The sequence below is a fragment of the Desulfovibrio sp. Huiquan2017 genome (assembly GCF_017351175.1).
GTDB lineage: Bacteria > Desulfobacterota > Desulfovibrionia > Desulfovibrionales > Desulfovibrionaceae > Pseudodesulfovibrio.
Genome location: NZ_JAFMPN010000021.1, coordinates 1 through 57,062, shown reverse-complemented (window position 1 = coordinate 57,062; position 57,062 = coordinate 1). Strand labels below are relative to the sequence as shown.

Genomic DNA, 57,062 nt, shown 5'->3' with positions numbered 1-57,062 from the left:
AGGGAACGATCGCGGGCGAGGACCACGAGGCAGTAGACGCCTCCGGCGATGCTGGTGAACAGGAAAGCGAGAAAGGTCGCCTCCACGCCGAGGCATGCGCCGACGCCAGCCATGAGCTTGACGTCGCCCGCCCCCATGACCCCGAGAAAATAGGGAACGGCCATGGCCCCGAATCCGAGGGCGAAACCGGCGGCGGCGAACTTCAGTCCGGCGAAGCCGCCGAACGCGGTGTGGATGGCGAATCCCGCAAAAATGAGCGGGAAGGTCAGCCAATTGTAGATCCGCTGGCTGCGGATATCGGTGACGGAGCCGATGACCAGCGCCGCAGCGAGTGCGATAGAGACGAGAATTTCCATAGTTCCACCCAATTCCCTTTGAGCCGACTTTGTTGCCTCCGCTTTCCCCCGGAGACAAAACCGGGGCTGACGGGACCATCCCGAAAGCCCCGGTTCGGCTGCTCTGGCTGCTTCCGTTGAACGGTTAGCGTTGTTTCTCCTATGACTTAGAGAGTATCATCGGTGGGGGCGTCCACAGCGGCGCCGGCCATCTTGGTGGCGATAAAGTTGAAGGTCTTCTCGACCTCGTCGCCGAGAGCGGTGGTCGCGGTCACGATACCGGCGGCGATCAGAGCGGCAATCAGGCCGTACTCGATGGCGGTTGCGCCTTCTTCGTCACGGATAAGGTTCATCAGCTTGTTCATTACGGTCTCCTTGGGTTAAATTCGAATCTTCCAAATTTGTTTTGTGCCTTTCAGCACCAGCCACGCCCACCATTGAGCAACCCGCGTGCCACGGCGAAAGCTGATCGAAAAAATTGATATATAACATGCCGACATACCAAGAGATAAAATTTTTCGACATCCAAAACGCCCCGAATCTCCACCGGCCCGGCCCCCTTTCCGAGGCCCAAGAATCCATTTTTTTTAGATGCGCTCAGCAAAACCATCCGTGCGCCTGAGTTTATTTATTTTATAAATTCAATGTGTTATGAAATCTATTTTTTGTAGACGCACAAATGTACATCGCTTGAGGATGCTCTTTCCAACATCCAAAAGACGAAAAACCCCCTGGAGGACGGGGTATCGGCGGGCCGAAAGCCCACGAAACGTGGAAGCCTCCCCGGCGTGGGGAGGAGGCGGGAAGCAGCGGTTATGCTGTTATTTCTTGAACAAGGCCGGGTTGATGCCGTGTTTCCTAAGCTTGTTCCAGAGGTTCTTGGCCGACACGCCCAGGGCGGTGGCGGCCTCGGTCTGGACGCCGCCGCAAGCTCGAAGGGCATTCTCGATCAAGGTCTTCTCGTATTCGGTGAGGGCCTGTTTCAGGGGCAGCCCATCGCCTGCAGGCGCATCCCTCCCGCCGTCCGACGCGGGGCGGGTGTTGGAAAAGGCCTGATCCACCTCGGCCGGGGTGATCCGGCTGGAGGTACAGAAGATGGCCGCGCGCTCCACGGCGTTGGCGAACTGGCGCACGTTGCCCGGCCAGTCGTAGTTGAAGAAGATCTCCATGGCTGCGGGCGAAACACCGGCGATGTCCGTGCCCAGCCGCCGGTTGGCCCGTTCCAGAAAGAATTCGGCCAGTTGCGGCAGGTCGGACTTGCGCTCGCGCAGGGGCGGCAGGACCAGGGTGGCCACGTTGAGTCTATAGTATAGGTCGCTGCGGAAAGCTCCCTCGCGGACCCGTTCCTCCAACTCCTGGTTGGTGGCCGCGATGATGCGCACGTCGTACAGGATGGACTTGGATCCGCCCACGCGCTCTGCCTGCTTCTGCTCCACGGCGCGCAACAGCCGGGGTTGCAGGTGCAGGGGCATGTCGCCGATCTCGTCGAGCATGAGGGAGCCGCCCTTGGCCAGCTCGAACTTGCCCTGCTTCATGGACGTGGCTCCGGTGAAGGCCCCCTTTTCGTGGCCGAACAGCTCGGATTCGATGAGATTTTCCGGGATGGCCGCGCAGTTGATCTTGACGAACGGTCCCTTGGCCCGCGCGCTCAGTGCGTGGATGGTGTCGGCCACCAGTTCCTTGCCGGTGCCGGTCTCGCCCATGATGAGCACGTCGGCGTTGAGTTCGGCCACCCGGGCGATGCGCTCCTTGACCTCCATCATGGGCGCGCTGTGACCGATGATGTCGTGCAACGGGCTGGACCCGCCGCGCCGCTTGAGTTCGGCCAGTTCCACCTGGAGGCGGCGCTTTTCCAGGGCGCGCCGGACCACCACCTCCATCTCGCGCAGGGAAAAGGGTTTCTCGAAATAGTCGTAGGCCCCCTGCTGCATGGCCGTGACCCCGGACTCCTTGGAGCCGTAGCCGGTCATGACGATGACGTCCACGCCGGGGGCCACCTCGGCCAGATGCTTCAGGGCTTCAAGTCCGGACATGCCGGGCAGTTGGATGTCGTGCAGGATAAGATCGAAGGACGAGGCCCCGGCCTTCCGGATACCCTCCTCGGCGGTCGCCGCGGTCTTCACCGCGTAGCCCTTCTCGGCCAAGGCTTCGACCAGCATGCCCTGGAAGGCGCGGTCGTCGTCAACCACAAGTATTTTCTCGGCCACAGGTCTGCTCCCGGCTGATGTTCTTCCCGCGTCGGAGTTACCCTACAGGAATCGGGGTTTATTATCCACAAAAAATAGATAACCAACGAATCCGAGGTTCATTACGCACGATCCGCAAAACGAGTCACAAAAAAATTTATCCATTCGAAACGGTTTGTTGCCGGGCCATTTACCGACAGGCATTACGCCTTGGCACGCACAATGCTGTTACCCAATACCCGGCCTTCCGCCGGGCCAATTCCGGAATGCAAGGAGAACGGGAATGAGAAAGATAGAAAAAGGACGCCGGGGGATGGCCGCCGTGGAATTCGCCCTGCTGCTTCCCGTGCTGGCGCTCCTGATCCTGCTCCTGATGCAGGGCGGAAACGCCATGCACACCTATTCCGCTTTAGTGGAAGCCAGCCGCGAGGGTGCCCGGCACGTGGTCACGGCGGGCGACTCCGCCGACGTGGCGGCCCTGGTCGCCGCCGTGGTCGCCGATCTCGACCCGGACAAGCTGTCCACCAACGTGACCACCGACACCCTCGACAACACCGTCACAGTAGAGGTTTCCTATGTTTATGACATCTTCGGCTCGCAGAGCGGCAATGCCCTGTTCGGCAAGGACGAACCCCTCACGCTCGTCGCGCAGACAACCATGCCGCTCCCCTAGGCCCCGCCGGGCCTCCGCCAGCGCCCTCATGGCCCTGTTGCTGCCCGTCCTTCTCGGGGTGGCGGGCATCGCCGTGGACATGGGCAACATGTACCTGACCCACACCAGGCTCCAGGCCGCCGTGGACGCGGGCGCTCTGGCCGGCAGCCTGGAGCTGCCCTACGACCCGGACCTGTCCAAAGGCGTCGTCCGCCAGGCCGTGCGGGACATGGTTGCCGCCAACATGGAAGAGGCCAAGGTCACGTCCATCACCGCAGGCACCGAAATCCGCAGCGTCAAGGTCACGGCCCAGGCAGAGGTCGGAATGCTCCTCATGGAAGTCCTGGGCATGGCGGGAAAGACCGTGGAGGCCAGCGCCATGGCGGGCTTCAACAAACTTGAAGTGGTCTTCGTCATCGACAACTCCGGTTCCATGAGGGGGACACCCATCGACATGGTCAAGCAGGCCTCCAGCGAACTGACCGACCTGCTCATCCCCGACGGGACCACTCCCGACACCAAGGTCGGATTGGTTCCCTTCCGCGGCAAGATCCGTCTGGGCGAGGCCGTGGACGGCTACGCCAAGGGCTGCGTCAACGCGGACGGCTCGCTGAACCAGGGCATCCACGAGGACTTCATGGACGCATACTACGCCCTGCCCTACTACTACCGGCGCTCCATAACCCTGGACACCTGCTCCAGCATTCCGACCGTATTGGCCCTCAGCCGCGACAAACACCAGATCATCGCGGCCATCGACTCCCAGACCGCCACGGGCGCGGCCTCGGGAACGATCATCTCCGAAGGCATCAAGTGGGGGAGGAACATCCTCACCCCCGAAGCACCCTTCACCCAGGGCGGAAGCAAGGACGACTTCCGCAAGATCATGATCGTGCTGACCGACGGCGACACCGAAGACGGCGAGTGCGGCGGGGCCTATCGCGCCAGCTACAGGCCCAACAATTACTGGACCAACGCCTACTACGGCATGGGCGTGGACACCGCCCATTGCAACGACGGCGGCGTGCTCAACGCGGACATGCTCGCCGAGGCCCAGGCGGCCAAGGACGCAGGTATCGAGATATTCTCCATCCGATTCGGCTCCTCGGACAATACCGACATCAACCTCATGAAGAAAATAGCCTCAAGCAAGGAGGGGACCGACGACCATTACTTCGACGCCCCGTCCGTCTACGACATTCCCGACATTTTCAAGAAAATCGGCAAGCAGCTCGGCTGGCGACTGCTCTAAGGGAGGTTCGAGCCATGCAGAAAGATCGCAATAATGGACGCCGCGCCGGACTGGCCGCCGTGGAAACGGCCCTTATCCTGCCCGTCATGTTCATGCTGATCATGGCCGTGATCGAAAGCGGCAATGCCGTCTATGCCTGGGCCACCGTGCAGAAGGCCGCCCAGATCGGCGCGCGCTTCGCGGCCACCGGCCGGGGCGCGGACGCGGGCACCCGTCTCCAAGATATCATCCAGGCCACCGAGGCCGGGCTGACCACCCTGAAACAATCCAACATTGCGATCACCGTCCGCTCCTGGCCTGACGTGCGGGCTTCCGGGGACGGCATCGACAACGATCCCGGCGCTCCCTGCCAATTGGCCGAAGTGGCCGTGGTCTACAATTACGAGCCCTTCACCCCGCTGGTCAGCCCCCTGCTGCCCGACACCATCCCGCTCCGGGGCTTCGACCGCAAGGTCAACGAACCTTGGAAGCCGTGCGACTGACCCCATCCGCACGGCCCGGGAAAGGCCCTTCCAAGGGCCTTTCTCTTCATCCCCCTATAGGCCGCCGCATAATAACTATTGATCTATGCCGAGACCTGCACTAATTTAAGAATTGTTTGCACGTTACATGGATTGACCAAAAATGGGGAGTGGGGGTCGTGGACGACTATCCGGCTATTCTGGGTGTATATTCATTGCAGCTCGAAGCAGATGTGGGCACCGGCGGTACATCGGTCAGGCACGACAACATCACCTACTGGTATGCCCGCCAACTCTCCCCGGAGCAATTCGAGATCCAGCCCCTGAACGCTCATCATGTGCCTTCGGGAGTACGCAGCATCCTCACCGAACTGGACTTCCTCAGGCAATACACCCCGGAGCCGAGCTACTACCGGCTGCACACGGTCCCGGCCCTGGAAACCCTGCGCCGCAAAATCGAGATGGGCCAGGAAGCCTTTCTCACGGGCAACCTGGACGAGGCCGAGCGGCAATTCCTCAAGGCCCTGATGATCGACGACAAGAACATCGAGGCCAACTACGGCCTGGGCGAGGTCTACTCCAAGAAAAAGGACTTCGACAAGCTCAAGAAAGTCCTCGACACCCTGCTCGGCCTGGACGAGGCGTTCACCTTCGAATTCCGCCAGAAATTCAACTCCTTCGGTATATCCCTGCGCAAGCACGGCCACTACGACGAATCCATCCGCTATTACGAGAAATCCCTGGAGATCGTGGATACCGACGAGAATGTCTACTTCAACCTGGCCCGCGTCTATTATGAGAAAGGACACAGCGACCACTGTGTCAGCAATCTCGAGCGGGCCCTGAAGATCAACCCGGCCTTCTCCGAGGCCCAGAAGTTCCTCGAATACTGCCAAAAACACGCCTAGCCGATCCGCCCGCCACCTATCGAATTTTTCGCCGCATCCGCCCTTGCCGGGAGCTGATTCGTGGTTATTTATCACGTATGTTCATATATGATCACCCCGGCCAAGACGCCGGACACTCCCATACCCTTACCCCGGAGGACACTATGCCCAACATGGATTATCCCGGACCGTGCCTCTCCTGCATCGACCACAGCTGCGGGCTGTGGGATGAAAATGCCCCGGAGAGCAAGGACGAACGTTCTTCCAACGAGGAAGATCGCAATCGCAACTGATCAACCCGACCAAGCAGATACAACGAAAAGGCCCGGACACCTGTCCGGGCCTTTTTTTTGCCCCCGGCCCCCCATCCCCATCCTTTCCTAAACTTTTTGGCGCCGCTTCGCGGGGGCGCGCAAAGGCCTCCGGCTCGGTGAGCCGGAGGCCTTTGCAAACGATGGTGCGATTCGGGCGGCTCAAGTCGCCCGACAACGGCCCGCTGTCGCAAGCCGCCCCCGATGCCCTTATTCCTTCACGGAACCCGCCAGGAGTCCACGAATAAAGTATCGTCCAAGGAAGATATAGATGGCCAGCACGGGCAGAGCCGCAATGATGGAACCGGCCATGGGCAGATTCCAGGTCACGGCCTGTCCTCCGGCCAGGTTGGCCAGGCCCACGGTGATGGGGTTGGCCGTGTGTCTGGTCAGGCAGATGCCCCAGAGGAACTCGTTCCAGATCTGGGTGAACTGCCACAAGGACGTGACCACGAAGCCGGGAATGGACAGGGGGAAGACGATGCGCAGGTAGATGGAAAAGAACCCCGCACCGTCCAGCCGGGCCGACTCGATCAGAGCCGTGGGAATCTGGGCGTAGAAGTTGCGGAAGATGAGCGAGGTGATCGGCAGGCCGTAGACGATATGGGCCAGGATCAGGCCGGGCAGGCCGCCATACAGGTTCATGGCCCGCAGGGTTTGGAAGAGCGGGATCAGGATGACCTGATACGGGATAAACATCCCGAACAGGAACAGCGTGAAGATCACGTCCGAGCCCTTGAACTTCCACTTGGAGAAGACATAGCCGTTGAGTGAGCCGAGCATCGTGGAGCCGATGGTGCCGCAGATGGTCAGGATGATGGAGTTGACGAAGTCGGGCCTGAGCTTCTCGATGGCCTGGGTGAAGCTGGACCAGTTGATCACCGACGGCCAGTCCCAGGCCGTGGGCAGGCTGATTTCCGACGGCACCTTGAGCGCGGTCACGACCGCCATGTAGGCGGGCATAAGGAAGAAGAGCGCCAGCAGGACCAGGGCCCCGTAGAGGAATACGTTGCCGGGGGTGAGTTTCCGGGCGGTCATCTAGCGCCTCCCCTGTTGGCGATACTGGCCCACGAGGTAGGGCACGATGAACATTGCCGCCACCAGGAACAGGACGATGGCGATGGCCGCGCCCCGGGCGAACTCGTTGCCCCGGAAGGTGGTCAGATACATGTTCAGGGCCGGATGGCCGGTGGCGGCGTTGTCCGGGCCGGTCATGGCGAAGATCAGGTCGAACATCTTCAGCGAGATATGCGACAGGATGATCACCGCCGAGATGGTGATGGGCTTGAGCATGGGAATGGCCACGTGGCGGTAGTAGGCCACCTGGGACGCGCCGTCGAGCATGGCCGCGTCGCGCAGGTCCTGGGAAATGCCGTTGAACCCGGCCAGATACAGGGCCATGGTGTAGCCCGAATACTGCCAGATGGTGGCGATGATGATGCCTAGCGTGGCCAGGTTGAAGCCGTGCTCCTCCTCCATGAACAGGGCGTCCGGGAGGAGCCCGCCGAAGACCCAGACAACCGCCCCGAGCAGGATGCCGGGAACGAGCCACCGCTTGATGGCCTTGCCCTGGTTTTTCTTGAGCATGAACATACCGACCATGATCAGGACGAAGGCGGCAACATAGAGCAGGATGCGCAGGATGTCCTGCCAGTTGAAGACCAGAACGGCCGATTGGCTGGACAGCCACTTGAAGGTCAGCGGCTTGAAGCCGAAATACTTGGGCAGGACGTTGACCCCGCCCTGGGGGGCCAGCAGCCAGCGCCAGATGGTCCCGGAAACGATGAACGACAGAGACATGGGGTAGAGAAAGATGGTCCGCAACAGGTCCTCGCCCCTGGGCTTCTGGTCGAGCAGGATGGCAATGAACATGCCCAGCCCCACGGCCCCGGCCAGGAGCATGACCGAATAGTAGACCGCGTTGACCAGGTCCTGGCGGAACCCGCCGCCCAGGAATCCGGTGAAAAGGTCTATGTAGTTCTCCAGGCCGATGAAGTGCTTCTCCGGTTCGAGCGCCAGCGCGCCCGTTCCGCCCCAGTCGGTCATGGAGGTCCAGATGGTGTCGCCGATAAACCCGTAGACGAAGACGCCGATGAGGATCATGGACGGCAGGAGCGTCAGGAACGCTTTCAACTTGTCGAGCGAGGCTTCCCGCATAAGCTAATNAGACGAAGACGCCGATGAGGATCATGGACGGCAGGAGCGTCAGGAACGCTTTCAACTTGTCGAGCGAGGCTTCCCGCATAAGCTAATCCGATGTGTCGGGCCGCGCCGCGCCGGGACGTTCCCCGGCGCGCCGCGGCTGGTTCATATTCTCAAACTAGATGCCAGCCTTCTTGGCGAGCTGAGCGCAGGCCTTGGAAGCGGCTTGGGGGTTCTTGGTCTTCAAGAACATCTCCATGATGGAGGCGAAACCGTTCTTGAAGGTATCGTTGGCGGCAACGCCGTGGGCCAGGGAGCCGACCACGCGGTTGCTGCTCCAATCCTTGGCCGCGTCCTGAGAGTAGACGTTGTACTTGGACAGGTCGGAATCCTTGCGGGCCGAGATGGAACCCTTGAGCGGGTTGAAGGCGTCCGCGCCTTCCTTGGAACCCAGGACCTTAAGCCAGGCAATGGCGTTGGCGCGGTGCGGAGCGCCCTTGGGCAGGCCGAAGGAGTCGGCCAGGAACATGAAGGTGCCGGTGGTGCCGGGAGAAGCGATCCAGCCGTAGCCTTCGCCCGGGGCGAGCTTCTTGGTGGTGGACATGTAGCCCGCGGCCCAGTCGCCCATGATGTTGAAGGCGGCGCGGCCGTCAACGACCATGTCCGTGGCCTGCTGCCAGGAAAGGGAGGAAGCGTCCGAGTTGGTGTACTGCAAAACCTTGCCGAACAGTTCCCACGCCTTGACCACTTCGGGGGAATCGAAGGACAGCTTGCCCGCCCACAGGGCGTCCCAGTTGTCCGCGCCCATGGAGGCCAGGGCCACGGATTCCCACAGGTGGTTGGCGGTCCAGTTTTGGGCCAGGGCCAGAGGCACGACGCCCTGCGCCTTCAGCTTCTCGGCGGCGGCGAAGAAGTCGTCCCACGTCTTGGGAGCTTCCACGCCCCACTTCTTCAGGTTGGCGGGCACGTACCACATGACGTTGGAGCGGTGGATGTTGACCGGCACGGACCAGATGCCCTTGTCGGTGCCGATGAGCTTGATCAATCCTTCGGGGAAGACCTCCATCCAGCCCTGCTCCTTGAACAGCGGCGTCAGGTCCTCCATGCGGTCGGCCTTGACCCAGGTGCCGATGAGCTCCTGGCCGGCGTGGACCTGGAAGGAATCCGGCGGCTCGCCGCCAAGCATGCGGGTCTTGAGCACGGCCTGGGCGTTGACGCCGGAACCGCCGGTCACGGTGGCGTTGATCACGTTCACGCCGGGGTTCTGTTGCTTGTAAATGTCGATCAGGGCGGCCAGGGCCGGGCCCTCGTCACCTGCCCACCAAGAGAAAATCTCCAGATCACCCTTCAGATCACTTGCCTGGGCGGCCTGCGGAGCGCCGATCAGCAGCGCGGCCGCAAACACGACCAACATTTTCGCAAAAGCCTTTCTCATACGTACCTCCTAAAGGTTTGCAGATTCAACTTCATTCAATCAAAAATCAATTAACTCGATCAGTTGTTACACTGAAAAATTAATAAACAGCTTTCTGCGTCTCGGGGTCGAACAAAACCATCCGGTTGAACTCGAAACCGATGGGCACGATCTCTCCGGGGTGGGCCACCACCCGGCCCTCGACCTCGGCGATAAGCTGATTCTCGCCGTCCACGACGATCTCCAGGTGGGAGTGTCCGCCGAGGATCTCCGAGACCACCACCTCGCCTTGACACATCCAGGCCTCGGGCAGTTTCTTGATGCCGTCGCCCATCTTGATGGAGTCCGGGCGGATGCCCACGAACACGGGAGCGCCGTCCTGGAAGGAGTCGCTTTGGCCCTCGACCACGGGAAATTTCGACGGGCCGACCTGCACGTAGCGGTCGCCGTCCTTCTTGTGGAAGGTCCCGTCGAGGATGTTCATGGGGGGATTGCCGATGAACCGGGCGACAAAGACATTGACGGGCCGCTCGAAGACCTCGATGGGCGTGCCCACCTGCTGGATATAGCCGTCCTTGAGGATGACGATGCGGTCGGCCAGGGTCATGGCCTCGATCTGGTCGTGGGTCACGTAGATGGTCGTGGTCGCCAGCCGCAGGTGCATTTTCCGCAGCTCCATGCGCATCTGGGTGCGCAACTGTGCATCCAGGTTGGACAGGGGCTCGTCGAACAGGAAGACGTCCGGCTGCCGGACGATGGCCCGGCCCATGGCCACGCGCTGGCGCTGGCCGCCGGACAGTTCCGACGGCTTGCGGTCCAGGTACGGCGTCAATTCCAAAACCCTGGAAGCCTCGTTCACCTTGTCCTCGATCTCGTCCGCCCCCTTGCCGCGCATCTTCAGCGAAAAGCCCATGTTCTCGCGCACGGACATGTGCGGATACAGGGCATAGTTCTGGAAGACCATGGCCACGTTCCGATCCTTGGGCGAGACCTGGTTGACCACCCGGTCGCCGATGAACACCTCGCCGCTGGTGATCGGCTCCAGCCCCGCGATCATGCGCAGCACCGTGGACTTGCCGCACCCCGAGGGTCCGACCAGAACGATAAATTCGTCATCCTGGATGCCGAGATCGATGCCGTGGACCACCTCCACATCGCCGAATCGTTTGACCACCTTCTTCAATTGCACGTTCGCCATGTTCACCGTCTCTTTTTGCCTGCGCACATTGCTGTGCTACTTAACGAAAAAATTATACAAAATCGTTTGATTACATATTTGCCCGGGGCGCAGCGTCACCTGGGGGAAGGCGGCATGGCCCGGCGCGTCCACGAACCCTTGGGGCTCCAGACACAGTCCCGACCTCTCACCATACACCGCACCGCCCTTGCCGGGCAACCCTTCCGGGATATGATTGCCGGAATAGAACTGGACGCACGGCTGGGTGGTCCAGACCTCCAGGCCCCGGCCGGAGCGGGGCTCGAACACCGCCCCCGCGAGCTTCAGCCCGTTCCGCTCGTCGAGAACGAAGCAATGGTCGTACCCCCCGCCGAAGGCCAGGGGGGGAAAATCCTGTCCGAGACGCGCGCCCACGGCCGTCCCTATTCTAAAATCCATTGGGGTTCCGGCAACTTCGGCCAAGTCCCCCGTGGGGATCATTTCCCGGTTCGTGGCCAGAAAGCGCTGGGCCGGAATGGTCAGGATGTGATCGAGGCAATCCGTGCCGGGCCGCCCGGTCAGATTGAAATAGGGGTGCGCGGTCAGATTGACGACCGTGGTCCGGTCCGTGGTCGCCGAAAAATCGAGACGCAACCCGTCGCCGGTCAGGACGTAAACCGCCGAGACCGTCAGGTTGCCGGGGTAGCCCTGCTCCCCGTCGCGGCTCTTGTAGGTCAGGGCCAGTCCGGAGCCGCTTTCGGTTTCGACAGGCTCCGCCTCCCAGACCCGGCTGTGAAACCCGCCGCTCCCGCCATGCAGGTGATTGCGGCCGTCGTTGCGGTCGAGCGCAAAGGTCTCGCCGTCCAGAACCAGGCGCGCCCCGCCGATGCGGTTGGCCACCCGGCCCACCAGCCGCCCGAAGCAACAGGCGTCGTTCAGGTAGCCGTCAAGATCGTCGTACCCCAGGACAACATCGGCCGGGACGCCATCGCGGTCGGGCGCGGTCAGCCGGACCAAGGCGCCGCCGTAGGTGCAGATGTCCGCCTCCATGCCCGCTCCGTTGGCCAGGGTGAACAGTTCCACCGGGGTCCCGTCGCCCGTGGTGCCGAAGGATCGCCGATTCAACGACATGGCCCCTCCTTGGACACGGAGGTGCCCCGCACCCGCAGTTCGGTCTCCAGGACGACGGTCTCGGGTTCGAAGTCCGCACCGTCGGCGAACTGGCGCAACAGCAGGGAAACGGCGGTCCGCCCCATGTCGAAGGCGGGCTGGCAGACCGTGGTCAGGGCCGGCTCGATGAGGGCCGCCGCCGGGGTGTCGGAAAAGCCCACCAGGGCCACATCGTCCGGGATGCGCACGCCCCGCTCCTTGAACCGGGTGTGCAGCCCCACGGCCACGGGATCGTTGATGGCCAGGATGGCGTCGGGCAATTCGTCCAGGGCCAGATAGAGGTCGGCCCCGGCCCGGCCGTCCTCCTCGCGGTACCCGCCGCTCAGGTGAAATTTCTCTTCCAGCGGCAAGCCGTGGGCCGCCAGGGCGTCGCGGTATCCCTCGAACCGCTTGCGGTTGAGCGCTATGCCTTCCCGCCCGGCCATGTGGCCGATGCGGCGGTAGCCGGACGCGATGAGGTGTTCCACCGCGCCGTAGGCGGCCGCGTAGTCGTCCACCACAACCTTTCCGGTGTCGAGTTCTTCCACCACCCGATCGAACTGGACCAGGGGCACGCGCTGCCGGATGGTCCGGGACAAATGCTCGAAGGAGGTGGTCTCCGAGGAGATGGCGATGAGCAGTCCGGCCACGCGATTGGAGACCAGGGCCTGGACATTGAGGATCTCGCGGGCCAGGGTCTCGTGGGACTGGCAGACCATGATGGTGTAGCCGTTGTCGTAGGCGACCTCTTCTATGCCGCTGATGGCGTGGGAGAAAAAGTAATGCCGGATCTCGGGTACGATGACCCCGATGACGTTGCTGCGCTTCTTTTGCAGGGACTGGGCGAGCTGGTTGGGGTGGTAGTGGTATTTCTCGGCCGCCTCGACCACGCGCTGCCGAGTGACCGGGCTGATGTCCGGGTGGCCGCGCAGGGCGCGGGACACCGTGGATGGAGACACGCCCAACTTGCGGGCCAGGTCTTTGAGGGTAAACTGGCTCACGCGCGCACTTCCCCGTCGAGCAGGATGCGCTCGAAGCCCGGCTTGCGGACCTTGAGCGGCAGGACCGCGCCTTGCCCGAAGACCTCTTCCATAAATTCCGCGTAGGCCGCAAAGCGCGCCTCAGGCACATAGGCCTGGATGGTCCCGGCGAACCCGCCGCCCTGAATACGGCACGCGCCCCGGCCTCCCAGAAACCGCTCGGTCAGGGTCAGGGCCAGGGGAATGGGCTGCTCCAGAGGGGCCGTGGCCGAAATGCAGTTTTGCAGCAGCCGCCAGGAGGAGTCCCCGGACCGGCGGACCAGGGTGAGGAATTCGTCCATGCGTCCGGCGGCCAGGACCTCGGCCTGTTCGGCGGCGCGGTCCGTCTCCTCGATGAAATGGATCAGCCGGAGCACGCCCCGGTCTCCGGCGGCCTCGCGGATGCGGGCCACGTGGGCCAGGACCGCGTCCACGGTCAACCCGCGCGCGAAATCCCGCCCCATGGCTCGGGCGGCTCGGCCCACCTCGTCCGGGATGGCCGCGTAGTCCGGGGTCAGGTCCGCGTGGCTGCCGCCGGTATCGACCACGGCCAGCCGGTATCCGGTCCGGTCGAAATCGAAATCCACCTCGCTCCTGGCCGGATCGGCCGGATTCGCGAAGTCGATGGATAAAATGCCCTGGGCCGCGCAGGAAAGCTGGTCCATGAGCCCGCACGGCTTGCCGAAATAGGTGTTCTCCGCCGACCGGCCCGCCACGGCCAGCTCCAGGGCGGTGCACTGTCCGTCGTTGAACAGCTCGCTGAAGATGCGCCCCACCAGGACCTCGAAGGCTGCCGACGAACTCAGGCCGACACCCAGGGGCACCTCGCCGTCCACACAGGCGTCGAACCCGGCCACCTTGCGCCCGTTCCCGGCCAGCCCGGCGGCCACCCCGCGAACCAGGGCCATGGATGTGCCCTCCTCTTCGGCCCGGGGGGCGAGATCGTCGAGCGCAACGGAGATCTCGCCGTCAAACCCCTTGGAACGGATGCGCACGACGCCTTCGTCGTTGGGCCTCGCCGCTGCCAGACAGTCGAACTGCACGGCCGCCGCCAGGACGATGCCCAGGTTGTGGTCCGTGTGGTTGCCGCCCAGTTCGGTCCGCCCCGGAGCCAGGACCAGGACGGCCGGGCCGGGGCCGGGCCATGTCGCGAACCGGGCCAGAAGATCGAGATACCGGACGCGCTGGGCCGCGACATCCTCCGGCCGATACAGACGGGCCAGGACCGAATCCAGGTCGCCCCGGCGCAGGGCCTCGGCGTAGGCGGCCGCGTGCGGCATTACGCGCCCTCTCCGCCGCCCGGCAGATCCAGGAAGTGGACCTCGGACAACTCTCGCAGACGGGCCGCCGCGGACTCGGCGGTCAGGTCGCGCTGGGGCATGGCCATCATCTCGTAACCGACCATGAACTTCTTGACCGACCGGGAGCGCAGCAGGGGCGGATAGTAATGCAGGTGAAAATGCCAGTGAGGATGGTCCCCGCCGTCGGTGGGGGCCTGGTGGATGCCCATGGAATAGGGGAACGAGGTCTGGAACAGGTTGTCGTAACGCACGTTCAGGCGGACCATGGCCTCGGCCAGATCACGCCGTTGGGCCGGATTCATCTCCAGGATGTTCGACAGATGCGTCTTGGGCAGGATCATGGTCTCGAAGGGCCAGAAGGCCCAAAACGGCACCAGGACCGCGAACGAATCGTTCTCGAAAAGCAGCCGCTCCCCCCGGGCCAGTTCGGTCTCCAGATAGGCGCAGAGCAGACATTTGTCCTTGTCGCGAAGGTGTTCGGCCTGGCGGCGGTCCTCGACGGCCGGATACATGGGCACCCCTCGGGTGGCCCAGACCTGGCCGTGCGGATGCGGATTGGAGCACCCCATGGCCGAGCCCCGGTTCTCGAAGATCTGGACGTAGCCGATGTCTTCGCGCCCGCCGAGCCCCGCGAACTCCCGGCACCAAACGTCAACCACGCGCGCGGCCTGGTCCACGCCCAGCCGGGCCATGGTCAGGTCGTGACGGGGAGAATAGCAGATCACCCGGCAGGTGCCGGTCTCGGGTTCGGCCACCAACAGCCCGTCCATCTGGGGAGCCAGCCCCTGCGCCGGGGGCTCGGGCAGCAGCGCCGCGAAGTCGTTGGTAAAGACAAAGGTGTCGGCATAGTCCGGGTTGACCGCTCCGCCCGCCCGGTCATTACCGGGACAGAGGTAGCAGTGCTTGTCATACGCAGGCAAAGCCGCCCGGTCGGGCGCCTCCCGCTGGCCCTGCCATGGCCGTTTGGTGCGATGGGGCGAAACCAGCACCCATTCGCCGGTGAGCTGGTTCAGCCGCCTGTGTGGTGTGTCCTCGAAAAACATGCCTTCCCCTGGTTGCGATCACTCGGGAGGACGTCCTTCCCAAGACGCACGGTCCTCCCAAGCGGCAGCGCAAACGTTGCCGCAAACGTTTGCGATACACGCGGGAGCAGACCATAGAAGCGCTGTTTTGTCAACAGGGTGTAACAAAAACCGATCCCCGGAAAGGGGGATGCGGGGAGCCGGCGGGGGGGGAGGAAAGACGGTTGCGGACCGCCCCGCCGGGCCGCCTAGACGGCGACCTGCGAAAGGATCTGGCCGACAACCGCGGCGGCGGGAACGGACAGGCGCAACCGTGCCGGGGTCTCGCCGAAAAACACGTCGATGCAAACCACGTCGTCGTGCTGGCTGCTGGTTCCGGCCACGCCGGTCAGCAGCGGCAGCTCCAGGGTTTCTCCCAGATCGAAGTCCAGGGGAATCATGCCCTCGCCCTCCGCACCCGCGTCCGCCCGGGACATCTCGGTCAGGGCCCCGGCCATGGGGCCGCAGGCGGACAGGGCCACGGGCAGATACAATCCCTCGAAGCGGAACAGGCAGACCGCATGGTCCTCCAGCAACGTGGCCTCGGGCGGACCGGCCAGGATTGGGAACAGATAGGGGCCCTTGCCGTTGAATTCGATTCTCCTGCCTTGGTCGGACATGCTCGCCTCCTAGTCCAGATAGGAGCAACAGTAGTCGGTTACGGTGCTGACCTTGAGGCGGAACTTGGCCTCGCCGGGCACGTTGAAGCTCTGCCCGCCGGTCATGGCCACCCAGTCGTCCAGGCCGGGCAACTGAACGGACACCTCGCCCGAGGTGATTTCCATGAACTCGGGCTTCTCGGTGCCGAACTCGTATTCGCCGGGCAGCATGATGCCGAGCGTGACGACACTGCCGTCGCTCAGGGTGATGGTCCGGCTGGTTACCTTGCCCTCGTAATAGATATTGGCTTTTTTGGTAATGGTCGCGTTGGCGAATGCGGTCATGCTCTCTCCGATTGTTGTTGGCTGTATTGCGCAGGATATCCGCGCTTGCGTGGTGGCGGGTTCCGATTATACTGGGAGGCGGCAATCACCGTCAACCCTGGGGGAGCCCATGAAAGCCATCCGTATCGGCGTACTGTCCACGGCCAAGATCGGCCGCACCAAAGTCATTCCCGGCATGCAGCGGGCCAAGCGCTGCGAGGTCGCGGCCATCTGTTCCCGCAACGGGGAGGCCGCCCGCCGGGCCGCCGAGGAACTGAACATTCCCAAGGCCTACGACAGCTATGACAAACTGTTGTCCGACCCGGACATCGACGCGGTCTACATCCCCCTGCCCAACCACCTGCATGTGGAATGGACCCTCAAGGCCATGGCCCGGGACAAGCACGTGCTGTGCGAAAAGCCTCTGGGGCTGAACGCTGCCGAGGTCAACCGGCTGATCAATGCCGCGGCCATGCACCCCGACATCAAGGTCATGGAGGCGTTCATGTACCGTTTCCATCCGCAATGGGTGGAAACCGGGCGGCTCGTGAGCGAAGGGGCCATCGGCAAACCGACTTCGATCCAGTCCTTCTTTTCCTATTTCAACGACGATCCCGCCAACATCCGCAACAAGGCGGACATGGGCGGCGGCGGGCTCATGGACATCGGCTGCTATCAGGTCTCCCTGTCCCGCCTCCTGTTCAACGCCCAACCCGGGCGCGTGCTCGGCTGGATGGACACGGACCCCGAATTCGGCACCGACCGGACCTTCTCCGGCATGCTCGACTTCGGCGGCAGGCTGTCCACCTTCACCTGCTCCACTCAACTGGCCCCCTATCAACGGGTCAACGTCCTGGGCGAAGCCGGACGCATCGAGATTCTCATTCCGTTCAACGCCCCCCCGGACGCGCCCACGGAAATCCTGTTGCAGGGGAACGACGGCGTCCGGACCGTCACCTTCGCCCCTTGCGACCAGTACACCCTCCAGGCCGAGGCCTTTGCCGAAGCCGTCCTTGAAGACCGGCCCGTGCCGATCTCGCTCATGGACACCTTCGCCAACCAGCATACGATGGACGCCCTGTTCAAGAGCGCCGGAACGCGGCAATGGGAGCATTGTTGACCGCCTGCCATCGCTGACCGCGTCCCTCCAGCTTCCCGCGTAACCCGCGCCCTGCCGACTCTGGGCGGAGAGCGCCCCGGACAGCCGTTCTATCTGGCCGGGATGTAGGTCACGCCGCTGATGGGCAAGGGTTTGAGCATGCGTTGGCGCTCGACGTAGCGGATGAAGGCCTGGGCATCGACGAACCCGGTATCGCAGCGCGACGCGGCGGACTTGAGAACGTCGTAGCCGTCGCCGCCCGAGGCGAGATAATTGTTGGTGACCACGCGGTAGGTGCGGTCCGGAGCGAGCGGAACCCAATTGCCGGCGTGGTCCAGGATGTCCACGGCCAGGACCCGGGCCCCCTCGGGGCGGCGCATGTCGGCGGTGTAGCGGGCGGCCCCCACATAGGGAAAGGCCCCGCCGCCACGGTCCACTCCGACTTCCAGGGCCCGGTGAATCTGCGCGCCGGTCAGTTCGAGCAGCACCAGACTGTTGTTGAACGGCAACAGGGTATAGGCCGCGCCCACGGTGATGGGCCCCTGCTCCACGGATTCGCGCACACCGCCCGCGTTGAGCAGGGCGATGTCGGCGGGCCGTCCGGTGGCTTCAAGCCGGCTGAGCATGGCCCGGCAGACCAGGGGGGCGATGAGGCTGCCGCGCGGCAGGGACTCGCCGGTGTCGGTGGTGCCGGGCACGCGGATGTGCGGCAGAGGCAGGACGGCCTCGCCGATAACCTCCGTGCGCATGGCCTCCACGCCCTGGCTGAACGGCCCGAGAAACTTGCGGATGGCCGGATCGGCAGGCACCACGGCGGCCTCGGGGTCGGCCGCGACAAGAGCCAGCAGGTCGTCGCGCTCCGCACCCTTGAGTTCGACCTTCAGCCCGGCGTCGTTCCGATGCTTGAAGGTGTCGCCCAGGATGAGGGTGGGTCGGGCCTCGGCATGGGTGATGTGGCCCGCGTCGTCGAAGGTCAAATCCAGACGGCCGAGCATGCGCCCCCATTTCCAGGCGGTGACCACGTACACGTCGCCGCCGTCCGCGCCCTTGACCACCGTGGGATAGGCGGCCGCGGGGTGAAGGCCCAGGGCGCCGACGCCGTCGGGGCTGCCGAGCAGCGTGTGGGAATGGCCGCCAACGATGACGTCCACGCCGGGGACGGTCGCGGCCAGACGCCTGTCCTCGTTAAAGCCCACGTGGGTCAGGAGCACTATCTTGTTCACGCCGCGCGCCTGGAGTTCGCGCGCAAGCAGGATGGCCATGTGGGTCTCATCGGCGAACTCCACGTCGCCGGGGCTGGAAATAACCGTGGCCTCCGGGGTGAGCAGGCCGATGATCCCGATGCGCTCGCCGCCCTTTTCCACGATGACGTAGGGCTTGACCCGGGCGGCCAGGGCGGGCTCGTCCGAGGCGTGCAGGTTGGCGCAGAGCACCGGAACCTTGGTATGGGCAAGCATCCCGGCCAGGAAGGACGCGCCCCGGTCGAACTCATGGTTGCCCAGTTCAAAAGCGTCGAACCCCAGCCGGTCCAGGAGTTCCATTTCGGGTCTGCCGTTGAATTTCAGAAAATAGAGACCACCCTGCACGGCATCGCCCGCGTGGAGCAGGAGGACGTTCGGCCTTTCGGCGCGGACCGCCTTGACGGCCTGGCCGAGGCGGGCCCAACCGCCCATGCGGACATAAGCGGCCACGCCCCGGGGGGCGATGGTCTCGGAAGTGGCGTCCAGGTAGGAGTGGGAATCGTTGACGTGCAGCAGGGTCACGTCGAAGGCGAAGGCCGCGATGGAATGGAAAAGAAGCACTGCGGCCAGGACAAAACGGGTCAGGTGGCGTAACATGAAAACCTCCGGCTCTTATGGCCGGGATAACAGCATTCCGGGAAAATGAAAACGATCCCGGGCGGACGCGAACGGCCGGGCAACGCCGCCGTGTGAATAATTGTGACGATTCTGCAACGCGCATTGTATTGCAAGTCCTTTTCCCGGTAAGGTCGCACCAATCACTTCCAACGGGAGTTCCCCATGAGCAACGACATGACCATCGGCAAATATCTCACCGCCGAAGAGCTGGCGGCCTTCTTTCGCCAACTGGCCGACGCCGTGGAAAACGGCGGCCGCGACGAGTTCGCCTGCGTGGACGATTTCCGCAAGATCAAGATCAGCGTGAAAAACGAGTACGGACAGATCAGCCTGAAGGCCAAATTCAAGTCGGCCGGACCGTGTGCGCCCGAAGACGGGGACGGCGGAACGGCCAAGCCCAAGTACAAGGATCTCAAGAAACGCATGCGCGGAAGCTTCAAGATACTGGTCAAGATGGTCCACGACGGCGCCGTCCCGCCCCGGGAGGCCGTGGACGCCTTCCTGGCCGACGCGGCCCTCATGGTCACCTACCCCGGCTACGGGGACGAATATTACGAGAGCTTCACGAGCGTATGCGCGGAGTTCAAGGCCGCCTATGACTCCGGCGACCTGGCCGGGATGCACGCGGCCGTGGACAAACTGGTCCACGAAAAGAGCCGCTGCCACGCCAAATACGATTGAAACACCCGACCCCGGATCCTGCCCATGAAACTGATCAAGACCGACCCCGAGGCCTGCGACTGCCGGACCTTCCCCATGGAAGCCGACGCGGAGATCACCGAGGCCGACGAAAAACGGTTCTTCACCGTGGTCTCCACGGACCTCGCCCCGTGGCAGGTGTCGCAGGTGGTCACGCCGTCCACCGTACACGCGCGCCAGGACGTCCTGCTGGCCACCCACTGGCATCCGGAATTCGTGCCCATGGAGCACATCCGCGCCCGGGTGGACGCCATGTTCCCCAACCGCGCGGACGAATTGCTCATTCCCACCCAGCACAACCAACTCATGAGTTGGGACGGCTACACCGGGGTGGAGGTGGACTGCTTCTCCTCCGGCTTCAACCGCAAGGTTCAACTCCTGCTGCACTTCGCCGACGAGCGGGTCAAGGACGCGGGCGTGCTCAAGTCGATGTTGGCCCACACCTTCAAATACCGCTCGGGCCAGCTCTTCGAATTCATGCACACCATCACCAAGCCCGACACGGCGCGCATCGAGCGGGCGGCCCGGGCCACCGGCGCGGACCGTGAACTTATCGATTTCGTCCGCATCAACGTCGCCAAGGTGGAACGGCTGCTGGACGCGCATTGGACCGGGGTTCCGCGCCTGTCGATCAAGAACAAGCTGTTGCGCAACTGGTTCGATGCCATGCGCGGAGAACTCGGCGATATCGCCACAGACCGGGTCCAGGCCTATCTCAAAGCGGTCAAGCACCTGGTGAAGGAGGGGTTCGACCTGTCCTTCTTCTACCGGGCCAGCGAGATCATCGAGGAGGTCCGGGGGCTCGGCGGCTGCATAGTCATCCCACATCCCGAACAGTTCTGGCCCATCCTGCTGCGCGACTACGATGTGGACGGCATCGAAGTCTGGAACCCACAGTCGCAGGAATACACGGAATTCCTGATCTCCGTGGTCAACGAACAGAACGGACGGCGCAACGGCGGCCGGGACAAGCTCATCTTCATGGGCGACGACTGCCACATGGGCGAGAAAACCAAGCCGGAGGATCAGCAGAACCCGGAAAAGGCGGCCCGCGAGATCGGCTTTCAGCCCGCCTGGGACGACCTGCGCATCCGCAAGCAACTCATTGTCAACAACATCTCCAGACGCTCGGTGATCGAGGAGTACAAAGCCCGCCTGGCGGGATAGGCAGGCGAGGACACCCATGGCAGAAGAAAAATTCGTATTCGATTCGCTCCAGGACTGCGGGTCTATCAAGGACTTCCTCGAATCCCTGATCGAAGGGTTCGAGAAACGCTCCATCAACCTGTCCACCAACGGCAACGAGATCCACCTCGAACCGGAGGGGCTGCTCAACTTCACGATCAAGGCCAGGAAAAAGGGAACGGAGAACAAGATCTCCATCAAGGTATCCTGGAAGGACGCTCCCGCCGCCCAATCCCCGGAAGACGTCTTCCTCAAGGTCCGCTAACCCCATGATCACATTTGAAGGACTGGACGAGAACTTCAAGTTCATCGTCTACGAGGTGGAAAACCAGGCCCGCTCCACGCAAAAGTTCATGGATGCCCCTTCGCGCAAGCGATACGCCAAGATCACTTCGCGCGACGACTACATCGACAACCTCAAGACGATCATCGAGAACAAGTGCTACTCGCGCATCCACGCGGACCAGACCCTGGACAAGCGGGCCCTCAACAAGATCCGCGCCATCCAGGTCATCTGCGTTAATCTCGAAAAGATCGCCGATTATTTCGTCAACATCGTCAAGCAGATGCAATATCTCGACGACCAGTCCTTCGTGCAGCGGTACGACTACACCGAGGTCTTCGAGATCATGCTCTCCCGGCTCGGGGCCATCCTCGACGCCTATCACGGCGAGGACATGTCCAAGGCCCTGTACATCTGCAAGGCCGAGCCCATGCTCGACGACGTGTACAAGGTCCGCTTCGACCGGGTCATGAACGAGATGGGCATGGGCCGCGACGCGCAATCACTGGTCACGGTGCTGTTCATCTTCCGCTATTTCGAGCGGGTGGGCGACGCCCTGCTGAACATCGGCGAGGCGGTCATCTTCTCCCTGCTCGGCGAGCGCATCAAGATCGAGCAGTTCGAGGCGTTGCAGCAAACCCTGACCAAGTCCGGATTCAGCGATTCCTTCTCGGACATCGACTTCAGCGCCATCTGGGGCACCCGCTCGGGCTGCCGCATCGGCAAGGTGGAATCGCGCGAGGCCGACCTGACCCCGGAAGAGAAGAAGCAGGGTTCCATCTACAAGGAAGGCAACCTGGAAAAGATCCGCAAGGAACGGGAGTCCATCCAGCGCTGGAAGCAGCTCTTTCCGAATCTGGTGGCCGATATCTACGGCTTCCACGAGGAAGCGGACAAGGGGTCCATGCTGGTGGAATTCCTGAACGGCTGCACCCTGGACGAGGTCATCCTGTCCGGCGACGACGAACTGGTGCGCAACGCACTGTTCATCCTGGAAAATACCGTGCTCGAAACCTGGTCGAAAACCATGGTCGAGCTGCCGGTCAAGACCAATTACATCCGGCAGATCCAGTCCCGGCTGGAAGGCGTGCTCCAGACCCACCCCGAATTCTGGCGCGCCCCAAAGTGTCTGGGTGCTGCAGAAGTGCCGTCCAGCGAATCCCTGCTGTCGGCCTGCGCGGACATCGAGGACGAGATGGAGGCCCCCTTCTCGGTCTTCATCCACGGCGATTTCAACATCAACAACGTGGTCTACAACCATGAGGCGCAGCAGATCCACTACATCGACCTGTACCGCTCGCGGGACTTCGACTACGTCCAGGACGCTTCGGTCTTCCTGGTCTCCAACTTCCGCGTGCCCCTGTTCGACACGGAACATCGCGCGCGCATCAACGCGGTCATCCGGCAATTCCTCGGATTCATCCGGGGATTCGCCGGGCGGCATGACGACCCCACGGTCGAGGCCCGGCTGGCCTTCGCCCTGGCGCGCAGCTTCTACACCTCCACCCGGTTCGAGCTGAACTTCAAGTTCGCCAAGGAGATGTACAACCGGTCCATGTTCCTGCTGGAAAAAATCCATCACTACCGGGGCGGGGACTGGAAGCGATTCACCCTGCCCGAGGACATCCTCTACTATTAGGCAAGGAGCCGTTTCGTGAAGATAGGAGTCATTGGCATCGAGGGCGGCTGGTCCTCCGAAAAACTGGCGGACGCCGTGGCCGAAAGGACCGGCGGCGAGCGCGTGCTCATCGACATGGCGAACGTGCGCCTGGACCTGCCCTCGGGCCGGGCCTTCTACAACGGGCATACGCTCAACGATTTCGATGCCCTGATCATCAAGAAGATCGGTGCGCGCTACTCCCCGGACCTCCTGGACCGGCTGGAGGTCCTGCGCTATCTGCACGAACGGGGACTCAGCATATTCAGCTCGCCCTACTCCATCCTGCGCGCCCTGGACCGGCTGTCCTGCACCATCTCGCTTCAGCTCAAGGATATCCCCATGCCGCCCACGACCGTCACCGAGTCCGTGGACCAGGCCATGGTGGCCCTGGAGAACTACGGCGAGGCCGTGTTCAAGCCGTTGTACACCTCCAAGGCGCGCGGCATGTTCGTGCTGCAAAACGGGCCCGACGCCCGGGCGGCCATCGAGGAATACAAGGCCGAGCACCCCATCCTGTACATCCAGAAGACCATCGAATTGGGCGACCTGGACCTGGGCATAGCCTTCCTCGGCGGCGAGTACCTGACCACCTACGCCAGGTGCAAGACCAACGGGGCCTGGAACACCACCACGGCCTCGGGCGGCAAGTACCGGCCCTACGAGCCCGCGCCCGAGATCATCGAACTGGCCCGCCGGGCCCAGGCGGACTTCAACCTCGACTTCACCTGCGTGGACGTGGCCATCACCGACGAAGGCCCCTATGTCTTCGAAGTCTCCGTGTTCGGCGGCTTCCGGGGCATTCAGGAGACCAGCGGCATCGACGCCGCCGCGCGCTACGCGGACTACGTCATGGAGAAACTCAAATGAAGCTGACCGGTACAACCCGCCGGGAATTGGCCAGCGCCGTGAAGACGGCCTGCCCGGCCGCCCGCACGCTTTTCCTTAACCTCGGCGGCTGCCGCATCCGGGTAAACAGTTCCACGGACGCGCTGAACGACGCCCTGGCCGACTATTTCAAGGAATTCCTCACCGGGGAGGGCGAGCCGCAGATCACCCTTTCGGCCCACCAAACCCCGGCCCCGGAATCGGACCTCGCCTTCAACGTCAAGCAACCCGACCCCGGCAAGACCAGGATCAAAGAGGAATGGATAGACCTGCCCGACGGCCGGATGGTCAAAAAGCGGCTGACCGGCATGCTCTTCCTCTTCGGGCAGGGCGAGAACGTGGCCGTGGGGCCGTGCCGGGAGAACGTCAATCAGGTCATCAACTTCGTCAACAACCGGTTCATCGAATGGAAGCTCAACCAGGGAGGATTCCTGGGCCACGCCGCCGGAGTGCGTTCGGGCAAACGCGGCATCTCGCTGGCCGGGTTCTCGGGCGCGGGCAAATCCACGCTCGCCCTGCACCTCATGAGCAAGGGGGCGACGTTCATCTCCAACGACCGGGTCATGGTCGAGCGGGACGGCGAGGGGCTGACCATGTACGGGGTGGCCAAGCAGCCGCGTATCAACCCGGGCACGGCCCTGAACAACCCGGACCTGCACTGCGTCGTGGAGCCGGAACTGCGCGGGCGATTCCTGTCCCTACCCAAGGACGAACTGTGGGGGCTGGAGCACAAATACGACGCCCTTATCGACGAATGTTACGGGCCGGGACGTTTCGAACTGCGCTGCCCCATGAACGCCCTGATCATTCTCAACTGGACGCGGGACGACACCCCCCTGCGCGCCGGCATGGCGGACCCGCACGAACGCCGGGATCTCCTGCCCGCGTTCATGAAGTCCACCGGGCTCTTCTACCTGCCCGACGACCCGGCCCGCCGGGGCGACCCGGACGAGGACGCCTACGCCGACCTGCTGGCCGGGGCCGATCTCATCGAAATCGCCGGAGGCGTGGACTTCGACCGGGCATCCGAGGTATGCTTGCACTACATGAAAACCGGCCGTCTTCCGGCCGACTGACGGAGCGGACGATGCGCATTCGAGTCACCAGGGACGTCACCATCCCCGACCCCCGCAAGCTTGAGCAGTTCAGGCGGGCCCCCGAGCTCGGTCCGTCCGTGCTCTTTTTCAGCGGCGGCACGGCCTTGCGCGACACCTCCCGGGAACTCATCCGCTATACCCACAACTCCATCCATCTGATCACCCCCTTCGACTCGGGCGGCAGTTCGGCGATCATCCGCAAGGCCTTCGCCATGCCCGCCGTGGGCGACATCCGCAACCGGCTCATGGCCCTGGCCGACCAGTCCGTGAAGGGCAACCCCGAAATCTACAATCTCTTCACCCATCGACTGCCCAAAGACGCGGAACGCGACGCCCTGCGCGGCGAGCTGGACGCCATGGCCGCCGGAGTGCATCCCCTGGTCCGGCGCATCCCGGACCCCATGCGCAAACTCATCCGCAATCATTTTTACGAATTCATGGAGCGCATGCCCGAGGCCTTCGACCTCCGGGGCGCGTCCGTCGGCAACCTGGTCCTGACCGCCGGGTACCTGTCCAACCGCCGCCAACTCGACCCGGTCATCTATCTCTTCTCCAAGCTGGTCCAGGTCTGCGGCGTGGTCCGCCCGACCGTGAACAAGGACCTGCACCTGGCCGTGCGACTGCGCGACGGCCGGACCGTCGTGGGCCAGCACCTGATCACCGGCAAGGAATCCGCCCCGCTCGCCTCGCCCGTGGAGGACATCTGGCTGACTTCCTCCCTGGAGGCCCGGGATCCGGTCCGCGCCCCCATCCGCAACAAGGTCCGGGAGTGGATCGGCAAGGCGGACCTGATCTGCTACCCGCCGGGCAGCTTCTATTCCAGCGTGATGGCCAACCTGCTGGCCGACGGCGTGGGCCGGGCCGTGGCCGCCAACACCTGCCCCAAAGTCTTCGTCCCGTCCACGGGCGTCGATCCCGAGACGCCCGGCATGTCCGTGGCCGACCGGGCGGACGCGCTCTGCCGCCGCCTGCGGGCCGACGCCGGGACCGATGCGGGCGGCGAGGTCCTGGGCTACGTCCTGGTGGATTCGAAACACGGCCGATACCCCGGCGGCATCGACAAGAAACGCCTTGAGGAGCGCGAATTCACGGTGATGGACGGACCACTCGTCACGGCGCAAAGCGCCCCGTACATCGACGGACGGGTCCTGAGCGAATTTTTGCTGTCGCTTTGCTGACGGCCAACCGAAAGGAGGTTGTGAACGTGGAAAAGCAAAAGATCAGCGTCAAGAAGGTCCTGGAATATCAAGACGCCGTGTCCTACATCGAGGACCTGGCCAAAAGCTTCAAGTCCGGCACCATCGTGGTGGAGAGCGGCGAGGAGCGCGTGGTCATGAAGCCTTCGGCCCAGGTGTCCATCAAGGTGGAGGCCAAGGCCAAGAGCGACAAACAGAAGATCGCCTTCGAGTTGAGCTGGACCGAAGCCGCGGGAGCCGAACTCAAAATCGGCGACGCCGAAGCCACGCCCGCCCCGGCGATCCGGCCCGAAGGCGGTGCACCGGCCCTGAAGCCCGAAGCCGAGCCCCCCGCCACCAAGACGCCCGCCATGGCCCCGGCCAAGTCCGAGGAGGCCAAGCCCCCGGCCAGGACCGAAGCCAAGTCCGAGGCCGGAAAACCCGCGCCGAAAAAGCACGTCCCCAAAGGCGCAACGAAAAAAAGCACGCCCAAAAAGCGTCCGGCAAAACCCGCCGGAAACGAATAACCAACTGGACAAGCATGCCCATTGCGGAGAAATCCAATGACCGAATCCCAAAAGCAAGGCTTTGACTGGAATGAGGTGGCCGATTTGTTCGGCATCGCAGAGGAAACCCCCGACCTGGTCGAGGAGGAGCGGGACAAGATCCTTGAGCGGATCAATTCCCTGTCCTGCCGCTACGGCCGGGAGTACGTCATCAAGAAGATCACCCTGCAGACCACGCACTAGACCGGCGGGGCCATGCGCATCATCGCCGTACTGAACCAGAAGGGAGGCGTGGGCAAGACGTCCACCGCCGTAAACCTGGGGGCCGCCCTGGCCCGACAGGACCAAAACGTCCTGCTGCTGGACCTCGACCCCCAGGCCCACCTGACCTATTCCCTGGGCATCATGGCCCACGAACTGCCCCGAACCATGGGCGCGGCCTTGATGCGCGAATGCCCCCTGGATGCCGTTACCATGGAGGTCGGCCCACTGCATGTGGTGCCCGCCTCCGTGGCCCTGGCCGGGACCGAAGTGGACCTGGCCTCGGCCGAAAACCGCGAAACCCGGTTGCGCGACGTGCTCGGCCGGGCCGCCGGACACGACTTCGCCGTCATCGACTGCCCGCCCAACCTCGGTATGCTGACCCTGAACGCCATGGTCGCGGCGGGCGAACTGCTCGTGCCGGTACAGCCGGAATTCCTGGCCTTGCAATCCCTGGGCAAGCTCATGGAGACGGTCAGGGTCATCCGCGAGGGCTGGAATCCCGACCTGGCCCTGGCCGGCATCCTCATGACCCGCTACCAGCGAACCCGAAAGCTCAACCGGGAAATCCGGCGCAAGATCCGGGATTACTTCGGCGACGCCCTGCTGGAAACGACCATACGCGACAACATCTCCCTGGCCGAGGCCCCCAGTTTCGGCCAGGATATCTTCACCTACAAACCCCGCAGCCATGGGGCCGCCGACTACCGGAACCTGGCCCTGGAGCTGCTCCGCAGAGGTGCTCCATGAGCGACGAGAGACTCGGGTCCAACCCCCTGAACTGGGTCACCCCCGACGCGGCCCCGGCCGCAACCGCCATGCCGGACCGGGCGTCCGCCGCAACCACGCAACCCGCGCCCCCGGCCTGCGCCGCCAAGGCAGCCACGCGCCGCACCCTGTTCCAACCCGCCGGGACCGGCAATGAGGAGAAAACGATGAGCAAAGACAAACTCAAGATCAAGCAGACCATGGATACCTCCCAAGTGATAGCCTACCTCAAGGACCTGGCCGACTCCCTGGAATCCGGGGTCATCCGCGCCGAAGGCGAGGACGGCGCCCTGGTTCTCCGCGTGTCCGACACCATGCAGGTGGAGCTCAAGCTCGCCCGCAAAAAGGACAAGACCAAATGCGAGATCGAACTCGAATGGCTTGACGACGGCTCCCGGCCCGAAGCGCTCAAGATATCCGGCGAATAGCCGTTTCACCTCCGGAGTCCGGGGGAAGGGGAAAAACTTTGAAAGGGGTTCTTGCCCTTCCTTCCCCCGGACTCTCATCGCCTCATTTTCCCAACTTTTTAGCGCCGCTTCGCGAAAGCGGTAGCCCCAGAGATAGGGGTTCATCCGGCTAAAGCGTACTTTTGACAAAATGAAAGGCAGCCAGTTTCTTACGGCTGCCTTTACATGTGATTTATTTTACCGCTTTTGTTCAATAACGGGCAAATTCTTCCTCTGATCCACTCGCAAGCGGAAGAGGTGGGGAAGAAACAACTGTATGCCTTACAACTCCCTCACGGCCCGCAATATCAAAAAAACTGATGGCAGATTGAAGTTGTTGCGCTTGGCCGGACAATTCCTCTGCTGTTGATGCCAATTCTTCAGAAGCTGAAGCATTTTTTTGGATCGTGGAGTCCAGATTTTGGATGCCAGAATTGATTTGAACAACGCCCTCGGCCTGTTCGCGGCTGGCCGCACTGATCTCCTGAATAAGTTCAGAGGTCTTTTTGATGTCGGGCACCATCTTATCAAGCATGCTCCCAGCTCGTTCGGCCACAGCTACAGAATTTGTTGAGAGTTCACTGATTTCTGCGGCAGCTGCCCCGGAGCGCTCGGCCAGTTTTCTTACTTCGGCCGCGACAACGGCAAAGCCTTTGCCCTGTTCTCCTGCCCGCGCAGCCTCAATGGCTGCGTTCAATGCCAACAGGTTTGTTTGACGGGCTATCTCTTCGATTATGGATATTTTTTCGGCAATATCGCGCATTGCCAAAACTGTTTCGGAAACAGCCTTTCCACCTTCTTCAGCATCCTTGCTTGCTTGTTCAGACATTCTTTCAGTAGTGGCCGCATGTTCCGAATTCTGTTGAACTGAGGCCGTAATCTCTTCGATACTGGAAGATACCTCTTCCACTCCAGCGGCTTGCTGATTAGCGCCAGACGATACGGTTTCCGCCGTAGCCGACAATTCTTCGGCCCCGGAGGCAACGTTTCCCGCCCCCGCAGACACCGTTCGCATGACCTCGGTAAGCTTCTCTACCATGGCTCGCATGGCTCCATAAACCGAACCGGTATCATATCTTCCGGAAAAACTAATTCCAAGTTTTCCGTTAGCAAGCGCCTGTGTAATTTCGACAAGTTTTATCGGATCTGTTCCTAATTGTTTCAGGATGCCGCGTATGATGACGATTGCCACCAGAATGCCGAAAGCAACGGCACACAGCGCTAAAACGATTGCAGTCAGGCCCAAATAATCGGCTTGATCGGAAACCTCTTGAGCATGTGCATATGCCATCTCCTTCGCATCAGTTGCGATTTTTTCCACCACGGGCTCAATGGCATGAACCGCCTCTTGCATGGATGCAATGAGAGTTGTAATAGTGGCGTCTTCCGCCACCAAAGCATCGAAGGCTGTTTTATAAGCACTTCCGGTCTTCACGGCCTCCTCAATGAATTCGGGCGATGCATCGGAATTCTTGAAAGCGTCTACCAGTTTGCCCACACTCGCGTGAGTCTTTTTGACATATTCTTCGCTGCCGCGGAGCAGATAATCCTTTTCTCCGCGCCTGACCATCAGGAGAAGTCCCTTGACGTCCGGGACATACAACGCGTTAAGTCTTTCCTCTATAGTTGCGGCTGCAGAACGGGTTGCTTCGTATTCGGCTGCCGAACCGCTTGAAACAAACGCATTGAAATGCTGTTTGTATTCGGAAAAGGCGCGTGCCGCCTGTTCCAATTGTTCGGTTTTCTCTTCTCGGGAATCGAGGCTGGCCTGGAAAGACTCCATGGTGGTTCGCATGTCTCTCAGATAATTGCCGGACTGGGTCCGGTGGTAGCCCATTTCCCATCGGCGCATAAGCAGAAGGTCGAGGTATAAGTCCTGAACCTCATGCTTTGCGAATGAGGCTTCCGCGTCGTGGACAACCTTACGGAAGGTACCCTGCAGCCCGGATTCATGATCCAAGCCACGCCGCTCCCAAGCGGCGACAAGTTCAAAAAAGGCATTCTCATAAGTCGCTGCCGACTTCTCGATAGACTGGGCCAGGTTAGCAAGCTCATCATTGGCTATCGTTTGAGCCAAAGACACGATGGCATCGGCATGCTCTTCAACAGCAGCAATGCTTGCTTCAAACTCTTCTTTGTATTTCAGGTCCTTCCTCAAGAGGAAATCTTTTTCATTGCGTCGGCATTGAAGCATATACCTTTCAGCGGTCTCAGCGTGAGACATGATGGCCACTTCTTCTTTGAGCAAGTGGTTATAGCCTCTAGCAGACGAAGACAGGGTAAACTGATAGAGACCAGCAATAGCGAGTATCTGCACTAAAACAAGTCCAAATCCTGACAAGAGTTTTGTTTTCAAAGTTAAATTGTCGAGCATTCCCTGTCTCCTCTCTTTTTTCAAAATACAATAGCTTGCTTAAACATTTTTGTCATTATTATTTTCTCAGTACCTTACTGCTAATAACAATTGAAAGAAATATCAGCCATGTCCATAAGTTTCATCTATTACCCGTCCGGCCTGCGAGGCTTCGACTATGTTCGACAGTATTTTGCAACGGGTACTATCATCTTGAAAGTGCACCCCAAAGACGCCCTGATCCGTTGTCCTTGCTGCTGTTCCAGAAACATCATCGACACGGCTTTGCGAAGCGAGGGGTTCAGGACTGTGCCCATCGGCTTCAAACCTGCATGGCTGGTCATTCCTGTGCGAAGCCAAGTACGCTTTAGCCGGATGAACCTGAAAAAGGCCCCGCCATCAAGCGGGAACCGGACGCCACGCATCCCCCTCCGGCAACGACTCCCCCGCATGAGCCTTTGAGGCCACGCCCAAGACAGCAGGGTTCGCCCCATGGAGCGCCTTTGGGGCAACGCCCCAAACAGCGGCTCTCTCCCTCGAGCCCGCACGGAGGCAGGCTTTCGAGAGTGGGTCGGCTGTGCATTTTCTTTCGGGGGGCTTTCACCGCAGCGTAGCCTTCTACGTGAGGATGAAAGCCCCCCGGAAAAAATGTGCGGACGGCCCGCTCTCGGAAGCCGCGCCGCGTTCAAGCACACAAAAAAAAGGGGCCCCGCAATCGGGGCCCCTTTTTTTTGTGTGCTTGAACGCGCGTTACTTAATGAACAGCATTTCCTGGTAGCTGGGCAGCGGCCAGAGGTCGTCGGCGACGATGCCTTCCAGGCTGTCCACGACCTCGCGAACGGCGAGCATGGCGGGCAGGGTCTTGGCCACCTTGTACTGGGCGTCTTCCTCAACGGACTTGAAGTCGTCCTTGGCGATGATCTTTTCCAGGGTCACGACGTTCTGCTGAAGGTCACGCAGCTTGTCGGTAACTTCCTGAAGCAGGAGGGTCCGGGGCTCGATGCCGACGGCCTTGATGGACGCGGCGACCTGGGCCAATTCGCCCTGGTAGCGGATGGCCGCGGGCAGGATGATGGTCTTGGCGACCTTCACGGTCAGCAGGGATTCGGTGACGATGTGCTGGCAGTACTGTTCGTGGTAGATTTCATAACGGGAGTGCAGTTCGTCCTTGGACAGAACATGGTATTTCTCGAAGACCTCGACCACGTCCTTTTCGATGATGGCGGGCAGGGCGTCCGGCGTGGTCTTCAGGTTGGGCAGACCGCGCTTGGCGGCTTCCTTCTGCCACGCATCGGCATAACCGTCGCCGTTGAAGATCACATGGCCGTGTTCCTTCATGATGCCCTGGATGACCTTCTGGCAGGCTTCCTTGAGACCGGCCTTCTTGCCGCCGGTGATCTTGGTGATCTCGTCGGTGATGAAGTCCAGGGAATCGGCCATGATGGTGTTCAGGGCCACCTGGGCTCCGGCGATGGACTGATTGGAACCGACCGCGCGGAACTCGAAGCGGTTGCCGGTGAAGGCGAACGGGGAAGTACGGTTGCGGTCGCCGGAATCCAGCGGCAGCGGGGGCAGGCTGTCCACGCCCAGTTCGAGGCAGCCCTTGGCCTTGCAGCCCTTGAGGTCGCCCAGCTCGATCTGGTTGAAGATCTCGGCCAGTTCCTCGCCCAGGAAGATGGAGATGATGGCCGGAGGCGCTTCGTTGGCGCCCAGGCGATGGTCGTTGCCGGCGGAGGCGACGACGGCGCGGAGCAGCTTGGCGTATTTCTCCACGGCGCGAATGGTGGCCGCGGTGACCGCCAGGAACTGCATGTTCTTGTGCGGGGTGTTGCCCGGAGAGTACAGGGAGCCCTGGGAGGCGGTGGAAATGGAGTAGTTCAGGTGCTTGCCCGAGCCGTTGATGCCCGCGAACGGCTTCTCGTGCAGCAGGCAGGCCATGCCGTGTTTTTTGGCCACGGATTTGAGGGTGGTCATGATCATCTGGTTGTGATCGGTGGCCAGGTTGGACTGCTCGTAGACCGGAGCGATCTCGAACTGGCCGGGCGCCACTTCGTTGTGGCGGGTCTTGACCGGCACGCCCAGCTTGTACAGCTCACGCTCGACCTCCATCATGAAGGAGAGCACGCGGCGCGGAATGGCGCCGAAATAGTGGTCGTCCAGTTCCTGGCCCTTGGAGGGCTTGGCGCCGAACAGGGTCCGGCCGCAGACCATCAGGTCGGGACGGGCGAAGAAGAAGTTGCGGTCCACCAGGAAGTATTCCTGCTCGGGACCGGCATTGGACACGACCAGGGAGCCGTCCTCGGAGCCGAACAGCTTGAGGAAGCGGCGACCGGCCTTGCTCAAGGCTTGGTTGGCGCGCAGCAGCGGGGTCTTCTTGTCCAGGGCATGGCCTTTCCAGGAGACGAAGGCGGTGGGGATGCACAGGAAGGTTCCGTTGGGATTCTCAAGGATGTAGGCCGGATTGGTCATGTCCCAGGCGGTGTAGCCCCGGGCTTCGAAGGTGGCGCGCAGGCCGCCGGACGGGAAGGAGGAGGCGTCGGGCTCGCCCTGGATCAGGAGCTTGCCCTCGAACTCGGCAATGGCACCGCCCTCGCCGTCGGGGTTCAGGAAACCGTCATGCTTCTCGGCGGTCAGCCCGGTCAGGGGATAGAAGACGTGGGTGTAATGGGTCGCGCCTTTGGACATGGCCCATTCCTTCATGGCGGCGGCCACCGGGCCGGCCACGGAGGGATCCAGCTTCTCGCCGGTCATCTTGGTCTTCATCAAGGATTTGTAGACTTCCTTGGGCAACATGGCCTTCATGACTTTTTCGTTGAAGACGTTGGAACCGAAGATCTCAGCCGGAGAAGTCTCCGCAAAATTCAGGGGCTCGATGCTGGGTTTGTAGTTGGTCACCGCATTGATTGCGTTCTGACGAGTCTCGTATCCGCTCATGTAATTCTCCTTCAGGCATAAATATGGGTTTTCCGGCGTCCGGCCGGGCCAAAGGGCGCCTGACCCTTGTTATCTGGGATTCTACTTACCAAGTTGCATGCCAAACAACGAAAAGACCGCATATCCAGACAGATACGAGGAAAGCCGTTTTGGAAAAACCGCATTTTACTACGAAAATGTAGTTTAACACCGGTTTTCAGTCCTTTTGCGATGACATTTTTGCAAAGAAAATCACTTTCTTCCACAACCGTGTTATTTCGTTCGCAAAGCCATTGACGGAAATGCAAAGGAAAAAATTCCGTAACCCGAGGGCTTTCGGAGGGATCGCCCGGTCCGGTGCCCCGGTTTGGAGAAAAAACACAAAAATGGAACTTCGCGCCCTCCGATTCGATACCGGTCGCACAGCCCTCAGAACGGGGCCGGAGAGATGAATTCCATGGGTGCGCGGGTCACGGGGTGGCGAAAACGCAGCAACGAAGCGTGAAGCTTGAGCTGGCCCGGCCCGGTGCCGGTGCCGTAAAGGCGGTCTCCGACGATGGGGAAGCCGAGCCCTTTCTCGTGGGCCGAATGCAGACGGAGCTGATGGGTCCGGCCCGTGTGCGGCATGAATTCCACCCGAGTGCGGCCGTTCTCCACGCCGAGCTTGCGCCAGCGGGTCACGCCGCGTTTGCCGTTGACCGGGTCGAAGACCTGGTACGGACGGTTGTCCGGGTCCAGGCGGAACTTCAGTTCGATGATCCCGCCTTGCCCTTCGACCACCCCATCTATAAGGGCGATGTACCGTTTGCCCACCAGCCGTTCCATGAACTGCCCGGACAGGTCGCGGTGGGCTTCGGCGGTCAGGGCCAGGACCAGCAGGCCGGAGGTGTCCTGGTCCAGCCGATGGACCGAGGGTTGCTCGATGCAGCCGGGGTGGCCCGCCTTGACCCGGGCGACCACGCAATCCTGGTTGGCCTCGCCCTTGCCGGGCACGGACAGCAGGCCGGACGGCTTGTCCACGACCACGATGGCCACGTCAGAGAAGAGGATTTTCAGGTCGCCGGACGGGGTCATGCGCCCTCCAGGCCGCAGAGCATGAAGCCGAGGATGCGGCCGCATTTGTCCAGGCAGGACGGGTAGAGCCGGCCGTGCTCCTTCGAGCCCGAACGGTTGGTCCGGCCGAAGTAAAATTCGGCCAGGCCGAGCGGGGTCAAGCCGTGGGTCGCGGCCCAGCCGAGAAGCTTGGGCGCGCAACAGTCGCCCGTGCCCGTGGGCGGGTTGCCCTCGGGGTGCACGGCCAGGGGCAGGGGCACGGTCTCACCCCGGAAATTGGGTAACCGGTACATGGCGTGGATTGTCTGCATCAGAGTAGCGGACGCCTTGCGGCGCTCGCGGACGAGATGATCGCGGCCGGGCGAACCGTGGGGCATCCCGGCGATCTCCCGGCCCATGGCCTTGATCCGCCGTTCGGGCTCGAAGGTCTCGCGCCGGAAGCGGTCCGTGTCGATGAGCGGCGGGACCCAACCGTCCACGTCCCAGACCGAATTGTACTGGCCGGAAAACGCCTTGAGCAGGCAGGTCGCGCCGGTCCGGTCGCGGGCCGCGAGCACGCCGAACATCTGCCCCCCGGCCTCGCCAAACAGATAATCCGTGGAGAACCTGGGGTCGGGTTCGGGCGCGTCGAAGTCGATGCGCTTCTCCCGCGTCATCCGTTTAAACAGGGCGAGAGCCGGTTCGCGGGCCGGGCCGAGAGGCAGGGAATGCTCCCGGCCGCACCGGGCGCACCCGCCCCGGCAGGCGACGGCGGGGTCGAACTCCCCGACAAGACGGATCGGTATGGGCTGCATGATAAAACGCCCCGTCGCCGGAAGACGACGGGGCGGAGTTGGTCGATGATTGCGCCGGAACGCTATTTGAGGTTCAACCCGGCGGTGCCGAGGAACTTAACGGAAATGATTTCGTATTCGATGCGGCCCCGAGGGGCATCGACAATGAACTCATCACCCTCCTCCTTGCCCAGCAGGGCCAGGCCCATGGGGGAAAGCACGGAGATGGAGCCCTTCTTGTGGTCCGCGTCGTCCGGGCCGAGCAGGGTGAAGGTGCGCCGCTCCTCGGTGTCGATGTCCTCCACCTCCACGGTGGCGCCGAAAATGGCCTGGTCGCCGTCCAGGGTGTTCAGGTCCAGGACGTCGAACAGGGGCATGCGCGAATTGATGTAGGAGATGCGAGCTTCCAGCATGCCCTGGCGCTCACGGGCGGCGTCGTACCCGGCGTTCTCCGAGAGATCGCCCTCCGCGCGAGCTTCGGCGATGGCCTGGATAATGGCCGGACGCTGTGCCTTGAGGTCCTCAAATTCCTGAGAGATCTTTTCAAATCCCTGTTTCGAAATGGGAATGCGATCCATGGTCAAAAACCTCACTAGAATGAATTCACAGTTGGATGGTAAAAAAGACAGAGGCCGCGCGGCAATCTTTAAGAAGCTGCGCGGCTGCATATTTGTCAATCCAGCTGACAGCCCCTCAGATAGGACATCCGAAGGGGAAGGTCAAGCTCCGGGGAATTTCTCCGCGCGCCGGGCAGTCCGCGCGCCGGGCACAGCCTTGGGTTCCGGACAACAAGCTGTTGACACAACCCCGACTTCTAATCCAAGAATAGACTTTTGCGGAAGCGTCGGATACACCGATCCCGCCGTTTTTTTGCGGGCCCCACCCAGGGCCGCGCCACAACAACAGCCCGCAGCACCCTGCCGCGCACCGTCACGGGCGGGCACCGAATCTGGAGGAGAGAGGATGAAACGTATCACCATGCTGTCCGCCCTGGCCCTGAGCGCGCTCCTGCTCATGTCAGGGCTGGCCTTCGCCAAAGACTTAACCATCGGCCTGATTCTGGTCGGACCTTACAACGACAAGGGCTACAGCCAGGCCCAGCACGAGGGCGGCAAGTACGTCGAAGCCCACATGCCCGGCTCCAAGCTGATCTACCTGGACAAGGTCAACCCGGCCGACCGGCCCGGCCTGACCATCCCGCAGGTGGTTGACGACCTGATCGAAAAGGGCGCGGACCTGATCATCGCCGGTTCCGACGACATGAAGGACGGCATTATCGAAGCCGCCTCCCAGCACCCCGATAAAATGTTCGTGCACGTGTCCGGCGACGCCGCCTGGACCGGCAACGCCCCGGCCAACCTGGGCAACCTGTTCAGCAAGATGATCTATTCCAAAATGCTCGCCGGATTCACGGCGGCCATGACGACCCAGACCGGCAAGATCGGTGTGGTCGGCCCGCTGATCAACGAGGAGACCCGCCGCCTCATGTCCGCGGCTTACCTGGGCGCGCGCTACGCCTGGACCGAAGTACGCGGCAAGGACGCCAAGGACCTGACTTTCAACGTCAAGTGGATCGGTTTCTGGTTCAATATTCCCGGCGTGACCGCCGACCCCACCCAGGTGGCCGGTTCCCTGTATGACTCCGGTTACGACGTGGTCATCTCCGGCATCGACACCCCGGACAACGTGGTCGTCGCCAAGCAGCGCGCCGACGCGGGCAAGAAGGTCTGGGCCCTGCCCTACGACTACGAGAAGGCCTGCGAAGGCCAGGGCGACATATGCCTCGGCGTGCCCTACTTCAACTGGGGTCCGGGTTTCCTGAAGCTGGCCGAGTCCGTGGCCGCCGGGACGTACAAGCCCGGCTTCGAATGGGACGCCCCCTACTGGGCCGACTACAATGCTTCGGACAAATCCCCGGTGGGCTTCCTGCCCGGCCCGGGCGTGACCCCCGAGGTCAAGGCCGCTCTGGACGCCTTCATCGCCAAGCTCGGCTCCGGCAAGGTGAACCTCTTCACCGGCCCGCTCAACTACCAGGATGGCACCCCGTTCCTGAAGGCCGGGGAACAGGCCACCGACAAGCAGATCTGGTACATGCAGCAACTGCTTGAGGGCATGGAAGGGCTGTCCTCCCCCGAATAGGGATGATCGTTCTCCGCGACATACATAAGCACTACGGCCGGGTTCGGGCCAACGACGGCATCAGCCTGACCCTCGAACCCGGCCGCATCTATGCCCTGGTCGGCGAAAACGGCGCGGGCAAGTCCACGCTCATGCGCATCCTCGCCGGGCACACCCGGCCCACCTCCGGGGAGCTGGTCATCGGCGGCCGGACCATGACCTACCTGACTCCGGCCCTGGCCCGGGAAATGGGCGTGGGCATGCTCTACCAGGACCCGCTGGACTTCCCGGCCATGCCCGTATGGGAAAATTTCCAGTTGGGCGCGCCCAAGCGCAGCAAACGGGAAGTGGTCGATATCATCGGCGAGCTCTCCTTTCGCCTGGACGCCTGTTTCCTGCCCGACGAGCCCGTCTCCAGCCTGACCGTGGGCGAACGCCAGTTGCTCGAACTCCTGCGCCTGCTCGACCTCGGGGCCACCACCCTGATCCTGGACGAGCCGACCACCGGCATCACGCCGGAACAAAAGCAAGACCTCTTCAACCTGCTCATGACCCTGGCCCGGGAAGAGGGACACACCATCGTCCTGGTCACCCACAAGCTGTCCGAGGCCTTCGAGATGGCCGATTCCATCTTCATCATGCGCCAGGGGCGGCTGGTCTCCACCCTGAACCCGCCCTACGACGAGCACGAGTTGGTCCACCTCATGTTCGGCGAAGCGGCCGACGGCGAGATCGAACCCCTGCCCGACCTGCCCCCGGACACGGGTACGCCCCGCCTGGTCATGCACGACGCGCTCTTCGCCGGGCCCAAATACTCCATGGGCGGACTGAATTTCACGGCCCGCCCGGGCGAATGCATCGGCCTGGCCGGGCTCGACGGCTCGGGCCAGGAACTGTTCCTGCGAGGCCTGTGCGGCCTGGACCGCATGCCCGGCGGCGCCTTCGATCTGGACGGAACCCGCTTCGCCGCCAACGATTTCCGCGCCCTGCGCAAGGCCGGGGTCCAATTCGTGCCCGCCGATCGGCTGGGCCTGGCCCTGTTCCCGGACCTGAATCTCATGGAGCACATCACCCTGGCCTTCCCGGACCGGGACGGCGACCTGACCGATTTCTACCGCTCCCAATGCGTGGACAAATTCAACCTCCAGGCCCACCCGGACACCCACGCCGTGGAGCTGTCCGGCGGCAACCAGCAGCGGCTGCTGCTCTCGCTCATCCCGGACAAGACCAAGCTCCTGCTCATGGAGCACCCCACGCGCGGCCTGGATGCGGGCTCGGCCCGCCAGGTCTGGAACCACTTGAAGCGGCGTTGCGCGGCCGGGGCCACGTTGATCTTCTTTTCCCCGGACCTGGAAGAGGTGCTTGAACACAGCCACCGGGTCATCGTTTTCTACGATCGGACCCTGGCCGCCATAGTCGAAGGCGAGGACATCTCCATGGAAGTTGTCGGCGCGCTCATGGCCGGCAAGCGCTACGACGAAATCAAGGAGAAACGGGCATGAACCGCGACTCCTTCCTGACCCAGATAGGCTGGCTCGCCCTGGCGCTGGTACTGGCCCTGGTGCTGACCGTGATCGTGGCTCTGCCCGCCGGGGCCCCGCCCTTCGAGACGATCTACGTGCTCTTCAAGGGCGGCCTGAGTTCCTGGTCCAAGGTCGGCCGCGTACTGGCGGGCTGGGTTCCCCTGACCTTGTGCTCGGTGGGGCTGCTCATCCCGTTCACGGCCCGGCTTTGGAACATCGGCGTCGAAGGCCAGATCATCATGGGGGCCATCTTCTGCACCGCGGCCCTGCGCCCCTTCGAAGGCGGCGGCGGAGCGGGTGTCATCCTCCTGGCCCTGGCCGCATCGGTCCTGGGCGGCGCACTGTGGGCCCTGCTCTCCGGGCTGTTGCGCGTCTTCGGCCGGGTCCATGAAATCTTTTCCGGCCTGGGGCTCAACTTCGTGGCCATGGGCGTGATCCTGTGGCTCATCTTCGGACCGTGGAAACGGCCCGGCGTGGCCTCCATGTCCGGGACCAAGCCGCTGGACATCTCGCTGTGGCTGCCCCGGCTCGGCAATCTTTCCGTAAGTTGGGCGGGGCTGGTCCTGGCCTTCGCCGCCATCCTGCTGGTCTATATCCTGCTTCACCGCACCCGGTGGGGGCTCAAGATGCGCGCCGTGGGCGAAAACCCCAAGGCGGCCACCCTGTTCGCTCTGGGGCCGCGCCGCCGTCTGCTCCAGGCCTTCATGCTCTGCGGCGGCCTGGCCGGTCTGGCCGGGGCCACCCAGGTCCTGAGCGTCTACCACCGCCTGCTGCCGAACATCTCTTCGGGCTACGGCTACACCGCCCTGCTGGTGGGCATGATGGCCTCGTTCCGGCTGCCGCTCGTGCCGTTCATCTGCCTGTTCTTCGCCATCCTCAACGTGGGCTCCATTCAACTGCCGCTCCAACTGGGCCTGGACTCTTCCCTGTCCGGCGTCATTCAGGGCGTCATGGTCCTGTCCCTGTTCATCGTCCAGGGCCTGCGGCTGTGGCTCAGACAACGGAAGGAGAACGATTAGATGGATACGTTCGCGCTGACCATCGCGGCCATCCTGATGGCCGGAGCGCCCCTGGTGCTGGCCACCCTGGGCGAAACCCTGACCGAGAAGGCCGGGATCATCAATCTCTCCCTGGACGGCTCCATCCTGCTGGCCGCCATGGCCGCCTTCGCCTGTTCGGTCACCTTCAACTCGCCGTGGCTCGGCATGGCCGCGGGCGCGGCCGTGGGCGCGGCCATCGCGGGAGTGCTCGGCGTCATAGGCATCTACCTGGGCCAGTCCCAGCTGGCCGTGGGCTTCATCCTGACCCTGCTCTCGCGCGATCTGGCCTACTTCCTGGGCCACAACTTTTCCCGCCAGCCCGGGCCGGACCTCGGCCTGTGGACCATTCCCGGCATGTCCGGCGCACCCTTCGTCGGCCTGATCTTCGGCTCCCAGTCGCCGGTGGTCTACCTGAGCCTGGCGGCCGTCGCGTTCTGTTGGTGGTGGATGTACCGCACCGAGGGCGGCATGCGCCTGCGCGCAGTGGGCGAATCCCCGCGCGCGGCCTTCGGACGCGGCATCCGGGTGCGGCTGGTGCGGCTGTACTACTGTCTGGCGGGCGGCGCCCTGGTAGGGCTGGCCGGCGGTGCCTATTCCCTGGCCGTGAAGCCGGGCTGGGGGCGGCCCCAGGGATGCGAAGGCGCGGGCTGGATCGCCCTGGCCATCGTCATCTTCGGCGGCTGGCATCCGGTACGCGCCGCGCTCGGCGCGTTCTTCTTCGCCGCCTTGCAGGTCTCCGGCATCCATCTCCAGGAAATCTTCCCGTCCATTCCGGCCCCGGTATTCCAGGTAGCTCCCTTCCCGATGATGATCCTGACCCTGCTGGCCGTGAATATGGGCCGCATGGGCTGGGTTCAGGACCTCGTCCGCCGCCACCCCTTCCTCAAGACGTTTTCAAAGGGCTGGTCCATTGAAGCTCCGGCCGCCCTGGGCCAGGATTTCGACCCCAAGAAGGGGCTGTGACCCAAAGGCGTCCATCTGTGGGATTACCTTTCGGAGTCCCTTGCTCCAAAATTCGAAATACGGTAACCCAAATAGAGCCCTCGCAACCATGGAGCCGCAAGATGAGTGAACGCCCCACCGTCCTGGTCGTGGACGACAACCGACTGAACATCGACCTCCTGGTGGATGTGCTCAAGGACGACTATCGTCTGCTGGTCGCGCTCAACGGGGTCACGGCCTTGGACATCGTCGCCAACTCGCTCCCGGATATAATCCTCCTGGACATCATGATGCCCGAGATGGACGGCTATGAAGTCTGCCGCCGACTCAAGAGCGACAAGCGCACCAGCCAGATCCCGGTCATCTTCATCACCGCCAAGTCCCAAAGCGAGGACGAGGCCAAGGGCCTGGCCCTCGGCGCCGTGGACTACATCACCAAACCGGTCAACCCGGCCATCGTCCAAGCCCGCATCAAGACCCACCTGGCCCTCTACAACCAGAACCGCGAACTTGAGGAAAAGGTCCGCATGCGGACCCTGGAGCTCGAAAAGAGCAAGGAACTGGCGGACCAGTCCAGCCGGGCAAAATCGGCTTTCCTGGCCAACATCAGCCACGAATTGCGCACCCCGCTGAACCACATCATGGGGCTGTCCAGCCTGCTCCTGGAGCTGGACACCGACCCCGAGCGGCTGGAACTGATCCGTCCGCTCCACGAAGGGGCCGCCCAACTGGCCGGACTCTTCGACCAACTCCTGGACCTGACCATGCTTGAATCCGACGCGGTGCGGATCGACTACAAATTCTTCGACTTTCCCAAGGTCCTGTCCCGGCTGGCCGCCGTATTCCAGGCCTATGCCGAGCGAAAAAAGGTGGACTTCGAATTCGTGCCCGGGGACGACCTGCCCGACACCGTGTACGGCGCGCCATTGGAGACCACCCAGGCGCTGCACAACATCCTGCTCAACGCCTTCCGTTACACAGAAAAGGGCAAGGTCACCCTGGACGTGCGCATCGACCCCGAGCTCTTCGCCGGAGCGGGCCAGGACCGGGTCATGATCCGCTTCGCGGTCACGGACACGGGCGTCGGCATCCCGGCCGACCGCCAGGAAACCATCTTCCAAAGCTTCGAAATCGGGGAAAAGGTCATGACCAAACGGCTTTCCGGCCCGGGCGTGGGCCTGACCATCTCCAAGTACCTGATCGAAAAACTGCACGGAAAGATCTGGGTGGAAAGCACATTGGGCAAGGGCAGCACCTTTTTCGTGGCCCTGCCCTTCGCCCTGAACGCCGAGGCGGAGGACGCCCCCCGGCGGCCAGAGCCTGCCTAAACCTCCCGCTCCCCGAGGGGAAGGGTGAAATGGAAGCAACTCCCCTTGCCTATCGCGGAATCCACCTCCAGCCGACTACCGTAATGGGCCACGATCCTGCGGCAGATGGACAGTCCGAGCCCGGTCCCGAAGACCCGGGTGGAGCGGTTGTTCGCGTCCCGCCCCTGGTAGAAGATGTCGAATATCTTCTCCCGCTCGTCCTCGGAAATGCCCCGGCCCGTATCACAAACCGAAAAAGTCACGTCCCCTTCCGTCTTCACGACGGACAGGGTCACGCTTCCCGCATCGGTGTTCTTGAAGGCATTGCTGAGCAGGTTGATGAGCACCTGGTGGATCTTGTCCGCGTCGGCCAGAATGGCCATGGGCTCGGCCAGGGACTCGACCACCAGTTCGACGCCCGGCTTCTCCTCGGCCAGGGCGGCCGAGGCCGCGCCCGCCCGGCGCAGGACGCTGTCCACGGATAGGATGCTGTCGCGCCACCCCATGTCCCCCGCCTCGATCTTGCTCAGGTCCAGGAGATCGTTGACCAGTCTGCCCAATCGGTTCGCCTCCAGGCGGACGATGCCCAGATTCTTCTCGAAGGTGCGCGCATGGCGACCCACCGGATCCAGAGGGCCGAGCACCGGCATGAAGCGAGTCTGGAAATTCTTTTCCATAAGACGCAGGAAGCCGATGATGGAGGTCAACGGCGTGCGCAACTCATGGGAGGCCGAGGCCAGAAACATGGTCTTGGCCTGGTCCATGGCGATGAGCTTCTTCTCGGTCTCCCGTCGGTTGGTGATCTCGTTTTCCAGGTCGTTGCGGTAGGCGGTCAACCGCTCCATGAAAGCGTTGAAGTAACCCGCCAGCAAACCCAGCTCGTCGCGGGAGTGCTGCTCCATGCGCACGGAGAAATCGCCGTCCGCCGCCCGGGCGAAATTCTCCTGAAGCTTGTCGAGGGGCCGGGTGATCAGCGCGCCGATGCCGAAGGACACCGGGATCATCAACAGCACAGCCACGGCCAGGGCCGTGAGCATGACGTAGCTGATGGCGTCGAGCGGCTTCTGGAAATCCTCGTAGTAGCTGGATGAGGCCACCACCCAGCCGAGTTCGGGAATATCCTTGAAGTAGACCACCTTCTTCTTCAATCCGGCCTCCCCCGGATTGCGCCACAGGTAGTCCAGATGCCCGTTGCGCTCGGTAACGATGCGCTCGGCTACATTGCGCAATCCAGGCGACTCGTAGTCGCGAAAATGGAGCCCGCGCAGATAGGGGTGGATGAGCAGGTAGCCGTCGTAATCAAGTACGAAGGGATAACCGGACTTGCCTGAACGCAGTTCGAAGAATCGCGTGCGAAAGTCCTCCACGTTGATCATCTGAACGAACTCCTCGCGATAGGAGGCGGCCGAGATGATCCAATCCCACGGCTCGAAATAGGTCATGTACACAGCCTTGGCGCGACTGTGGTTCTCCTGGGGTTCCTTCCAGTCATAGGTCATATACCCCTGCTTGCGCCGGATCTGCTCACGCACGAAGGCCAGGCCGGACATGTCCACGCCGATCAAGCTGTGCTTGTGGTGCACGACCATGACCCCTTGGCTGTCCAGGCAGTAGACCCGGCCGGTCTGGCCGATGGTCTGGCTCAGGAAGATGTCCCGGGCCAGCGCCTTGGCCCGGGCCTCGCTCAGGCGCCCCCGTTTGACCTGACGTTGCAGATACCGGGCCTCGTCCAGGCACTTCTCGGACACGGCCCGCATATAGTTGCGGATGGCCATGTCCACCGAGGAACGGACCATGGTGCGCAGGGCCTCGGTGGTTCGGGTCAGCTCTTTCTCGATGTCCCGGCGCAGGATGTCCTTGACCTGGGCGTGGATGATGCCGCCGGCCACCAGGAAAATGACCAGAAACGCTCCGGCATAGGCCACGTAGAGCTTGGTCCGTATTCGCGAGTCGGCCAGGTGAAACACAGCTTATTCCTCCAGATCCAAGGAAAGAACCGACTGGTAGCCGTGCGGTCCGAGCAGTCGCTCGACGGGATAGTTCCTGAGGTTTCCGGCGGTGACCATATGGATGAACGGCCCGGAACGGAACGGGAAGTCCCGGCCCGGAATCTCGCCGTTGAAAATACGGACCATCATGTCCATGGCCATGCGTCCCTGGTAGAGATTCAAGTCGGCGGCCGCCGCCAGGACCTCGCCGCCCCGGATGCGGTCATACAGGGGCGGCGTGAGATAGGACGCGACCACCGAAACCCTGCCGGCCAGGCCCAGCTCCTGGAGGATCTCCGGCGCGGCCTCGACGGCCACGGCGTTGCCGACCACGTAATCCACGTCCGGATGTTCGCCCAGAGTCCGGCGCAACAGCCCGGCTTGTTCCGCGCTCCCGGTGTCCCCCCAGGCCACGTCCACCATGTCCACCCGCCCCGGGTAACGGTCCATGGCTTCCATGAATCCGTCCAGCGTTTCCGGGGCCCAACCCGCATTGCGCGGGCCGGGGAAAAAAGCGATGCGCACCGTACTCAGCCCGGCCTTTTCGGCGTGTCCGGCCACGTATTCGCCCACGAGGTAGCCGACTTCATGGAAGGAAACCAGGACCTTGGCGGACACGGCCGGGGCCAGGATATCGTTGACCACCTCGACCACCGGGATGCCCGCCTCGCGCAGTTCGGCGATGACCGAAGCGCCGCCTTCGTAGTCCACGGCCGCCAGGATCACGCCGTCCACCCCGTCCTTGAGATGTCCGCGCAGGTGCTCCACCTGAACGTCCCCCAGGTCGTACCCCCCGGCCATGGTCATGCGCACGCCGACGCCGAGCCGCCGGGCTTCGTCCATGATCCCGTAGTTCACGACGTCCCAGTAGGGATCCTTGAAATGCGGCACGCACACGCCCACGGTATAGCGCCCCGAAGGGCGCCTCGGCGGAGCCCACTCTTCGAGCTTGGGTCGGTTGAGGCTGACCGAGGCCTGGCCGGGCCGCTTGCTCCCCGGATCGTAGATGCCGTAATAGCTCTTGACCGGGATGGGCCACCAGGGGGCCGCATCGTCCGCCGCCGGGGACGGGACGGCCGCCCAAAGTGTGAACAACGCCAGGATGCCCGCCCGGAACAAGACGACAAGGGCCCGAGGCCGCCGCCTGATCACCGGACGCTCCACGGGCATGCCTCCGCCAGGGCTTGCTCCAGCTTCTCCACTTCAACGGGCTTAACCACGTATCCGTCCATGCCCGCCTCGATGAATTTCTCGCGGTCCCCGACCATGGCGTAGGCGGTCACGGCCACGAGGGGGATATCGGCCCGGTCCGCTCCGGCTTTCCCGGCCCGGATGGCCCGGGCGGTCTCAACCCCGTCCAAGACCGGCATCTGGATGTCCATGAGGATCACATCGAAGGACGCGCTCCTCAAGGTTTCCAAGACCTGAGCCCCGTTCTCCACGACGACGACCCTGTGCCCGCCCTTTTCCAGGACGCGCCGCATGACCAGGCTGTTGACCCGCTCGTCCTCGGCCAGGAGGATGGACAGCGGTTCCAGGACTATCCCGGTGCGCGACTGAGGAGGGACGACGGCGGGCGCGGTCTCGTCTCCCTTCCCGAAGGGCAGGGAGACATACAGGGTGGTTCCCCGTCCCTCCTTGCTCTCGATGGCCAGGGTCCCGCCCATGAGGTCGATCAGGTTCCGGCAGATGGACAATCCCAGCCCGGCCCCCTGGTGCCGCTTCGTGTACCCCTCGCTGACCTGGGTGAAGGCGTCGAACAGGGTGCCGACCTTCCCGTCCGGGATGCCCTCTCCGGTGTCGGCCACGGAAAAGAGAATGCGGTAATCGTCCGACGGCGAGTCCTGCAGCCGGTGCGCGGCCAGGACGACGCGGCCCTCGGCGGTGAACTTGAAGGCGTTGCCGAGGAGGTTGGTCAGAACCTGTTGCAACCGAACGGCGTCCCCGACCACACGGCGCGGGACGTTCTCGCCCTGTTCGCAGCCCAGCGCGACCCCGGACTGGGACGAGGTCAGCTTGAACAGGTCACAGACCTGCTCGCACGTTTCCACCAGGTCGAAGGGGGCGTTGCGCACCACCAGCTTGCCCGCCTCCACCCGGGACAGGTCCAGGATATCGGTCAACAGATTCATCAGACGCCGCGCAGATTGAAGGGCGGCCCCGGAGTACTCGCCCTGTTCCGGGGTCAGCCCCGTGGACTGCATGAGCTGGAGCATGCCCATGATCCCGTTGAGCGGGGTCCGGATCTCGTGGCTCATGTTGGTCAAAAACTCCGTCTTGGAGCGGCTGAAGGCCTCGGCCTGCTCCTTGGCCCGGCGCAGGGCGTCCTGGTCCAGCTTGCGCTCGCTGAAGTCCTCCAGGGTGGCGATGACCTCGGTGGGCGACTGGCCCGGGTTGACCGGGTTGAACTGGACATGCAGGAAGGCCTCCCGTTGGCCAACCTCGGACCTGTAATAATCCTCGTAAGAGGACGGATGGCCCGATATGGCCCTGGTCAATGCCCGGCACATGTCCCTGTTGCTTTCGTACAGCATGGAGAAACCGATGAGCTGTTCCCGGCAGGTGCCAATCATCTCCACGGAGCGGTCGTTGCAATCCAGAATGCGCCCGTCCCGGCCGAAACGGATCATGCCCAGCGGCGAATTCTCGAAAATGACCCGGTGGCGGCGTTCACTGTCCTTGAGCTCGTTTTCGGCCCGCTTGCGCTCGGTGATGTCCCTGAACTCCACCACCCGAACCGAACAGCCTTTGTGGGGAATGCTCTTGGCCGCGACGCGGAGGGGATATTCGGAGCCGTCCTTGCGCAGCCCCACGGTTTCGTAGGGGCGGTTGTACTGCGCACGAATTTTCTCCCGGACCTCGGCGCGCATGGGTTCGGCCACGAGATCAAGACCGTCCATGCCGACGAGTTCCTCTTGGGAATAGCCGGTAATGTCCGAGAGGCCCTGGTTGCAGTCGAGCAGGATGCCCCCGTCGTGGATGGCGATGCCCCCGAAGGAGGCGTTATGCAAGACCTTGAAGCGCAGCTCGCTCTCCTTGAGATCGTCGGCGATGCGCTTGCGTTCGGTGATGTCGCGGGCCACGCCGAGCACACCGAGAAGCTCGCCGTCATCGTCGTACAGCGGCGTTTTGATGGTCTCCAGGTACTCCTCGTGGCCGTCGTCGCTGTAGGTGACCAGCTCCTCGTTGATGCACGGCTTGCCCGAGGTCATGGCCCGCAGATCGTGGGCCCGAAAGGCGTCCGCCTGGTCGGCGTCCACGAAATCGTAGTCCGTGCGCCCGACGATGTCCGCTTCCCTGGCCCCGTAAAGACGCTCGAAGCGATGGTTGCAGAAAAGGAATACGCCATTCTCGTCCTTGACCCAGACCAGCTCCGGCATGGTTTCCATGAGGGTGCGCAAATGGGCCATATTGAGCTTCAGTGCGCTGTTGGCCAGATCGGCGGCCATCTTGGCCCGGCGCAATTCCTCCTCGGCGGTCTTGCGGGCGTGGATGTCCTGAAGGGTTCCGACCATACGGGCCGAGCCTTCGCCGCCGGCGGACGCGACCATCTTGCCCCGGATCAGAATCCACTTCCAGCTCCCGTCGCTGGTCCGGATGCGCATTTCGCCCTCAAAAGCATCCCGGCGCTTCGCCGCTTCCCACAGGGCCGCTTCGATTCCGGATTGGTCATCGGGGTGCACCAACTCCAGCCAGCCCTCGACGGAATCCGGCGCGGCGTCCAGCCCATAGCCCAACAAGGAGGTCAGTTGCGGACTGACGAAAATCTGCCGGGTTTCGCAATCCAGGTCCCAGACCAATCCCCTGGCAGCGTCCAGAGCGAGGTTGAGGCGCTCCTCGTCCAGCATTCCGATCTGCCGGGAAGGCTCATGGACCGTCAGGTCGTCTCCCAGGCTGGTCACGCCGCCGCCCGGAACGGACGACGGAATGCTGAACCAGGAAACAGTCCGCAACCGGCCGTCGCGGGTGAAGATTTCATCGGTGTGGCAGGAGTGCGGCCCGATCTCCCGGCGGGCCAATATATCCAGAAAGACTTCCCGGGCGTCCCGGCGCGCGTCCTCGGGCAGGAACAGGTCAAACCAGTCCTGTCCGCGTATCTCATCAAAGGTCCACCCGGTTGCTTCGAGGAAACACCGGTTGGCGGAAACCACCCGTCCCTCCGGATCCAGGCCGACGCCCATCCGGGGCAGGTGTTCAAGAGCGCCGCGCCACCGCCGCTCCACACTCGCCAGCTCGTCCTCAAGCTCGGAGACACGCCGCATGCACTGGTCAAGATTAGTGAATTCCACCATTCCTCCGGGCGAGCCGTGGGCCGCCGGTTGAGTGCAAAGACTCCACAAATTTCGTGGTACCACGAAAATGGAAGGGGTGAAATACGATTAGAATCGGGCCCGGCGCGGGACATGACCTGCCGCCCCGAATCGTGCTATGCTGGTGTCCGGCCTGGGAAACCGGCCGCCCAAGGACCCCCAACGCGAGGAAGCCGCATGCCCATTCCCCTTCCACCCAACACCCACGCCCTCGCCGTGCTGCTGTTGACCGGCCTGGCCCTGATCCTGTTCAGCCGCGACAAGCTTCCCCTGGAGACCTCCAGCCTGGTGGTCCTGGTCTGCCTGGCCGTGGGCTTCGAGCTGTTTCCCTTCGAGGCGGACGGCGTGCGCCTGCGAGCCGTGGACTTCTTCCTCGGCTTCGGCAACGAGGCGCTGGTGGCGGTCTGCGCCCTGATGATCGCGGGCCAGGGCATCCTGCGCACCGGCGCGCTGGACCCCGTAGGCCGTTCCCTGGCGCGGTTCTGGCGAATCAGCCCGAGCCTTTCCCTGCTCCTGACCCTGCTGCTCGGCGGGCTGATCAGCGCCTTCATCAACAATGTGCCCGTGGTCGTGCTCCTGCTCCCGGTGCTCATCAGCGTGTCGCTCAAGACCAACACCCCGGCGACGCGGGTGCTCATGCCCATGGGCTTCTCCACCCTGCTCGGCGGGACGGCCACAACCATCGGCACCTCCACCAACCTCCTGGTGGTGGCCGTGGCGGCCGAGATGGGCCTGGCCCCCTTCTCCATGTTCGACTTCGCGGTCCCGGCGGTCCTGGCCGGGCTGATCGGCACGGCCTATCTCTGGCTCATCGCCCCGCGCCTGCTGCCCGACCGCGCCATCCGCATCGCCGATGCCTCGCCCCGGATATTTACCGCCCATCTGGCCGTGGCCGAAGGCGGGCCCCTGGATGGCAAGCCCCTGCTCACGGCCCTGGACCTGACCGGCGGCAAGATGCAGATAGACGCCCTGGAACGCGGCGAGGGCAACGAACTCATGCTCCTGCCGGACGTGACCCTCCTGCCCGGCGACCACATGGTGGTCAGCGATACGCCCGAGCGGCTCAAGGAATTCGAACGGCTCCTGAGCGGCACGCTCTACCCGGCGGGCTCCGAGGACAAGCCGGTCAGCGAAGACAACCCCCTGGCCGAGACGGACCAGCAGATCGCCGAAATCGCCGTATTCCAGGGATCAATGCTCCACGGCATCACCCTGAACGACTACCACTTCTTCGAACGCACCGGGCTCGTCGCCCTGGCCATCCACCGCTCGGGCAGGCGGTACGAACGCATCCGCGACCACGTGGGCGACATCCGCTTGCGGGTGGGGGACATCCTGCTCGTCCAGGGACCGCGCCGGAGCATCGCGGAGTTGAAACAAAACACGGATTTCCTGGTCCTGGACTCGACCATGGACCTGCCCTACTCGCGCAAGGCCCCCCTAGCCCTGGCCATCATGCTCGCCGTAATCCTCGCCGCCGCCCTGGGTCTGCTGCCCATCGCCATCAGCGCCACGGCCGGAGCCCTGCTCATGATCCTGACCGGCTGCCTGGCCTGGCGGGACGCCACTCGCGCCCTGAGCGTCCAGGTCATCCTCATCGTGGTCACCAGCCTGGCCCTGGGCACGGCCATGATCCGCACCGGCGGAGCCCAATACCTCGGCTCGACCTTCGTGGCCCTGTCCGGGAACGCCTCCCCGGCCATGGTCCTGAGCGGCCTGATGCTGCTCATGGCCGGGCTGACCAACGTCATCTCCAACAACGCCACGGCGGTCATCGGCACGCCCATCGCCGTGTCCATCGCCCGGCAGATGGGATTGCCGCCCGAGCCCTTCGTCCTGGCCGTACTCTTCGGAGCGAACATGAGCTACGCCACGCCCATGGCCTACAAGACCAACCTCCTGGTCATGAACGCGGGCGAATACGCCTTCTCCGATTTTCTCAAGGTGGGCGCGCCCCTGGTCCTGATCATGTGGGGGGCGCTGTCGTTCCTGTTGCCTTTCTTCTACATGTAACGCATCCTGGCATACGGGAGCGCCCCGCGCCGCAACCGGCCCGCCGCACAGGCCGGGCCGACAACCGAGACCAACATCCATGAAAAAACCGAAAGAACCGAAAATGATCATCGGCTGGCGGGAGTGGGTCGGCCTGCCCGACCTGGACGTGCCCGCCGTCAAGGCCAAGGTGGACACCGGAGCCCGGACCTCGGCCCTGCACGCCTTCGACGTCGAGCCCTTCGAGCGCGACGGCAGGCGCTTCGTGGCCTTCAACGTCCACCCGCTGCAAGGAAACGACAACCTGGTCATCCCCTGCTCGGCCCCCCTGGTGGACCGCAGAAAAGTCACCAATTCTGGTGGACAAAGCCAGAACCGCTATGTCATAGCGACCACCCTGCTGCTGGCCGGACGGACCTGGCCCATCGAACTGACCCTGACCAACCGGGACGAAATGAAATTCCGCATGCTCCTCGGACGCAACGCCATGTCCGGGCGGCTGCTGGTGGACCCGTCTCTGTCCATGCAGGCCGGGGCCACCCACGGCAGGAACGCTTACGCAAAACGGAACAAAGGACATCTGCCCGCATGAAAATAGCCATCCTGTCGCGCAAGGCGAGCCTCTACTCCACCACCGCCCTGGCCGAAGCCGGCAAGGCGCGCGGCCATACCGTGGAGATCATCAATCCCCTGCGCTGTTACATGAACATCACTTCCCACAGCCCGTCCATCCACTACAAGGGCGAACGGGTGGAGGCCGTGGACGCGGTCATCCCGCGCATCGGCGCATCCATCACCTTCTTCGGCTGCGCCGTGGTGCGCCAGTTCGAGATGATGGGCGTGTACAGCCTGAACGAGTCCATCGCCATCACCCGCTCCCGTGACAAGCTGCGCAGCCTGCAACTGCTCTCGCGCAAGGGCATCGGCCTGCCGGTCACCGGCTTCGCCAGCTCCACCAAGTTCACCGACGACCTCATCGACCTGGTGGGCGGCGCGCCCCTGGTGGTCAAGCTCCTGGAGGGCACCCAGGGCATCGGCGTGGTTCTGGCCGAGACCAGGCATGCGGCCGAGAGCGTCATCCAGGCCTTCCAGGGTCTGAACGCCAATATCCTGGTTCAGGAATACATCAAGGAATCCAAGGGGTCGGATATTCGCTGCCTGGTGGTCGGCGGCAAAGTGGTCGCGGCCATGCGGCGCACTGCGGGCAAGGGCGAATTCCGCTCGAACATCCACCGGGGAGGCTCGGCAGCGCCCGTGAAGATCACCCCGGAGGAGCGCTCCACCGCCGTGCGGGCGGCCCGGATCATGGGCCTGAACGTCTGCGGCGTGGACCTGCTGCGGTCCAACCACGGGCCGGTGGTCATGGAGGTCAACTCCTCCCCGGGGCTGGAGGGCATCGAAAAGGCCACGGGCATCAACATCGCTGACAAGATCATCGAGTTCATCGAAAAGAACGCCAAGCCCGGCAAGACCAAGACACGCGGCAAGGGCTAACCGCCCACGCGGAAAAACGGGGGGGGGACCATGCCCAGAGCATCCGTGACCATCGGCGACGTAACCGTGGCCCCGGGAACCAACGCCACGGCGCTTCTGCCCGTGCCCGACACCTTCCTGCGCCAGGGCTCGGTCATGCCGGTGCATGTCTTCCACGGCCGCCGCGAAGGCCCGTCGCTGTTCGTCTGCGCGGCCATCCACGGCGACGAACTCAACGGCGTGGAGATCATCCGGCGGCTGTTGCGCATGAAGCGGCTGGGCCGCCTTGCCGGGACCCTGTACGCCATCCCCATCGTGAACATCTACGGGTTCATGGCCAACACCCGCTACCTGCCGGACCGCCGGGATCTGAACCGGTTCTTCCCCGGCAGGGAAGGCGGCTCCCTGGCCTCGGAGCTGGCAGCGGTGTTTTTCGAAAACGTGGTCAGGAAATGCGGCTACGGCATCGACCTGCATACCGGTTCCAACCACCGCCGGAACCTGCCGCACGTCCGGGGGGACATGGAGGACCCGGCGGTCCTGGCCATGGCCGAAGCCTTCGGCGCGCCCCTGGCCCTCGACCTGTCGGGCATGGAAGGCTCCCTGCGCGCGGCGGCCAGGGAAAGCGGAGTGCGCGTCCTGCTCTATGAGGCGGGCGAGCCCCTGCGCTTCGACGAATTCGCCATCCGCGCCGGGCTGCGCGGCATCACCTCGGTGCTCGAGGCCCTGGGCATGCTCCCGGCGGGCAAACGCAAGCGCGAACGAACCCCGCTCCAGATCGCCACGGACCGGACCTGGTGCCGGGCCCCGGCCAGCGGGTTGTTCCGGGCCTCGGTCAAACTCGGGCGGCATGTGCGCAAGGGCGAGGTCCTGGGCTCCATCCACGATCCCTTCGACGGCAAATCCACGGACCTGACCGCGCCGCAAGACGGCGTGATCATCGGCGACCAGTCCCTGGCTTCTGTCTACAAAGGCGACGCGATCATGCACATCGCCCGGTTCGACGCGCCACGCCAGGCCCAGGCCTCCATGGACGAATATTCGGAAATGCTCATGGACGCCCGGATGGCGCGCTGACCCAAAGGAGCCTCTCCGGGATCATCCCTTGGGGCCGAGCAGGAACCAGAAGAGAAACCCGAGCAAGGGGAACAGCAGCACCAACACGATCCACAGGACCTTGGAGCCGGTGCCAGCGCCGCTCTGGAAAATCTTGACCAGGGCATACACGTCCAGCACAAGGACGACCAATCCGAGCAATCCTCCAAATCCCATCATAACAATACTCTCCCATTTGCAAAGTCCCGACAGGCCGCCCGCCCCGGAGCCGTTCCCCGGGAATGGCGATAGTTCAACCTAACATGTTTTCCCTGCGGCGCACAATTTGATTCGCCGGGTCACGCCTCCCCGTCCAGGCCCCCGCCGCTTTGCAACAGCACACGCCGCCGGGGCAGACACTCGGGATGGTGCGCGTTCAGATAGGTGATCAATCCCTCGCGCACCAGGCAACGCAGGTCCCACGCCCTGGAGGCGTCCGGCGAACCGACGATGGCCCGCAGGGTCATGGTGTCCGGCCCGGCGTCGGTCACCTGAAGCACACAGGTCCCGCCGTTCCACAGCCCGCCGGAGGACTCGCACAACCGGGTCAGCTCCGCGCGCAGGGGGTCAAGCGGCGTGGCGTAGTCCACGTGCAGGAAGACCGAGCCGATGATCTCGGCGGACTTCTTGGTCCAATTCTGGAACACGGTCTCGGTGAAATAGGTGATCGGGACCACCAGACGGCGCATGTCCCACAGCCGGACCACCACATAGGTAAAGGTGATTTCCTCAATGCGCCCCCACTCTCCTTCCACGACGACCACGTCGTCCAGGTTGATGGGATGGGCCAGGGCGATCTGGATGCCCGCGATGATCGCCCCGAAGGTCTTCTGGGCCGAAATGCCGAGCACGATACTGAGAACCCCGGCCGAGGCCAGCATGGTCCCGCCCAGCAGACGGAAGCGCTCGAACTGCATGAGGATGGCGGCGGCCGCCGCGAACCAGACCATGACGACGACGAGCCGATGCAGGATGCGCACCTTGGTCTGGACCTCGCGCGCGCCCAGGTTGTCCTCCACGGCCATGTCGTACTTCCAGCGGACCACGCCGGTCATGGCCGTCAGCGCCAGGGTCGCGGCCCAGGCCGCCAGCAGAACCCAGGCCGTGTTCATGGCCGTCACCGCCGGACTCGCCCAGCCCGGGGGCAGACGCGACGGAACCACCAGGATGGACGCGCCCAGGACTGCGGCGAAGACGGCCAGGAATAAAACCACCCGCCGCTTCATCGACCGGGACAACAACTCGCGCAGGTCACGCCAGCGACGAGCCCGGCCGCCGCGAAACAGCCGGATCAGCGTAAACGCCGCCACTCCGACCACCAGGGCCAGAATGATTCGAACGACCCACCCCGCCGTATCCATGAAATCCATGACATGCCCCCTTCCCGGCTTTTCCCGTGCAAAAACGGTTTCGTCCGCTGCCGATCCGTTATATCATATTTGTTGTTTCCATCAATGGCGGCATGCATCGCTCCCCGTGTGCGCACGGATGAAACCCCGGAGGAGCCCATGGCCAGATTCCTGAAAAAAAACGACATGACGGCTGGCAAGCCGCCAGGATCACTCATTTTCATCGGCCAACAAAAAACCGACGAACCGAGCCTGCGGATCATCGACTACGATGAGGAGACCCTGCGCGACGAGGTCGTGCCCGAAGCGGCCGCGCTCTCCCCCTGCCTGGGCAGCAAGACCACCTCCTGGCTCAACCTGGACGGCCTGCATGTTCCCGAGGTCATGGAGCGCGTGGGCCAAGCCTTTTCCATCTCCCCGCTCATCCTCGAAGACATCGTCAACACCGGCCATCGGCCCAAGATGGACGAATACCCGGACATGCTCTTCATCACCCTGAAGATGCTCTCCATCAACCCGACCCACGACCGGATCATCTCGGAACAGCTCTCCTGCGTGCTCACCGGCCGCTGCCTGATCACCTTCCAGGAACAGCCCGGCGATGTGTTCGAACCCGTGCGCGACCGCATCCGCCACCAGTCCGGCAGACTGCGGCGGCGCGGCCCGGATTATCTGCTCTACGCCCTGCTCGACTGCGTCTTCGAAAACTATCTCAAGGTCATCGAGATCATGGGGGAACGCATCGAGGCGTTCGACGAGGAGGTCTTGGACGATCCCTCCCCGGAACTGCTCGAAGAGATCAACCTCTACCGTCGGGAGATGGCCTTCGTGCGCCGGGCCGTGCGTCCGGCACGGGAGATCGCCCTCAAGCTGGCCAGGACCGAAAGCGAGCTCGTGGCCGAGGAAATCACCCCGTACCTGCGCGACCTGACGGACATGGCCGAGCAGACCACCGAGGCCGTGGAGACCTACCGCGAGATGCTCAACGACCACTTGAACAGCTACAACATGGCCATGGCCAACCGCCTCAACGACGTGATGAAGTTTCTGACCATCTTCGCCACCATTTTCATCCCCCTTTCCTTTCTGGCGGGCGTCTACGGCATGAACTTCGAATTCATGCCCGAACTGAAACTCCGCCACGGCTATTTCGTCCTCCTCGGCATCATGGGCGCGGTGGTCGCGGCCATGCTCTTCTATTTCAAGAAACGCAAATGGATATAGTCCCGAAAAGGAGGCTCCCATGGAAAAAACCCCGTCCGCCCCGGACCGAAACCAACCCAAGACCGGAATGACCACCTGGCGAAAAATCCGCCTCGGCACCATCGTCGCCCTGGTGCTCCTGTGGATCGTTTTCCTGCTCCAGAACACCGAGCAGACCCAGGTCTCATTCCTCTGGTTCACCTTCGCCACCTCGCGCATCCTGCTCCTGCTCGGCACCCTGGCCGTCGGCGCGCTGATCGGCGCGTTCCTGACCTACCGGTTCTGCACCCGAAGCAAATCGAAGCAGCCCGGGCCGCCCTCGTTCTCGTGAGAGCTGTCCGCCGCGCCCCCCTTGCGGTCGGGCGAAAAGCGGGTATCATCGGAGAAAACAACCAGCACGAAACCACAAGGACTCCAACCATGAAACAAACCAAACGACTCCGCGCCCTGCTTCTGTCGCTCGTCCTGCTGCCGGTCCTGGCCCTGGCCGCCACAGCCAACGCCCAAACCTGGAAGGTGGACCCGGACCACTCCGCCGCCCACTTCTCCATCCGGCATATGATGATCGCCCAGGTGCGCGGCATGTTCCCGGCCGTCACCGGGACCATCGACTTCGACCACGGCAAGCCCACCGCCCTGAACATCACCATCGACGTCAATAAAATCGACACGGGCGTCGAGGCCCGGGACGCCCACCTCAAGAGCGGCGATTTCTTCGCGGCCGAAATACACCCGACCATGACCTTCAAGAGCACCCGGGTCTTTCCGTCCGAAAAAGGCATCTCCGTGGCGGGCGTGCTGACCATCAAGGGCACCTCCCACGAGATCCAGCTGAACGTCGCCGGCCTCGACGACCCGCGCGTGGACCCCTGGGGCAATACCCGCCGGGGCGCCACCGCCCTGTTCTCCATCGACCGCCGCGACTACGGCGTGGACTGGAACGCCCCTCTGGACGGCGGCGGCTTCATGGTCGGCAACACCGTACACATCGCCGTGGACCTCGAAGCCATCCAACCCAAGTAAACCGAGCCAATGGANCACAGCACTGCGGCCAGCTTTCGAGCCAACGCGGTAATCGCCTTTTGCGGCACGCCGTGTCGGCTCAAAATCCGGTTGTAAAATTCCCGCGCCCACGCATCCCGTTGCTTCCAGCCCCAGGCCGCTTCCACGAGCAGGCTTCGCAATCGGCGTTGTCCCACCGGTCGGATGAACGATTTTCCCTTTCCGCCGCCGCTTTGCCGAACTACCGGAGCCAGCCCGAGGTACGCCGTCACCTCCTCGCTGCGGGTAAACCGTTCGGGCCGATAGATCTCGGCCGCAAAGGCCGTCGCCACCACCTCGCCGACGCCGGGAACGGACCTCATGGCGGCGATGCGTCGCGCCTCGTCTTGTTCCCTGGCGTGCAGGCGCAGCAACGCGTCCACTTCTTGCTGAGCCGATTTAAGGTAATGTAACTCA

General features: G+C 63.1%; 54 protein-coding genes (1 of these 54 running past the window's edge). 29 read left to right on the top strand and 25 right to left on the bottom strand.

The features are described 5' to 3' along the window. From J0909_RS16760 to J0909_RS16750, 3 genes are all read right to left on the bottom strand, one after another. Positions 1-356, bottom strand: partial view of an A24 family peptidase gene (locus J0909_RS16760; protein ID WP_207264654.1) — the 5' portion only. It extends 193 nt beyond the left edge of the window; the window shows 356 of its 549 coding nt (coding positions 1-356); it begins with the start codon at positions 354-356; the stop codon falls past the left edge of the window. Positions 357-502: 146 nt separating this feature from the next. After that, positions 503-700 carry a Flp family type IVb pilin gene (locus J0909_RS16755; RefSeq protein WP_207264653.1) on the bottom strand — a complete coding sequence of 66 codons (198 nt, stop codon included), beginning with the start codon at positions 698-700 and terminating at the stop codon, positions 503-505. Positions 701-1,156: 456 nt separating this feature from the next. Continuing rightward, a complete protein-coding gene (locus J0909_RS16750) occupies positions 1,157-2,542 on the bottom strand; it encodes a sigma-54-dependent transcriptional regulator (RefSeq protein ID WP_207264652.1) in 1,386 nt (461 codons plus the stop codon). A 262-nt stretch (positions 2,543-2,804) separates the two neighbouring features. Between J0909_RS16750 and J0909_RS16745 the strand changes: the two genes are divergently transcribed. From J0909_RS16745 to J0909_RS18475, 5 genes are all read left to right on the top strand, one after another. Next, positions 2,805-3,194 (top strand): TadE/TadG family type IV pilus assembly protein, encoded by a 390-nt coding sequence (locus J0909_RS16745; protein WP_207264651.1) that lies wholly within the window; start codon positions 2,805-2,807, stop codon positions 3,192-3,194. Continuing rightward, positions 3,097-4,425 (top strand): pilus assembly protein TadG-related protein, encoded by a 1,329-nt coding sequence (locus tag J0909_RS16740; protein ID WP_502757450.1) that lies wholly within the window; start codon positions 3,097-3,099, stop codon positions 4,423-4,425. Before J0909_RS16745 ends, J0909_RS16740 begins: the two co-directional genes overlap by 98 nt. Before the next feature lie 14 nt (positions 4,426-4,439). Next, positions 4,440-4,907 carry a TadE family protein gene (locus J0909_RS16735; protein WP_207264649.1) on the top strand — a complete coding sequence of 156 codons (468 nt, stop codon included), beginning with the start codon at positions 4,440-4,442 and terminating at the stop codon, positions 4,905-4,907. A gap of 149 nt (positions 4,908-5,056) precedes the next feature. Next, entirely contained in the window at positions 5,057-5,794 is a 738-nt protein-coding gene (locus tag J0909_RS16730) for a tetratricopeptide repeat protein (RefSeq protein ID WP_207264693.1), read from the top strand. A gap of 143 nt (positions 5,795-5,937) precedes the next feature. Then, complete coding sequence (locus tag J0909_RS18475; RefSeq protein ID WP_286182107.1) at positions 5,938-6,066, top strand: hypothetical protein; 129 nt, start codon at positions 5,938-5,940, stop codon at positions 6,064-6,066. Between the two features lie 228 nt (positions 6,067-6,294). Here the strand turns inward: J0909_RS18475 and J0909_RS16725 are convergent, their stop codons facing one another. From J0909_RS16725 to ppnP, 10 genes are all read right to left on the bottom strand, one after another. Next, positions 6,295-7,122, bottom strand: coding sequence for a carbohydrate ABC transporter permease (locus J0909_RS16725; protein WP_207264647.1), 828 nt, complete (start codon positions 7,120-7,122; stop codon positions 6,295-6,297). After that, positions 7,123-8,241 (bottom strand): carbohydrate ABC transporter permease, encoded by a 1,119-nt coding sequence (locus J0909_RS16720; protein ID WP_207264645.1) that lies wholly within the window; start codon positions 8,239-8,241, stop codon positions 7,123-7,125. 163 nt (positions 8,242-8,404) lie between these two features. Further along, on the bottom strand, positions 8,405-9,661 hold the full coding sequence (locus J0909_RS16715) for an ABC transporter substrate-binding protein (RefSeq protein ID WP_207264643.1): 1,257 nt from the start codon (positions 9,659-9,661) through the stop codon (positions 8,405-8,407). Between the two features lie 79 nt (positions 9,662-9,740). After that, the gene (locus J0909_RS16710) at positions 9,741-10,838 is read right to left on the bottom strand and encodes an ABC transporter ATP-binding protein (RefSeq protein WP_207264641.1); all 1,098 of its coding nucleotides are present in this window, start codon (positions 10,836-10,838) and stop codon (positions 9,741-9,743) included. 36 nt (positions 10,839-10,874) lie between these two features. Beyond that, positions 10,875-11,927 (bottom strand): aldose epimerase family protein, encoded by a 1,053-nt coding sequence (locus J0909_RS16705; protein WP_207264639.1) that lies wholly within the window; start codon positions 11,925-11,927, stop codon positions 10,875-10,877. Beyond that, positions 11,918-12,946, bottom strand: coding sequence for a LacI family DNA-binding transcriptional regulator (locus J0909_RS16700; RefSeq protein WP_207264638.1), 1,029 nt, complete (start codon positions 12,944-12,946; stop codon positions 11,918-11,920). The genes J0909_RS16705 and J0909_RS16700 overlap by 10 nt, the downstream gene beginning before the upstream one ends. After that, on the bottom strand, positions 12,943-14,244 hold the full coding sequence (locus J0909_RS16695; protein ID WP_207264637.1) for a galactokinase: 1,302 nt from the start codon (positions 14,242-14,244) through the stop codon (positions 12,943-12,945). The genes J0909_RS16700 and J0909_RS16695 overlap by 4 nt, the downstream gene beginning before the upstream one ends. Further along, a complete protein-coding gene (locus tag J0909_RS16690) occupies positions 14,244-15,308 on the bottom strand; it encodes a UDP-glucose--hexose-1-phosphate uridylyltransferase (protein WP_207264636.1) in 1,065 nt (354 codons plus the stop codon). Before J0909_RS16690 ends, J0909_RS16695 begins: the two co-directional genes overlap by 1 nt. 227 nt (positions 15,309-15,535) lie before the next feature. Further along, positions 15,536-15,946, bottom strand: coding sequence for a hypothetical protein (locus J0909_RS16685; RefSeq protein ID WP_207264635.1), 411 nt, complete (start codon positions 15,944-15,946; stop codon positions 15,536-15,538). Between the two features lie 9 nt (positions 15,947-15,955). Further along, positions 15,956-16,270, bottom strand: a complete 315-nt coding sequence (gene ppnP, locus J0909_RS16680) for a pyrimidine/purine nucleoside phosphorylase (RefSeq protein WP_207264634.1) — start codon at positions 16,268-16,270, stop codon at positions 15,956-15,958. Positions 16,271-16,379: 109 nt separating this feature from the next. On the opposite strand from ppnP, the gene J0909_RS16675 reads away from it, so the two are divergent. Continuing rightward, a complete protein-coding gene (locus J0909_RS16675) occupies positions 16,380-17,369 on the top strand; it encodes a Gfo/Idh/MocA family protein (RefSeq protein ID WP_207264632.1) in 990 nt (329 codons plus the stop codon). Positions 17,370-17,458: 89 nt separating this feature from the next. Here J0909_RS16675 and J0909_RS16670 read toward each other — a convergent pair whose 3' ends face one another. Next, on the bottom strand, positions 17,459-19,186 hold the full coding sequence (locus J0909_RS16670; protein ID WP_207264630.1) for a bifunctional metallophosphatase/5'-nucleotidase: 1,728 nt from the start codon (positions 19,184-19,186) through the stop codon (positions 17,459-17,461). Positions 19,187-19,369: 183 nt separating this feature from the next. Between J0909_RS16670 and J0909_RS16665 the strand changes: the two genes are divergently transcribed. From J0909_RS16665 to J0909_RS16615, 11 genes are read left to right on the top strand one after another with little or no spacing between them, the layout of a single operon-like run. After that, positions 19,370-19,888 carry a GAK system XXXCH domain-containing protein gene (locus tag J0909_RS16665; protein WP_207264629.1) on the top strand — a complete coding sequence of 173 codons (519 nt, stop codon included), beginning with the start codon at positions 19,370-19,372 and terminating at the stop codon, positions 19,886-19,888. Positions 19,889-19,912: 24 nt separating this feature from the next. Next, positions 19,913-21,073: a PHP domain-containing protein gene (locus J0909_RS16660; RefSeq protein ID WP_207264628.1), complete on the top strand. Its 1,161-nt coding sequence runs from the start codon at positions 19,913-19,915 to the stop codon at positions 21,071-21,073. 16 nt (positions 21,074-21,089) lie between these two features. Further along, positions 21,090-21,356 (top strand): amphi-Trp domain-containing protein, encoded by a 267-nt coding sequence (locus J0909_RS16655; RefSeq protein ID WP_207264627.1) that lies wholly within the window; start codon positions 21,090-21,092, stop codon positions 21,354-21,356. Positions 21,357-21,360: 4 nt separating this feature from the next. Continuing rightward, a complete protein-coding gene (locus J0909_RS16650; protein WP_207264625.1) occupies positions 21,361-23,013 on the top strand; it encodes a phosphate signaling complex PhoU family protein in 1,653 nt (550 codons plus the stop codon). A gap of 15 nt (positions 23,014-23,028) precedes the next feature. Beyond that, the gene (locus J0909_RS16645; protein WP_207264624.1) at positions 23,029-23,901 is read left to right on the top strand and encodes a GAK system ATP-grasp enzyme; all 873 of its coding nucleotides are present in this window, start codon (positions 23,029-23,031) and stop codon (positions 23,899-23,901) included. Beyond that, the gene (locus J0909_RS16640; RefSeq protein WP_207264623.1) at positions 23,898-24,995 is read left to right on the top strand and encodes an HprK-related kinase B; all 1,098 of its coding nucleotides are present in this window, start codon (positions 23,898-23,900) and stop codon (positions 24,993-24,995) included. The genes J0909_RS16645 and J0909_RS16640 overlap by 4 nt, the downstream gene beginning before the upstream one ends. Before the next feature lie 11 nt (positions 24,996-25,006). Next, a complete protein-coding gene (locus J0909_RS16635; RefSeq protein ID WP_207264622.1) occupies positions 25,007-26,194 on the top strand; it encodes a GAK system CofD-like protein in 1,188 nt (395 codons plus the stop codon). Between the two features lie 26 nt (positions 26,195-26,220). Then, positions 26,221-26,718: an amphi-Trp domain-containing protein gene (locus J0909_RS16630; protein WP_207264621.1), complete on the top strand. Its 498-nt coding sequence runs from the start codon at positions 26,221-26,223 to the stop codon at positions 26,716-26,718. Positions 26,719-26,754: 36 nt separating this feature from the next. Beyond that, positions 26,755-26,940, top strand: a complete 186-nt coding sequence (locus J0909_RS16625; protein WP_207264620.1) for a hypothetical protein — start codon at positions 26,755-26,757, stop codon at positions 26,938-26,940. Positions 26,941-26,952: 12 nt separating this feature from the next. Then, complete coding sequence (locus J0909_RS16620; protein ID WP_207264619.1) at positions 26,953-27,708, top strand: ParA family protein; 756 nt, start codon at positions 26,953-26,955, stop codon at positions 27,706-27,708. Beyond that, a complete protein-coding gene (locus J0909_RS16615; RefSeq protein ID WP_207264617.1) occupies positions 27,705-28,154 on the top strand; it encodes an amphi-Trp domain-containing protein in 450 nt (149 codons plus the stop codon). Before J0909_RS16620 ends, J0909_RS16615 begins: the two co-directional genes overlap by 4 nt. 229 nt (positions 28,155-28,383) lie before the next feature. Here J0909_RS16615 and J0909_RS16610 read toward each other — a convergent pair whose 3' ends face one another. From J0909_RS16610 to greA, 5 genes are all read right to left on the bottom strand, one after another. Further along, complete coding sequence (locus J0909_RS16610; protein WP_207264615.1) at positions 28,384-30,546, bottom strand: methyl-accepting chemotaxis protein; 2,163 nt, start codon at positions 30,544-30,546, stop codon at positions 28,384-28,386. Between the two features lie 729 nt (positions 30,547-31,275). Then, on the bottom strand, positions 31,276-33,459 hold the full coding sequence (locus J0909_RS16605; RefSeq protein WP_207264613.1) for a glutamine synthetase III family protein: 2,184 nt from the start codon (positions 33,457-33,459) through the stop codon (positions 31,276-31,278). Positions 33,460-33,867: 408 nt separating this feature from the next. Continuing rightward, on the bottom strand, positions 33,868-34,512 hold the full coding sequence (locus tag J0909_RS16600; RefSeq protein ID WP_207264611.1) for an RluA family pseudouridine synthase: 645 nt from the start codon (positions 34,510-34,512) through the stop codon (positions 33,868-33,870). Continuing rightward, on the bottom strand, positions 34,509-35,285 hold the full coding sequence (locus J0909_RS16595) for a hypothetical protein (protein ID WP_207264609.1): 777 nt from the start codon (positions 35,283-35,285) through the stop codon (positions 34,509-34,511). The genes J0909_RS16600 and J0909_RS16595 overlap by 4 nt, the downstream gene beginning before the upstream one ends. Positions 35,286-35,347: 62 nt before the next feature. After that, positions 35,348-35,842, bottom strand: a complete 495-nt coding sequence (gene greA / locus J0909_RS16590; protein WP_207264607.1) for a transcription elongation factor GreA — start codon at positions 35,840-35,842, stop codon at positions 35,348-35,350. A 385-nt stretch (positions 35,843-36,227) separates the two neighbouring features. Between greA and J0909_RS16585 the strand changes: the two genes are divergently transcribed. The 5 genes from J0909_RS16585 to J0909_RS16565 all read left to right on the top strand — a co-directional run bounded on the left by J0909_RS16585 (position 36,228) and on the right by J0909_RS16565 (position 42,215). Next, on the top strand, positions 36,228-37,403 hold the full coding sequence (locus J0909_RS16585) for a BMP family lipoprotein (protein WP_207264604.1): 1,176 nt from the start codon (positions 36,228-36,230) through the stop codon (positions 37,401-37,403). 2 nt (positions 37,404-37,405) lie between these two features. Next, positions 37,406-38,884, top strand: coding sequence for an ATP-binding cassette domain-containing protein (locus J0909_RS16580; RefSeq protein WP_207264602.1), 1,479 nt, complete (start codon positions 37,406-37,408; stop codon positions 38,882-38,884). Next, positions 38,881-39,924, top strand: coding sequence for an ABC transporter permease (locus J0909_RS16575; protein WP_207264600.1), 1,044 nt, complete (start codon positions 38,881-38,883; stop codon positions 39,922-39,924). Before J0909_RS16580 ends, J0909_RS16575 begins: the two co-directional genes overlap by 4 nt. Further along, positions 39,925-40,908, top strand: a complete 984-nt coding sequence (locus tag J0909_RS16570; protein ID WP_207264598.1) for an ABC transporter permease — start codon at positions 39,925-39,927, stop codon at positions 40,906-40,908. Between the two features lie 101 nt (positions 40,909-41,009). Further along, a complete protein-coding gene (locus J0909_RS16565; protein WP_207264596.1) occupies positions 41,010-42,215 on the top strand; it encodes a hybrid sensor histidine kinase/response regulator in 1,206 nt (401 codons plus the stop codon). Here the strand turns inward: J0909_RS16565 and J0909_RS16560 are convergent. The 3 genes from J0909_RS16560 to J0909_RS16550 are packed head-to-tail and all read right to left on the bottom strand — an operon-like array spanning position 42,212 to position 48,474. Beyond that, complete coding sequence (locus J0909_RS16560) at positions 42,212-44,161, bottom strand: cache domain-containing protein (protein ID WP_207264594.1); 1,950 nt, start codon at positions 44,159-44,161, stop codon at positions 42,212-42,214. The genes J0909_RS16565 and J0909_RS16560 overlap by 4 nt on opposite strands. A gap of 3 nt (positions 44,162-44,164) precedes the next feature. Continuing rightward, positions 44,165-45,352, bottom strand: coding sequence for a TMAO reductase system periplasmic protein TorT (gene torT, locus J0909_RS16555; RefSeq protein ID WP_286182105.1), 1,188 nt, complete (start codon positions 45,350-45,352; stop codon positions 44,165-44,167). After that, on the bottom strand, positions 45,331-48,474 hold the full coding sequence (locus J0909_RS16550) for a PAS domain S-box protein (protein ID WP_207264592.1): 3,144 nt from the start codon (positions 48,472-48,474) through the stop codon (positions 45,331-45,333). The genes torT and J0909_RS16550 overlap by 22 nt, the downstream gene beginning before the upstream one ends. 195 nt (positions 48,475-48,669) lie before the next feature. Here J0909_RS16550 and J0909_RS16545 point away from each other — a divergent pair, with 195 nt between their 5' ends. The 4 genes from J0909_RS16545 (at position 48,670) to J0909_RS16530 (ending at position 53,034) form a co-directional block, all read left to right on the top strand. Continuing rightward, complete coding sequence (locus tag J0909_RS16545) at positions 48,670-50,505, top strand: SLC13 family permease (protein ID WP_207264591.1); 1,836 nt, start codon at positions 48,670-48,672, stop codon at positions 50,503-50,505. Between the two features lie 79 nt (positions 50,506-50,584). Continuing rightward, entirely contained in the window at positions 50,585-51,076 is a 492-nt protein-coding gene (locus J0909_RS16540) for an ATP-dependent zinc protease family protein (RefSeq protein ID WP_286182104.1), read from the top strand. Then, entirely contained in the window at positions 51,073-51,978 is a 906-nt protein-coding gene (gene rimK / locus J0909_RS16535) for a 30S ribosomal protein S6--L-glutamate ligase (RefSeq protein ID WP_207264590.1), read from the top strand. Before J0909_RS16540 ends, rimK begins: the two co-directional genes overlap by 4 nt. Positions 51,979-52,008: 30 nt before the next feature. After that, the gene (locus J0909_RS16530) at positions 52,009-53,034 is read left to right on the top strand and encodes a succinylglutamate desuccinylase/aspartoacylase family protein (protein WP_207264589.1); all 1,026 of its coding nucleotides are present in this window, start codon (positions 52,009-52,011) and stop codon (positions 53,032-53,034) included. Between the two features lie 21 nt (positions 53,035-53,055). Here the strand turns inward: J0909_RS16530 and J0909_RS16525 are convergent, their stop codons facing one another. Further along, a complete protein-coding gene (locus J0909_RS16525; RefSeq protein WP_286182103.1) occupies positions 53,056-53,232 on the bottom strand; it encodes a PLDc N-terminal domain-containing protein in 177 nt (58 codons plus the stop codon). Between the two features lie 119 nt (positions 53,233-53,351). Then, complete coding sequence (locus tag J0909_RS16520; RefSeq protein WP_207264588.1) at positions 53,352-54,422, bottom strand: mechanosensitive ion channel family protein; 1,071 nt, start codon at positions 54,420-54,422, stop codon at positions 53,352-53,354. A 138-nt stretch (positions 54,423-54,560) separates the two neighbouring features. Between J0909_RS16520 and corA the strand changes: the two genes are divergently transcribed. The 3 genes from corA to J0909_RS16505 all read left to right on the top strand — a co-directional run bounded on the left by corA (position 54,561) and on the right by J0909_RS16505 (position 56,627). Next, positions 54,561-55,625: a magnesium/cobalt transporter CorA gene (gene corA, locus J0909_RS16515; RefSeq protein WP_207264587.1), complete on the top strand. Its 1,065-nt coding sequence runs from the start codon at positions 54,561-54,563 to the stop codon at positions 55,623-55,625. A 19-nt stretch (positions 55,626-55,644) separates the two neighbouring features. Next, a complete protein-coding gene (locus J0909_RS16510; RefSeq protein WP_207264586.1) occupies positions 55,645-55,935 on the top strand; it encodes a LapA family protein in 291 nt (96 codons plus the stop codon). 89 nt (positions 55,936-56,024) lie between these two features. After that, on the top strand, positions 56,025-56,627 hold the full coding sequence (locus J0909_RS16505) for a YceI family protein (RefSeq protein ID WP_207264585.1): 603 nt from the start codon (positions 56,025-56,027) through the stop codon (positions 56,625-56,627). On the opposite strand, the gene J0909_RS16500 is transcribed toward J0909_RS16505, so the two are convergent. Next, positions 56,528-56,968, bottom strand: a complete 441-nt coding sequence (locus J0909_RS16500) for a transposase (protein WP_502757451.1) — start codon at positions 56,966-56,968, stop codon at positions 56,528-56,530. The genes J0909_RS16505 and J0909_RS16500 overlap by 100 nt on opposite strands. Positions 56,969-57,062: the final 94 nt, after the last annotated feature.

Coding starts and splice junctions, on each gene's coding strand:
- rimK (WP_207264590.1), top strand. CDS start 51,073: ATGAAAATAGCCATCCTGTCGCGCAAGGCGAGCCTCTACTCCACCACC.
- J0909_RS16735 (WP_207264649.1), top strand. CDS start 4,440: ATGCAGAAAGATCGCAATAATGGACGCCGCGCCGGACTGGCCGCCGTG.
- J0909_RS16675 (WP_207264632.1), top strand. CDS start 16,380: ATGAAAGCCATCCGTATCGGCGTACTGTCCACGGCCAAGATCGGCCGC.
- J0909_RS16520 (WP_207264588.1), bottom strand. CDS start 54,422: ATGGATTTCATGGATACGGCGGGGTGGGTCGTTCGAATCATTCTGGCC.
- J0909_RS16745 (WP_207264651.1), top strand. CDS start 2,805: ATGAGAAAGATAGAAAAAGGACGCCGGGGGATGGCCGCCGTGGAATTC.
- J0909_RS16580 (WP_207264602.1), top strand. CDS start 37,406: ATGATCGTTCTCCGCGACATACATAAGCACTACGGCCGGGTTCGGGCC.
- J0909_RS16635 (WP_207264622.1), top strand. CDS start 25,007: ATGCGCATTCGAGTCACCAGGGACGTCACCATCCCCGACCCCCGCAAG.
- J0909_RS16570 (WP_207264598.1), top strand. CDS start 39,925: ATGGATACGTTCGCGCTGACCATCGCGGCCATCCTGATGGCCGGAGCG.
- J0909_RS16540 (WP_286182104.1), top strand. CDS start 50,585: ATGAAAAAACCGAAAGAACCGAAAATGATCATCGGCTGGCGGGAGTGG.
- J0909_RS16755 (WP_207264653.1), bottom strand. CDS start 700: ATGAACAAGCTGATGAACCTTATCCGTGACGAAGAAGGCGCAACCGCC.
- J0909_RS16620 (WP_207264619.1), top strand. CDS start 26,953: ATGCGCATCATCGCCGTACTGAACCAGAAGGGAGGCGTGGGCAAGACG.
- J0909_RS16610 (WP_207264615.1), bottom strand. CDS start 30,546: ATGCTCGACAATTTAACTTTGAAAACAAAACTCTTGTCAGGATTTGGA.
- J0909_RS16670 (WP_207264630.1), bottom strand. CDS start 19,186: ATGTTACGCCACCTGACCCGTTTTGTCCTGGCCGCAGTGCTTCTTTTC.
- J0909_RS16625 (WP_207264620.1), top strand. CDS start 26,755: ATGACCGAATCCCAAAAGCAAGGCTTTGACTGGAATGAGGTGGCCGAT.
- J0909_RS16525 (WP_286182103.1), bottom strand. CDS start 53,232: ATGATGGGATTTGGAGGATTGCTCGGATTGGTCGTCCTTGTGCTGGAC.
- ppnP (WP_207264634.1), bottom strand. CDS start 16,270: ATGACCGCATTCGCCAACGCGACCATTACCAAAAAAGCCAATATCTAT.
- J0909_RS16545 (WP_207264591.1), top strand. CDS start 48,670: ATGCCCATTCCCCTTCCACCCAACACCCACGCCCTCGCCGTGCTGCTG.
- corA (WP_207264587.1), top strand. CDS start 54,561: ATGGCCAGATTCCTGAAAAAAAACGACATGACGGCTGGCAAGCCGCCA.
- J0909_RS16595 (WP_207264609.1), bottom strand. CDS start 35,285: ATGCAGCCCATACCGATCCGTCTTGTCGGGGAGTTCGACCCCGCCGTC.
- J0909_RS16600 (WP_207264611.1), bottom strand. CDS start 34,512: ATGACCCCGTCCGGCGACCTGAAAATCCTCTTCTCTGACGTGGCCATC.
- J0909_RS16710 (WP_207264641.1), bottom strand. CDS start 10,838: ATGGCGAACGTGCAATTGAAGAAGGTGGTCAAACGATTCGGCGATGTG.
- J0909_RS16660 (WP_207264628.1), top strand. CDS start 19,913: ATGAAACTGATCAAGACCGACCCCGAGGCCTGCGACTGCCGGACCTTC.
- J0909_RS16510 (WP_207264586.1), top strand. CDS start 55,645: ATGGAAAAAACCCCGTCCGCCCCGGACCGAAACCAACCCAAGACCGGA.
- J0909_RS16575 (WP_207264600.1), top strand. CDS start 38,881: ATGAACCGCGACTCCTTCCTGACCCAGATAGGCTGGCTCGCCCTGGCG.
- J0909_RS16715 (WP_207264643.1), bottom strand. CDS start 9,661: ATGAGAAAGGCTTTTGCGAAAATGTTGGTCGTGTTTGCGGCCGCGCTG.
- J0909_RS16740 (WP_502757450.1), top strand. CDS start 3,097: ATGTTTATGACATCTTCGGCTCGCAGAGCGGCAATGCCCTGTTCGGCA.
- J0909_RS18475 (WP_286182107.1), top strand. CDS start 5,938: ATGCCCAACATGGATTATCCCGGACCGTGCCTCTCCTGCATCGACCAC.
- J0909_RS16650 (WP_207264625.1), top strand. CDS start 21,361: ATGATCACATTTGAAGGACTGGACGAGAACTTCAAGTTCATCGTCTAC.
- J0909_RS16505 (WP_207264585.1), top strand. CDS start 56,025: ATGAAACAAACCAAACGACTCCGCGCCCTGCTTCTGTCGCTCGTCCTG.
- J0909_RS16640 (WP_207264623.1), top strand. CDS start 23,898: ATGAAGCTGACCGGTACAACCCGCCGGGAATTGGCCAGCGCCGTGAAG.
- J0909_RS16705 (WP_207264639.1), bottom strand. CDS start 11,927: ATGTCGTTGAATCGGCGATCCTTCGGCACCACGGGCGACGGGACCCCG.
- J0909_RS16655 (WP_207264627.1), top strand. CDS start 21,090: ATGGCAGAAGAAAAATTCGTATTCGATTCGCTCCAGGACTGCGGGTCT.
- greA (WP_207264607.1), bottom strand. CDS start 35,842: ATGGATCGCATTCCCATTTCGAAACAGGGATTTGAAAAGATCTCTCAG.
- J0909_RS16615 (WP_207264617.1), top strand. CDS start 27,705: ATGAGCGACGAGAGACTCGGGTCCAACCCCCTGAACTGGGTCACCCCC.
- J0909_RS16690 (WP_207264636.1), bottom strand. CDS start 15,308: ATGTTTTTCGAGGACACACCACACAGGCGGCTGAACCAGCTCACCGGC.
- J0909_RS16605 (WP_207264613.1), bottom strand. CDS start 33,459: ATGAGCGGATACGAGACTCGTCAGAACGCAATCAATGCGGTGACCAAC.
- J0909_RS16665 (WP_207264629.1), top strand. CDS start 19,370: ATGAGCAACGACATGACCATCGGCAAATATCTCACCGCCGAAGAGCTG.
- J0909_RS16565 (WP_207264596.1), top strand. CDS start 41,010: ATGAGTGAACGCCCCACCGTCCTGGTCGTGGACGACAACCGACTGAAC.
- J0909_RS16530 (WP_207264589.1), top strand. CDS start 52,009: ATGCCCAGAGCATCCGTGACCATCGGCGACGTAACCGTGGCCCCGGGA.
- J0909_RS16585 (WP_207264604.1), top strand. CDS start 36,228: ATGAAACGTATCACCATGCTGTCCGCCCTGGCCCTGAGCGCGCTCCTG.
- J0909_RS16720 (WP_207264645.1), bottom strand. CDS start 8,241: ATGCGGGAAGCCTCGCTCGACAAGTTGAAAGCGTTCCTGACGCTCCTG.
- J0909_RS16725 (WP_207264647.1), bottom strand. CDS start 7,122: ATGACCGCCCGGAAACTCACCCCCGGCAACGTATTCCTCTACGGGGCC.
- J0909_RS16550 (WP_207264592.1), bottom strand. CDS start 48,474: ATGGTGGAATTCACTAATCTTGACCAGTGCATGCGGCGTGTCTCCGAG.
- J0909_RS16685 (WP_207264635.1), bottom strand. CDS start 15,946: ATGTCCGACCAAGGCAGGAGAATCGAATTCAACGGCAAGGGCCCCTAT.
- torT (WP_286182105.1), bottom strand. CDS start 45,352: ATGCCCGTGGAGCGTCCGGTGATCAGGCGGCGGCCTCGGGCCCTTGTC.
- J0909_RS16695 (WP_207264637.1), bottom strand. CDS start 14,244: ATGCCGCACGCGGCCGCCTACGCCGAGGCCCTGCGCCGGGGCGACCTG.